51 protein-coding genes, 1 tRNA gene and 1 riboswitch (1 of these 53 only partly in view) are annotated in these 55,869 nt (G+C 59.0%); of the genes, 23 read left to right on the forward strand and 29 right to left on the reverse strand.

All coding sequences use genetic code 11. The features are described from left to right. From QVF59_RS13025 to tssJ, 5 genes are all read right to left on the reverse strand, one after another. On the reverse strand, window positions 1-1,381 hold a 1,381-nt coding region (locus QVF59_RS13025; RefSeq protein ID WP_287880468.1), incomplete at its 3' end, for a type VI secretion system Vgr family protein. A gap of 58 nt (window positions 1,382-1,439) precedes the next feature. After that, a complete protein-coding gene (gene tssE / locus QVF59_RS13030; protein ID WP_159877043.1) occupies window positions 1,440-1,919 on the reverse strand; it encodes a type VI secretion system baseplate subunit TssE in 480 nt (159 codons plus the stop codon). A 1-nt stretch (window position 1,920) separates the two neighbouring features. Next, window positions 1,921-2,625, reverse strand: coding sequence for a type IVB secretion system protein IcmH/DotU (gene icmH / locus QVF59_RS13035; RefSeq protein ID WP_159877041.1), 705 nt, complete (start codon window positions 2,623-2,625; stop codon window positions 1,921-1,923). Between the two features lie 7 nt (window positions 2,626-2,632). Next, window positions 2,633-3,979 carry a type VI secretion system baseplate subunit TssK gene (tssK, locus tag QVF59_RS13040; protein ID WP_287880470.1) on the reverse strand — a complete coding sequence of 449 codons (1,347 nt, stop codon included), beginning with the start codon at window positions 3,977-3,979 and terminating at the stop codon, window positions 2,633-2,635. Window positions 3,980-4,267: 288 nt separating this feature from the next. Continuing rightward, a complete protein-coding gene (gene tssJ / locus QVF59_RS13045) occupies window positions 4,268-4,801 on the reverse strand; it encodes a type VI secretion system lipoprotein TssJ (RefSeq protein ID WP_159877037.1) in 534 nt (177 codons plus the stop codon). A 171-nt stretch (window positions 4,802-4,972) separates the two neighbouring features. On the opposite strand from tssJ, the gene QVF59_RS13050 reads away from it, so the two are divergent. The 7 genes from QVF59_RS13050 (at window position 4,973) to QVF59_RS13080 (ending at window position 13,799) form a co-directional block, all read left to right on the forward strand. Next, window positions 4,973-5,830 (forward strand): M15 family metallopeptidase, encoded by an 858-nt coding sequence (locus tag QVF59_RS13050; protein WP_287880473.1) that lies wholly within the window; start codon window positions 4,973-4,975, stop codon window positions 5,828-5,830. Between the two features lie 27 nt (window positions 5,831-5,857). After that, window positions 5,858-9,664 carry a type VI secretion system membrane subunit TssM gene (gene tssM, locus QVF59_RS13055; RefSeq protein ID WP_287880475.1) on the forward strand — a complete coding sequence of 1,269 codons (3,807 nt, stop codon included), beginning with the start codon at window positions 5,858-5,860 and terminating at the stop codon, window positions 9,662-9,664. 16 nt (window positions 9,665-9,680) lie between these two features. Next, window positions 9,681-10,697 (forward strand): type VI secretion system-associated protein TagF, encoded by a 1,017-nt coding sequence (gene tagF, locus QVF59_RS13060; protein ID WP_159877033.1) that lies wholly within the window; start codon window positions 9,681-9,683, stop codon window positions 10,695-10,697. Window positions 10,698-10,735: 38 nt separating this feature from the next. Further along, window positions 10,736-11,254 carry a type VI secretion system contractile sheath small subunit gene (gene tssB / locus QVF59_RS13065; protein WP_159877031.1) on the forward strand — a complete coding sequence of 173 codons (519 nt, stop codon included), beginning with the start codon at window positions 10,736-10,738 and terminating at the stop codon, window positions 11,252-11,254. 1 nt (window position 11,255) lies between these two features. Beyond that, window positions 11,256-12,740 (forward strand): type VI secretion system contractile sheath large subunit, encoded by a 1,485-nt coding sequence (gene tssC / locus QVF59_RS13070; protein ID WP_159877029.1) that lies wholly within the window; start codon window positions 11,256-11,258, stop codon window positions 12,738-12,740. A gap of 51 nt (window positions 12,741-12,791) precedes the next feature. Further along, the gene (locus tag QVF59_RS13075; protein ID WP_159877027.1) at window positions 12,792-13,289 is read left to right on the forward strand and encodes an Hcp family type VI secretion system effector; all 498 of its coding nucleotides are present in this window, start codon (window positions 12,792-12,794) and stop codon (window positions 13,287-13,289) included. A 72-nt stretch (window positions 13,290-13,361) separates the two neighbouring features. Further along, complete coding sequence (locus QVF59_RS13080) at window positions 13,362-13,799, forward strand: OmpA family protein (RefSeq protein WP_159877025.1); 438 nt, start codon at window positions 13,362-13,364, stop codon at window positions 13,797-13,799. Window positions 13,800-14,124: 325 nt separating this feature from the next. Here QVF59_RS13080 and QVF59_RS13085 read toward each other — a convergent pair. The 8 genes from QVF59_RS13085 to QVF59_RS13120 all read right to left on the reverse strand — a co-directional run bounded on the left by QVF59_RS13085 (window position 14,125) and on the right by QVF59_RS13120 (window position 20,121). Continuing rightward, window positions 14,125-14,212 (reverse strand) — tRNA-Ser (locus QVF59_RS13085). 77 nt (window positions 14,213-14,289) lie between these two features. Next, window positions 14,290-15,960: a DNA repair protein RecN gene (gene recN / locus QVF59_RS13090; protein WP_287880479.1), complete on the reverse strand. Its 1,671-nt coding sequence runs from the start codon at window positions 15,958-15,960 to the stop codon at window positions 14,290-14,292. Window positions 15,961-15,970: 10 nt separating this feature from the next. Further along, a complete protein-coding gene (locus QVF59_RS13095) occupies window positions 15,971-16,846 on the reverse strand; it encodes an NAD kinase (RefSeq protein WP_159877021.1) in 876 nt (291 codons plus the stop codon). A gap of 11 nt (window positions 16,847-16,857) precedes the next feature. Continuing rightward, entirely contained in the window at window positions 16,858-17,526 is a 669-nt protein-coding gene (locus QVF59_RS13100) for a response regulator transcription factor (RefSeq protein ID WP_287880481.1), read from the reverse strand. 387 nt (window positions 17,527-17,913) lie between these two features. Further along, window positions 17,914-18,447 carry a peptide-methionine (S)-S-oxide reductase MsrA gene (gene msrA / locus QVF59_RS13105; RefSeq protein ID WP_159877017.1) on the reverse strand — a complete coding sequence of 178 codons (534 nt, stop codon included), beginning with the start codon at window positions 18,445-18,447 and terminating at the stop codon, window positions 17,914-17,916. Beyond that, the gene (locus QVF59_RS13110; RefSeq protein ID WP_287880483.1) at window positions 18,440-19,381 is read right to left on the reverse strand and encodes a histone deacetylase family protein; all 942 of its coding nucleotides are present in this window, start codon (window positions 19,379-19,381) and stop codon (window positions 18,440-18,442) included. The genes msrA and QVF59_RS13110 overlap by 8 nt, the downstream gene beginning before the upstream one ends. A 10-nt stretch (window positions 19,382-19,391) precedes the next feature. Continuing rightward, window positions 19,392-19,607, reverse strand: a complete 216-nt coding sequence (locus QVF59_RS13115; protein ID WP_199102326.1) for a DUF1653 domain-containing protein — start codon at window positions 19,605-19,607, stop codon at window positions 19,392-19,394. Window positions 19,608-19,665: 58 nt separating this feature from the next. Then, entirely contained in the window at window positions 19,666-20,121 is a 456-nt protein-coding gene (locus QVF59_RS13120; protein WP_159877014.1) for a GNAT family N-acetyltransferase, read from the reverse strand. Window positions 20,122-20,181: 60 nt separating this feature from the next. On the opposite strand from QVF59_RS13120, the gene QVF59_RS13125 reads away from it, so the two are divergent. After that, complete coding sequence (locus QVF59_RS13125; protein ID WP_159877012.1) at window positions 20,182-21,129, forward strand: tRNA dihydrouridine synthase; 948 nt, start codon at window positions 20,182-20,184, stop codon at window positions 21,127-21,129. A gap of 841 nt (window positions 21,130-21,970) precedes the next feature. On the opposite strand, the gene QVF59_RS13135 is transcribed toward QVF59_RS13125, so the two are convergent. Beyond that, window positions 21,971-22,972: a GlxA family transcriptional regulator gene (locus QVF59_RS13135; RefSeq protein ID WP_287880486.1), complete on the reverse strand. Its 1,002-nt coding sequence runs from the start codon at window positions 22,970-22,972 to the stop codon at window positions 21,971-21,973. Window positions 22,973-23,118: 146 nt separating this feature from the next. On the opposite strand from QVF59_RS13135, the gene QVF59_RS13140 reads away from it, so the two are divergent. After that, on the forward strand, window positions 23,119-23,730 hold the full coding sequence (locus tag QVF59_RS13140) for an isochorismatase family protein (protein ID WP_287880489.1): 612 nt from the start codon (window positions 23,119-23,121) through the stop codon (window positions 23,728-23,730). Between the two features lie 730 nt (window positions 23,731-24,460). Here QVF59_RS13140 and QVF59_RS13145 read toward each other — a convergent pair. The 3 genes from QVF59_RS13145 to QVF59_RS13155 form a co-directional block, all read right to left on the reverse strand. Continuing rightward, window positions 24,461-24,607, reverse strand: coding sequence for a hypothetical protein (locus tag QVF59_RS13145; RefSeq protein ID WP_170124147.1), 147 nt, complete (start codon window positions 24,605-24,607; stop codon window positions 24,461-24,463). Between the two features lie 11 nt (window positions 24,608-24,618). Continuing rightward, a complete protein-coding gene (locus tag QVF59_RS13150) occupies window positions 24,619-25,197 on the reverse strand; it encodes a LexA family protein (protein WP_089083509.1) in 579 nt (192 codons plus the stop codon). A gap of 152 nt (window positions 25,198-25,349) precedes the next feature. Beyond that, window positions 25,350-26,168 carry a helix-turn-helix transcriptional regulator gene (locus QVF59_RS13155; RefSeq protein WP_287880495.1) on the reverse strand — a complete coding sequence of 273 codons (819 nt, stop codon included), beginning with the start codon at window positions 26,166-26,168 and terminating at the stop codon, window positions 25,350-25,352. Between the two features lie 199 nt (window positions 26,169-26,367). Here QVF59_RS13155 and QVF59_RS13160 point away from each other — a divergent pair, with 199 nt between their 5' ends. The 4 genes from QVF59_RS13160 (at window position 26,368) to QVF59_RS13175 (ending at window position 30,866) form a co-directional block, all read left to right on the forward strand. Then, a complete protein-coding gene (locus tag QVF59_RS13160; protein ID WP_287880497.1) occupies window positions 26,368-27,864 on the forward strand; it encodes an aldehyde dehydrogenase in 1,497 nt (498 codons plus the stop codon). A gap of 26 nt (window positions 27,865-27,890) precedes the next feature. Beyond that, entirely contained in the window at window positions 27,891-29,273 is a 1,383-nt protein-coding gene (locus QVF59_RS13165; RefSeq protein WP_287880500.1) for an aspartate aminotransferase family protein, read from the forward strand. Between the two features lie 146 nt (window positions 29,274-29,419). Then, window positions 29,420-30,514 carry a polyamine ABC transporter substrate-binding protein gene (locus QVF59_RS13170; protein ID WP_287880503.1) on the forward strand — a complete coding sequence of 365 codons (1,095 nt, stop codon included), beginning with the start codon at window positions 29,420-29,422 and terminating at the stop codon, window positions 30,512-30,514. A 184-nt stretch (window positions 30,515-30,698) separates the two neighbouring features. Next, window positions 30,699-30,866 carry a hypothetical protein gene (locus QVF59_RS13175; RefSeq protein WP_156156973.1) on the forward strand — a complete coding sequence of 56 codons (168 nt, stop codon included), beginning with the start codon at window positions 30,699-30,701 and terminating at the stop codon, window positions 30,864-30,866. Between the two features lie 85 nt (window positions 30,867-30,951). Here the strand turns inward: QVF59_RS13175 and QVF59_RS13180 are convergent, their stop codons facing one another. The 4 genes from QVF59_RS13180 to argE form a co-directional block, all read right to left on the reverse strand. Beyond that, window positions 30,952-31,344, reverse strand: a complete 393-nt coding sequence (locus QVF59_RS13180; RefSeq protein WP_287880507.1) for a phasin family protein — start codon at window positions 31,342-31,344, stop codon at window positions 30,952-30,954. 166 nt (window positions 31,345-31,510) lie between these two features. Further along, on the reverse strand, window positions 31,511-33,430 hold the full coding sequence (locus QVF59_RS13185) for a B12-binding domain-containing radical SAM protein (protein ID WP_287880509.1): 1,920 nt from the start codon (window positions 33,428-33,430) through the stop codon (window positions 31,511-31,513). 80 nt (window positions 33,431-33,510) lie between these two features. Continuing rightward, the gene (locus tag QVF59_RS13190) at window positions 33,511-33,858 is read right to left on the reverse strand and encodes a thioredoxin family protein (RefSeq protein WP_287880511.1); all 348 of its coding nucleotides are present in this window, start codon (window positions 33,856-33,858) and stop codon (window positions 33,511-33,513) included. 104 nt (window positions 33,859-33,962) lie between these two features. Continuing rightward, window positions 33,963-35,120 carry an acetylornithine deacetylase gene (gene argE / locus QVF59_RS13195; protein ID WP_287880513.1) on the reverse strand — a complete coding sequence of 386 codons (1,158 nt, stop codon included), beginning with the start codon at window positions 35,118-35,120 and terminating at the stop codon, window positions 33,963-33,965. Window positions 35,121-35,358: 238 nt separating this feature from the next. On the opposite strand from argE, the gene QVF59_RS13200 reads away from it, so the two are divergent. The 3 genes from QVF59_RS13200 (at window position 35,359) to QVF59_RS13210 (ending at window position 38,294) form a co-directional block, all read left to right on the forward strand. Continuing rightward, window positions 35,359-36,261: a LysR substrate-binding domain-containing protein gene (locus tag QVF59_RS13200; protein ID WP_287880516.1), complete on the forward strand. Its 903-nt coding sequence runs from the start codon at window positions 35,359-35,361 to the stop codon at window positions 36,259-36,261. A 128-nt stretch (window positions 36,262-36,389) separates the two neighbouring features. Beyond that, window positions 36,390-37,433 (forward strand): ABC transporter substrate-binding protein, encoded by a 1,044-nt coding sequence (locus QVF59_RS13205; protein ID WP_287880517.1) that lies wholly within the window; start codon window positions 36,390-36,392, stop codon window positions 37,431-37,433. A 92-nt stretch (window positions 37,434-37,525) separates the two neighbouring features. After that, a riboswitch (yybP-ykoY riboswitch) is annotated at window positions 37,526-37,695 on the forward strand. Between the two features lie 11 nt (window positions 37,696-37,706). Further along, complete coding sequence (locus QVF59_RS13210) at window positions 37,707-38,294, forward strand: TMEM165/GDT1 family protein (RefSeq protein WP_205677541.1); 588 nt, start codon at window positions 37,707-37,709, stop codon at window positions 38,292-38,294. A 79-nt stretch (window positions 38,295-38,373) separates the two neighbouring features. On the opposite strand, the gene fliD (QVF59_RS13215) is transcribed toward QVF59_RS13210, so the two are convergent. From fliD (QVF59_RS13215) to QVF59_RS13230, 4 genes are all read right to left on the reverse strand, one after another. Beyond that, window positions 38,374-39,741 carry a flagellar filament capping protein FliD gene (gene fliD, locus QVF59_RS13215; RefSeq protein WP_287880519.1) on the reverse strand — a complete coding sequence of 456 codons (1,368 nt, stop codon included), beginning with the start codon at window positions 39,739-39,741 and terminating at the stop codon, window positions 38,374-38,376. A 183-nt stretch (window positions 39,742-39,924) separates the two neighbouring features. Next, entirely contained in the window at window positions 39,925-41,385 is a 1,461-nt protein-coding gene (gene fliD / locus QVF59_RS13220) for a flagellar filament capping protein FliD (protein ID WP_159876978.1), read from the reverse strand. A 248-nt stretch (window positions 41,386-41,633) separates the two neighbouring features. Continuing rightward, window positions 41,634-42,917 (reverse strand): NAD(P)/FAD-dependent oxidoreductase, encoded by a 1,284-nt coding sequence (locus QVF59_RS13225; RefSeq protein ID WP_159876976.1) that lies wholly within the window; start codon window positions 42,915-42,917, stop codon window positions 41,634-41,636. A 221-nt stretch (window positions 42,918-43,138) separates the two neighbouring features. Continuing rightward, the gene (locus QVF59_RS13230; RefSeq protein WP_159876974.1) at window positions 43,139-43,372 is read right to left on the reverse strand and encodes a hypothetical protein; all 234 of its coding nucleotides are present in this window, start codon (window positions 43,370-43,372) and stop codon (window positions 43,139-43,141) included. A 301-nt stretch (window positions 43,373-43,673) separates the two neighbouring features. Between QVF59_RS13230 and QVF59_RS13235 the strand changes: the two genes are divergently transcribed. The 4 genes from QVF59_RS13235 (at window position 43,674) to QVF59_RS13250 (ending at window position 47,353) form a co-directional block, all read left to right on the forward strand. Further along, window positions 43,674-44,693: a transporter gene (locus tag QVF59_RS13235; protein ID WP_287880523.1), complete on the forward strand. Its 1,020-nt coding sequence runs from the start codon at window positions 43,674-43,676 to the stop codon at window positions 44,691-44,693. Window positions 44,694-44,826: 133 nt separating this feature from the next. Continuing rightward, window positions 44,827-45,168, forward strand: a complete 342-nt coding sequence (locus QVF59_RS13240; RefSeq protein ID WP_045847365.1) for a zinc ribbon domain-containing protein YjdM — start codon at window positions 44,827-44,829, stop codon at window positions 45,166-45,168. Window positions 45,169-45,295: 127 nt separating this feature from the next. Further along, on the forward strand, window positions 45,296-46,648 hold the full coding sequence (locus tag QVF59_RS13245; protein WP_287880527.1) for an MATE family efflux transporter: 1,353 nt from the start codon (window positions 45,296-45,298) through the stop codon (window positions 46,646-46,648). A 48-nt stretch (window positions 46,649-46,696) separates the two neighbouring features. Next, window positions 46,697-47,353, forward strand: a complete 657-nt coding sequence (locus QVF59_RS13250; RefSeq protein ID WP_159876968.1) for a YkgJ family cysteine cluster protein — start codon at window positions 46,697-46,699, stop codon at window positions 47,351-47,353. On the opposite strand, the gene QVF59_RS13255 is transcribed toward QVF59_RS13250, so the two are convergent. Beyond that, entirely contained in the window at window positions 47,350-47,484 is a 135-nt protein-coding gene (locus QVF59_RS13255; RefSeq protein WP_276608570.1) for a hypothetical protein, read from the reverse strand. The genes QVF59_RS13250 and QVF59_RS13255 overlap by 4 nt on opposite strands. A gap of 119 nt (window positions 47,485-47,603) precedes the next feature. On the opposite strand from QVF59_RS13255, the gene QVF59_RS13260 reads away from it, so the two are divergent. Next, window positions 47,604-48,029: an EamA family transporter gene (locus QVF59_RS13260; RefSeq protein ID WP_159876966.1), complete on the forward strand. Its 426-nt coding sequence runs from the start codon at window positions 47,604-47,606 to the stop codon at window positions 48,027-48,029. 424 nt (window positions 48,030-48,453) lie between these two features. On the opposite strand, the gene QVF59_RS13265 is transcribed toward QVF59_RS13260, so the two are convergent. Further along, a complete protein-coding gene (locus QVF59_RS13265; RefSeq protein ID WP_287880536.1) occupies window positions 48,454-49,614 on the reverse strand; it encodes an alpha/beta fold hydrolase in 1,161 nt (386 codons plus the stop codon). Window positions 49,615-49,888: 274 nt separating this feature from the next. Here QVF59_RS13265 and QVF59_RS13270 point away from each other — a divergent pair, with 274 nt between their 5' ends. Both QVF59_RS13270 and QVF59_RS13275 read left to right on the forward strand, forming a co-directional pair. Then, window positions 49,889-50,830: a substrate-binding domain-containing protein gene (locus tag QVF59_RS13270; protein WP_287880538.1), complete on the forward strand. Its 942-nt coding sequence runs from the start codon at window positions 49,889-49,891 to the stop codon at window positions 50,828-50,830. Between the two features lie 18 nt (window positions 50,831-50,848). Next, complete coding sequence (locus QVF59_RS13275; protein ID WP_159876960.1) at window positions 50,849-52,030, forward strand: GGDEF domain-containing protein; 1,182 nt, start codon at window positions 50,849-50,851, stop codon at window positions 52,028-52,030. Between the two features lie 5 nt (window positions 52,031-52,035). On the opposite strand, the gene QVF59_RS13280 is transcribed toward QVF59_RS13275, so the two are convergent. Next, window positions 52,036-54,864, reverse strand: coding sequence for an EAL domain-containing protein (locus QVF59_RS13280; RefSeq protein ID WP_287880541.1), 2,829 nt, complete (start codon window positions 54,862-54,864; stop codon window positions 52,036-52,038). A gap of 127 nt (window positions 54,865-54,991) precedes the next feature. After that, window positions 54,992-55,869: the 3' portion of an L-threonylcarbamoyladenylate synthase gene (locus QVF59_RS13285; protein WP_159876956.1), read on the reverse strand. The gene runs 97 nt beyond the window's last position; only the last 878 of its 975 coding nucleotides appear in the window; its start codon lies beyond the right edge, outside the window; it ends in the stop codon at window positions 54,992-54,994.

Below are 55,869 nucleotides of genomic sequence, written 5' to 3' on the forward strand. Positions count from 1 at the left end.
CCCCGCTGCCGGGGTGTTCGTCTGCGCGCTGCCAGTGGAACTGCACCTTGATGCGGCCCAGTTCGTCGGTGTGCACTTCCTCGCCTTCCGGCCCCACCACGGTGGCGGTTTGCACCCCGTTGGAGGTGGGCTTGGCCTGGGTGCTGTTGGCGTAAGCCGGGGTGAGCGGAATGCCACGGCGCTGGGCGGTGATGGTGGTCTGGAAGGGGCTGCTGTTCTGACCGTCAGTTGACGTGCTGTCGGTCCCGCTGGCCAACAGGCTGCGCAGGCCGCTGGCCAGATCACCCGGCAGATTGTTGTTGGCACGGAAGGTTTGCCCGGTGACGACGAATTCGCGCTGCTCGCTGCTGTCGGCTTCGTGCGCCGGGTGTTCGTCCAGGCGGAACCATTGTCCGGCCTGCAGACTGCGTACGCTGCCGCTACCAGAGAACTGCTTGGCCTGCACATCGTGTGCTTGCTGGCGCAACTGCGCGTACTGGCCCAGCTGCTCGGCATCGCTGGCGTAGTACAGCGACTGCGGGTCGTAATCCTGCAAGGTGGATTGCAAGGCATCCCCACTGCGGCCTTGCTGAATGCGGGTCTGGTCGCCGGTGTGCTGGGTAGCCACCGGCTGGTAATCGAAACTGGCCAGCGCTACCGCACCGGACACCACCTGCCGCGCGGCCGACCAATCGGTGAAGCCATCTTCCTCTTCGGTCGCATCGCTGCGATGAAAACGCACCCGCTCGCTGGCCGCTGGCGGCAGGCTGTAGGCATCGTCGAACACCACCAGCTTGACCTGCGGATGCTCGCCATCGACATGCTCGAAACGCCAGGCATACCCCTCTTCATGCAGCAGCCGCACGATGAAGTCGAAATCGCTCTCGCGATACTGCAGACAATAACTGCGCGGGCTGGCGGATGCAGTGTGAAACTCCAGCGTCTGCACCTGGGCAAACACCGGGTTATTGGCCTGATGCTCGGCGAGGATCTGCTTGACGATGTCGGGGACCGACAAGTCCTGAAACACCCGCGACGTGCGACGCAGCCGCAGCAGCGCAAACGGCGGCTCGATGGTGAGGCCGTACTTGGCAAAGCCGCCATCCGAACCCAGCAACTCGGCCCGTGACACCACCCCACAACGCACCACCTGGCTGCCATCGGCATCCAGCACCCCCAGCCGGGCGGCTACACCCAACAAGGATTTGAGTTCAATATTGCCATCCGGCGACAAACAGCTGAGCTGATAGCGATAGGCTTGCGACACGCCCTCGCTGCCATCCAGGGTGTGGGGCAGCAACTGCTCGGCGGCGATCTGTCCGCCATCCAGCTGCAGGGTGAGCAGGCGTTGGTGCTGGGAAAAGGCGGCGGCGAAGCTGCTTAAAAGGCTGGTAAGGTCCATCCCGGTTTTATCTCTTATTCATTGCAAGGTTTGCGCCAGGGCAGGGCTGCTGCATGGCTTATTGCACCTTGTATACATTGGATGACAGTTGCAGCGTGGCATCGAAGGTGACCGGCGGGCGGTGCGGGTGAATGCGCAGTACCGCATCCACGCGAAAACGCAGATGGCGCTCCATTTCACGCGGGGCATCCAGATTCACCCGTACCCGCGATAGTCGCGGCTCGTGGGTTTCGATGGCACGGCGCAGTTGCTCACGCAGCAGCTCGCGGTCGTCAGGGTTCAACAGGCTGATGCCGCTGAGGTCGGGAATGCCGTAATTGAGCATGCTGCTGCGGGCCAGCGGGTAGTCGTCTTCGCGTACTTCGGCCGGCATCAGCCGCGTGTTGAGCAGCGCTTCCAGATCGCGCGCCAGTGATTGCTTGAACTGCGGCAACTCGTATAACGGCGCATGGTCCTGGCCACTGTTGTCCGGATGATCGTCCAGCAGGCGGTCCAGTACCGATGGCTGCAGCAGTGTGTGTCGGCTGAAGGTGCTCATCTCAGCCGCCAAATACCTTGCTTAATTGCTGTGACAGCAACCAGCGGTAGGTCAGGAAAATGCCGCTGCCTACTACGGCCAGCAGGGCAACGTACAGCCATAAGGGCAGTTCGTGCCGGACAAAGGCCTGAAAGCGCTGCGGCAGCTGCCAGTTGGGGGCGAACTCCGCCTTGCCGCCACGCACCTGCTGGATTTCCTGGCCCAGCTTGTGGGTGAGGTAGCCCAGCTTTTCTTCGCCTTCCAGCAGGTATTTGCCCTGAAAGCCCAGCAGCAGGCAGGTGTAGAACACTTCCAGCGCTTCGATATTGCGGGTGGGTTCCAGTCGCAGCTGTTCCAGCCGGTTGAAAAAGCCTTCTCCGGCCAGATGCTCGCCGAACAAACGCAGCTGCAGCGGCATGCGTTCCCATTCGTCACGCAAGGAGAAGGACGAGGACAGGATGATTTCGTCCATCAAGGCGCAAAAGGCGTACTTGGCATGATTGACGTCATTCATGTCCTTGCTGAAGTTGCGGGCGTTTTTTTCGTACTGGGAAAGAAAACCATCCACACGACGGTTGAATTCGACAGCACTGCCGGGGGCATTGCCATCCTTCAGCAGAAACAGCAGGTAAATGCCGTCCTCCAGCATTTCCCGCAGCGAGGGGGCCGCGGGGGCCGACAGGGTGATGGGGCGTTCGGTGGTCGGGGTAGCAATAGCTTGGCTCATGGCGTACTCAGCGGAAGACGGCGATCAGCTCTAGCTTCAGATCTGACAGGGTTTGCGGAAGGTAAATGCAGATGCTGCGCGACTGCAGCATGCGGCTGAAGATGTCGCCATGCGGCTCGAAGGCAAAGTAGTGGTTGCCAACCCGTACCGGCACCGCGGATGGCGTTTGCGCCGCATGGTGGATGGCGACGCCGCGCAGGGCGGAGTTGAGGATTTTCTCCACGTCGTCTGGTGCACCAATCTTCATCTTGAGCGGTACGTTGTCGATTATCTGGGAGGCCGGCAGCTCGCTTTGCACCGACAGGTAGAAATCCACGTTTTCCAGCAGGCGGTCGCTTTCCAGGCGGCCGATATGGAATGACGGCTTGGGTGAATGCAGTGGAATGACCGTGTAGCGGGCGGAGATCACGGTATCAAGCAGTTCGCGGATTTGCCGGTCCAGCACGGGCAGTACCTGTTGCAGCTGGTCGTGGCGATAGGCTGGAATGTCGGCCAGGCTGTACAACGTAGAGAAGGTTTGCAGTTCGCCACAGAACTCGGCCAGCGCCATGTATAGCTCTTCCGGGTGCAGCGGCTGGCACAGGGACAGGTGGCGCAGCCGGGCAAAGTTGCGGTTGACGCTGTGCAGCAGCCAGAAAGAGCTGATGTCGGTGGAGCCATACTCGACTACGCTTTTTGCCCGCTCGCGGTGGCTGCCAGACAGTGACTGGCTTTTTACCAGCAGGATATCCAGCAGGCGGCGCAGCAACTGCTGGATATCATCCGATGCACTTACCGTGGTGAGCGGCGGGATAAACCCTGCCGCCACTACCCATTGGCCGGTGGCGTTCTTTTCCAGGTCGCACAGGGCGATGGCATCGTAACCATCGCGGTTTTCTTCTTCCAGCATCAGACGAACATCCAGCTCCAGCGTGCTGATATCGGCGTCTACTGCCTGTGTGTACAGGTCGCCCAGCTCGCTTTGCTGGCTGGTGAAGCGGGTAGGGCGCGCACTGGCATCGCCGCTGCGGGTATTGCCACCATAGGGCTGCATATTGGCCAGGCAGGCATAAAGACGCGTTTTGATACCTAGTTGCGGCAGTGCTGTCAGCTCGCGTGACAGGGGCAGCGCCGCATTGGTGGGGGCCTGATACAGGGTGCCGTCACGAAACAGCAGGGCCAGTTCATCCAGATGCACCATGCCGCCCTTGAGTGCCTGTTCGTCCAGTTTCAGCTGGATAAGTCCCCATTGGTGGCGGCGTGCGTGCAGCAGCAGTGCCGTAGTTTTTTGTTCCAGGAAAAGTGACTGTTGCTGGAAATGCTGCGGTCGAAGAAACATGCCTTCACCCCACAGAACCCGTTTTGCTTGTTGCATCTGATTTCAAACTTTCATGCGCATAGCATTATGGCTGTCGTAGCGTAATGCTCTGGTTCATCGTGTCGATTTTCCGCTTCATGGCGCTGTTGCCAGTGCTTGCGGATTGCCTTGTCAAATCTGGTTTTGGTGAGTTTTAGTGCTTTATGCGTATATTTACTTAGTATAACTATCATTTGTCATATTTATTGGGCGCAAGATGTCAATAAAATTAAATTAATGAATCATTGAATGACTCGTAACAATTGTTGTTAAATTGAGACAGTCTTGTGCAGGGGTTTTAACTTTTTAACGCTGCTGAGCATGACAAATGCTTGGTATTTGCGCCGGCTGCCCCGGGATGGCGGTATTCTTGGTCCGCACTGGTTGCAGATAGCAGTCGGCCGCCTTGAAATTAAGGCCGTCACTTTTCACCGCTTCTGCCGCATACAGTAAACGCCAGTAGGCCGGGTCTGCTTGCCTGAAAAAGCCCACCACGCCAACGTATCGCGTTTCTTCGCCTATGGTTTCCTGCTCGGCCAGCTTTCCCCCTGGAATAAGGGTGAGCTCCTTGCTGGAGATCAGCGAATTGCCTAGCAAATCCGCTTCTGGCTTCCCGCTCAGCAGGCTATCCATGGTCATGCGGTTGAAAGCATCGGCATTGCGCAACTGATAAATATGCACCACCACGGACAAGGGTTTGCCTTGTGCGTCACGGTTCATGCCCTTGCTGCCCTCGCCGGTGACATTTACCAGCTTGGGGCCGCCGCAAGCAGCCAATGCCAGTACTGGCAAGGCTTTCAGCAGCATGTGCAGGCAGTGTGCTCTAGGTCTCTTCAGCATGGGTAAATTCTGAATTCAGATGGTTTGGAATGGAAGCTTCATATTTTACTAGTAATTACAACTAGTCAAAAGTCATGAAAAAGTACATTACAATATACCGTATGGCTATTGTTACATAAGATAAATACACTTTAAACTAAGTATAAAATATCTGAATTACTGGAATGAATCATGCAGTGGACTATCGCACTGCCTTTCGTCATAGCCGCTCTTGTGGTGTTGGTGGCGTGGGTGGGGTGGCGTTTTTTCCTGGGAGGCCAGGTTGCTGGCAGTTGGGCAGTCGACACCTCCGCCGATGCTGTGCTGGAGCAGGGGGTGTCTGTGCCCCTTGCTCGGCCTCCTGGAGAAGCCGAGGTCGTGACGACGGCTGAGCCTGCACCGGCAGCTCGGCTACACAGCTATCGCTGGGTGACCTTACCCTTGCTGTCACTGTTGCTGGTGGGGCTTGGAGTGGTAGCCGTGTTCAAGATGGGTGGGCATTACTACCAGCGTCCTGATTACGTGGCCCAGGATTATCAGCAGGCCGGTCGTATCAAGCAGACCTTGCTGGAAGAAAAGCTGGTGCCGCCGCCGCCCTTGCCACCCACCGCCTTTGCCGATGTGCAAAACCAGATGCCTTCTCTGGATATCGTGCATGCCAACCGTGACTGGGCTCACATGAATCCGGCCTTTGTGCAGACCGTATTGCGGGTGATGGTGGCAATGCGGGCGCGTGGATTCGGCATGGTGCTGCTGGAGGGTTATCGCAGCCCGGAGCGACAGAATGCACTGGCCGCGCAGGGTAATCATGTTACCCAGGCCAAGGGTGGGCAAAGCAAGCACCAATACGGTCTGGCTGTCGATCTGGCACCGATGCGTGCTGGCAAGGTGGTGATTTCAGAGCGTGACCCGTGGGCGATGCAGGCTTACCAGGCACTGGGCGAAGAGGCGCAAACCGCCGGGCTTACCTGGGGCGGTAACTGGAGTTTCAAGGATTATGGGCATATCGAGCAGACCGGTTCGCTAAAGGTATTGCTGGGTAAAAGGTAACGTTTCAATTTTCAAGAAGTGGTGGTTATGCAAGCTTGGCTTCGGCATGGGAAGGTCGCCTCGGCGATTGGTTTCCTGATTTTGATCCTGCTTATCTGGTTTGTCGGACCCTGGATGGGGCTGCCTTCACCGGAAGCGCGTCTCGGGTGGATTGTGGGGGTAATGCTGCTGTGGGTGCTGACTTTGCTGGTAGGTCAGCTGCTTACCCGCCGCGCCGGCAGCCTGCTGGAGAAGATGCTGCGCAAACAGGCGGATGATGCTGTGATCGGTGCCGATGCTGGCAAGCGCGCCGAAGTAACACTGCTGCGGCAAAAAATGCTGGCGGCAGTGGATACCCTGAAAAAATCCAAGCTCGGGGTGTCTAGCGGCAGCGCGGCGCTGTACGAATTACCCTGGTATATGATTATTGGCCATCCGGCGGCTGGTAAAAGCTCGGCCATCCTGCAGTCCGGCCTTACCTTTCCATTTAGCGACAAGAGTGGCATCCAGGGGGTGGGCGGTACGCGCAACTGTGACTGGTTCTTCTCCACGGAAGGGGTGCTGCTGGATACCGCTGGCCGCTACGCTACCCAGACCGAAGACCGTGTCGAGTGGCTGGAATTTCTCAAGCTGCTGAAAAAGCATCGCACCAAAGCCCCGGTCAACGGCATCCTGGTGGCCATCAGCCTGCCCGAGCTGGCCCAGCACAATACTGAAGGCTTCACCACTTATGCGCGCCAGGTGCGCGAGCGCATTCATGAAATGTGCAATACCTTTGGCGCCCAGGTGCCGGTATATCTGGTGTTTACCAAGCTGGACTTGCTGGGCGGCTTTGCCCAGTTCTTTCAGGATGCCGGCGATGAAGAGCGCTCCCGTGTCTGGGGTGTAACGCTGAGTGCCGAACAGGGCAAGGGTTTTGACGTTGCCACGGCCACTGCCCAGCAATTTGAACTGCTATACCGTGGCCTGGTGCAGATGGGTGAGGACAAGCTGGTGCAGCACCGTGGCAGCCAGGTCAGCCCGGCGCACTTTGCTTTTCCCATCGAATTTCACGGTCTGAAAGAAGCGGTAGTCAAATTCATGCGCCTGCTGCATGAGGAAGACCCGTATCACGGCCGGCCGCTGTTGCGCGGTTTCTATTTCACCAGTGCCTTGCAAGAGGGTGTGCCGCGCATTGTGGCGGCCAACCGTGTGCAAGGCCAGTTCGACCTGAGTGCGGTCGGGCGTGATGGCAAGCAGGCCCCATCTTCATACAGTTTTTTCCTGCGCGACTTTTTCCGGGAGGTACTGTTTCCCGATCAGCATCTGATTTCCCGTCAGACAGCACCGCGTGGCGGCCGCGCCAGATTGTTGGCCATGGTCTTTGGCGTATTGCTGTTGGCCGGCGTGGCCGGGATATGGTCGTGGACATACATTGGCAATCAGCGCCTGCTGGCGCAGGTTGCCAGCGATCGTGGCGAAGCGCAGAAACTGATGGCCTCTGCGCAGCTCTACAACAAGCTGCGTGGCTTGCTGATGCTGCAAAAGCGGCTGGAAGAGTTCCAGGACTACCGTAAAAACGGCGAGCCTTGGCAACTGGGCTGGGGGCTGTACCAGGGCAATGATCTGGAAGTAGGGCTGCGCAAGGAATACTTCACTGGCCTGCGGCAGGTGATGCTGGTGCCGGTGCAGCACAATCTGGAAGACACCATCAAGCAGTACAAGGCGCAGCCCGAAACCCAGCCGGTGGCTGTTCCCAAAACCGAAGCAGTGGTCGCCAAGCCGGAAGCCAAACCTGAGCCGGTACACGCTGCCCCGGCGGCCAAGCCCCATCCGCGGCCGACCAAGCCGCACAGGAGCCTGCCCAATATCGTTATTGGCGCACTCGGTGCTTACGACTACTGGGCGCAAAAGGCCACCGCCGCCATGCTGGATGCCAGTGCGCCGACCGGTCAGCTTGTTGGCAACGCCGCTGCTGCTAACCAGCCGGTCAAGCTGGAAGTGGGATACAACGCGCTGAAAACCTATCTGATGCTGCACGAGCAAAAGCGCATGGACGAGCCGCAACTGATCGACCAGATTCCGCGCTACTGGCGGCCTTATCTGGAAAGCCAGCGTGGCCAGTATTCGGTAGAAGAAATCATGTCGGTCGCCGAAAAACTGGTGGCTTTCTATGTCAGCCAGATCAAGGCGGGCGACCTGCCTTTGATCGACAACGATACGCGCCTGGTCAGCGAAGTACGCGACACCCTGCGCAGCTCCTACAAGCATTTGTCGGCTGAAGAGCGCGTGTACAACGAAATCCGCGCCCGCGCCAATACCCGTTACGCACCGTTGACGGTGGCCCGCATCCTGGATAATCGCGATCTCGACATCATGGCCAGCAGCCAGATGGTGGAGGGGGTGTTCACCCGCGAAGCCTGGAACGGCTATGTCAAAGCAGCCATCGATGAAGCCAGCAAGGGCGAGATTCGTGGCGATGACTGGGTACTTGCTTCGTCCATGCAGGACAATCTGGGCAAGGACGGCAATGTCGAGAAAAACCGTGCCGCGCTGATGGCGCTGTACCGCACCCAGTACATTGCCGCCTGGAAGAAATTCCTGCCCGGTGTGACGGTGCGTGATTTCAGTAACCCGGCGCAGTCGGCGTCGGCGCTGACCCGCTTGTCTGACAAGCAGAGTTCGCCGGTGAAGCTGATTCTGGCGCGTGCAGCCATGGAAACCTCCTGGGATAACCCGTCCGAACTGAACCGCTCGCTGGAGAACGCCAAGCAGTCGGTACTGGAGAAAACAACCGAGTTTCTCAAGGGCGGTAGTGATGGCCAGGGCAAGAAAACCGGTGACAAGCAGTTTGGCGAAGTGGGTCAGGCTTTTGCCGGAGTGGCCCAGCTGGTCAAGGGCGACAACCCGCCTATCAACGGCTATCTCGACCAACTGGCCAAGCTGAAAGCCAAGGTGGCATCGATTGCTTCCACTGACGAGCCGGGTCCGCAGGCCCGCGCAACATTGCAGGCCACGCTGAACGGTTCCGGCTCCGAACTGGCCGATACCATTTCCTATGTAGACAACTCGTTGCTCAACCAGGTGTCGACCGATACCGCGGCCATGGTGCGCCCCATGCTGGTGCGTCCGCTGTCGCAGTCCTATACCGCGATGCTGGGGCCGGTGCAGCAGGACATTAACCAGGCCTGGGCCAATGAGGTGCTGCCGCAATGGAAGCAGCTGGCCAGCAAGTATCCGTTTACCGATTCGGGTAGCGCAGCCTCGGTGGCCGAGATCAACCGCTTTGTCAAAGCCAATGATGGCGTGCTGGACAAATTCATCAACAAATACCTGAACGGCCTGGTGCAGCGCAAGGGAGACACGCTGGTGGCACGCGCCTGGGGCGAGCAGGGCATTCGCTTCAATCCGGAGTTCCTGTCCGCCGCCGGCAAACTGGGAGCATTGGCCTCCACCCAGTTGCAGGATGGCGAAAACAGCCGTTTCGAGCTGCAACCGCAGCCCACGCCAGGGCTGTCGGAAATATCCATTGTGGTGGATGGCCAGGAGCTGCGTTACCGCAACGGCCCACAAACCTGGCAGCCGTTTAACTGGCCGGGCAGTGACAATGCCGGCGGCGCGCGCATCCAGGTTGTTTCGTATAACGGCGCAGCCAGTGTGGTTGCCAGCCAGTCCGGTCGCATGGGTCTGATGCGTCTGCTGGCCGCAGCCAAGGTTGTGCAAGACAGCAGCGATCTGGTGCAGCTGTCCTGGCCTGCCGGAAAAGCCACGGACGGGCAGATGGTGCGTTTCAATTTCCGTATGGTTGGTGGAGTCAATCCCTTGCAACTGATCAAGCTTTACAAACTAAACCTGCCTGAGCGCGTGACTTTGTAACAAGGACGACCAGTACATGGCCTTCAATTTCAAGCGCACACCAGTAACCGCAGGGGAATTCTGCGTATTTGGCAAACTGCCGCGACGTGGTGACTTCATCCGCATCAATGCCACGCATACGGCAGCGGCCCAGCTGGATCATGTGATTGCCGACAGCCTGGTGCTGCTGGACGACGACAGCGCACGCCAGCGTTACCAGCAAATGCCGGCTTCTTCCTTCCTTACCCGCACGCCCGATGGCGCATGGCTGGCCCTGGGGGTAATCCAGCCCAGCCGGGACGAAAGTGGCAGGCTGTATCCGCTGGTGGCTGCGTCGCTGCTGCCTTCTGATATGCCGCGTCCGCCGGTGGGCGTGATGATGCTGTCCAACGAGCTGTTCTACAACGGTTTGCAGGAGCAGCTGAGCAATGCCATCGACAACGCGGTGGAGATGGTGGCCTGCCGCCAGTATCTGGAGGAGCAATCCTTGTTTGGTGCAGGCTCCGCTGCAGATACCGAACTGGCCGAGCAACTGCTCAGCCGTCACCTAGCCATGACGCCCTGCAGCTTGTTGTCTGCGCAGTTGGCGCAGTCGGGCAATGCCGATCTGGCCTCCCTGCTGCTGTCCTTTGTATTTCACAGCCAGTTGCTGCGCAAGTTTCAGGGCAGCCTGTCTTCGCAGACTTATCTGTTGCCGCTGCCGGATGGCGAGGGTGAAGACATGCTGGCGGTCGTCACCTGGCTGGCCCTGTTTACTGCGGCCACCTCCAGCCTGCCGGACACCCCGGTGCAATGCCTGATCATCCGCCAGCCTGAGCGCAACTGTCTGGCGTTGATTCCGGGGGCGCTTACCGCCCCCATGCTGGCGCAGTGCTGGGGCAAGCAGCTGGATACCCGGTACATCATCGATGTCACGGACCCACACGCACCCTGGTGCAGCCACCAGTCTTACGCCGAGGCGGTTTACATCCTTAGTCGCCGCCTGAGCGATCCACAGTTTTCACTGGCCCAGCTATGCGATGTGATGGCCAGTCTGTCTCGCAGTCTTGTTTAACGGTTTGATGAGCATTTTCGGTTATATGGGGATTCATCATGGGTAATGAAAGTACACAGAAAAAGCTGTCGCGCGTACGTCCTCCGCGTGTGCAGATCACTTACGACGTTGAAATCGGCGATGCCATCGAAACCAAGGAGCTGCCCTTTGTCATGGGTGTCCTGGGCGATTATTCCGGTCACCGTAGCGAGCCGCCGCCCAAGCTCAAGGAGGCCGGTCGCAAGTTTGTGCAGATTGATCGCGATAACTTCGACGAAGTTCTCAAGGGCATGGCACCGCGCCTGGCGATGAAGGTGGATAACAAGCTGGTCGATGATGACAGCCAGCTGGGCGTCGAGCTCAACTTTGAGTGTCTGGCCGATTTTGAACCGCAAAACGTGGCCAAGCAGGTGGCACCGCTGAACAAGCTGGTAGCGGCGCGTCAGCGCCTGTCGGAGCTGCGTAACAAGATGGCAGGCAACGACAAGCTGGAAGCCCTGCTGGACGATATCGTGCAGGACACCGAAAAGCTGCAGCAGATCAGTAAATCCGGCAGCAATGACAAGGCAGGGGAGTGAGATGAGCGCAGAACAGCAAATTGCCGCCAGCCCGCTGGCTGCTACTCAGCAAGCCTCCAGCCTGCTCGATAGCATCATCGAACAAAGTCGTGTTGCCAGCAGCGATAGCGAGCGCAGCCATGCCCGTGACCTGATTGCCGAATTGGCCGAGCAGGTGCTGGAAGGCAGTGTCACCGTTTCACGCGATCTGAGTGCCAGCCTGGATGCCCGCATTGCCGAAATCGATGCGCTTATTTCCGAGCAGTTGAACGCCATCATGCACCACGCTGATTTTCAGCAGTTGGAAGCGTCCTGGCGCGGCCTGAATTATCTGGTGAAAAGCTCGGAAACCAGTACGCAGCTCAAGCTCAAGGTGCTGAACGTATCCAAAAAAGAGCTGGTGAAGGACTTCAAGGCGGCGTCCGAGTTTGATCAGAGCGCGCTGTTCAAGAAGATCTACGAAGACGAATACGGCACTTTCGGTGGCGCTCCCTATGCCGCGCTGGTGGGTGACTTTGAATTCACGCGCCACCCGGAAGACTTCTACCTGCTGGAAGAACTGTCGCATGTTGCCGCGGCCGCGCATGCACCACTGATTTCCGCTGCCGCACCGGGCCTGTTCGGGCTGGAAAGCTTTGCCGACATCGGCAAGCCGCGTGATCTGGCCAAGATATTCGACACCGTCGAGTACGCCAAGTGGAAATCTTTCCGTGAATCGGAAGACTCGCGCTATGTCGGCCTGGTGCTGCCGCATGTCCTGGGCCGCCTGCCTTATGGCCGCGACAATGTGCCGGTCGAGGAATTCGACTTTGAAGAAAACGTGGATGGTACCAACCACGACAAATACCTGTGGACCAATGCCGCCTATGCCTATGCCGCACGCCTGACCGATGCCTTTGCCCAGTATGGCTGGCTGGCGGCCATACGGGGTGTGGAAGGCGGTGGTCTGGTCGAAGGCCTGCCGGCGCATACCTTCAAGACCGACAACGGCGAAGTGGCACTCAAATGCCCCACTGAAGTGGCCATTACCGACCGGACGGAAAAACTGCTGTCCGATCTGGGCCTGATTGCGCTAGTGCATTGCAAGAACACCGACTACGCCGCCTTCTTTGCCGGGCAATCGGTACAAAAGGCCAAAACCTATAACACCGACGCCGCCAATGCCAATGCCCGGCTGTCCACCCAGCTGCCTTACATCTTTGCTGTGTCGCGCATTGCGCATTACATGAAATCCATCATGCGCGACAAGATCGGCAGCTTTGCCTCGCGCCAAAACGTGCAGGACTACCTGAACACCTGGCTGGCGCAGTATGTGTTGCTGGACGACTCTGCCAGCCAGGAAGCCAAGGCCAAATATCCGCTGCGCGAAGCACGTGTGGACGTGGTGGAAGTCCCTGGCAAGCCGGGCGTGTACCGCGCTGCTGCGTTTTTGCGCCCGCATTTCCAGCTGGACGAATTGACGATTTCCCTGCGACTTGTCGCAGAGCTGCCTCAGCCTGCGGGTTGATTACTGTTGGTGGGCCTGTCCCACGTGTCATTCATAATGAAAGGTAAATAAATGGCTTTTGATGCATTTCTGAAAATTGATGGTATCCCGGGTGAAAGCACTGATGACAAGCACAAGGACTGGATCGAAATTCTGTCCTTTGCCCATGGTCTGGAACAGCCGGCCCAGTCCACTGCCAGTTCTGCTGGTGGTGCCACTGCCGAGCGCGTTAACCACGCACCTTTTGAAATCACCCACTTCCTGGATAAGGCCAGCCCGAAGATCTACGAAGCCTGCTGCACCGGCAAGCACATCAAGGATGTGACCATCGAGCTGTGCCGTGCTGGTGGCGACAAGGTGAAGTACATGGAAATCAAGATGGAACAAGTGCTGATTTCCAAGGTGGTTCCCAGCGGCGCGGCCAATGACTCCGGCTTCCCCAGCGAAAAGGTCAGCTTCTCCTACGGCAAGATCAAGTGGACCTATACGCAGCAGAAACGTGCTGACGGCACTGGCGGCGGTAATGTCAGCGCCGGTTGGGATCTGACCAGCAACAAGACGATCGCCTGATCAGACTTGTCGTTGTAGTGCCCGCTCCCGCCGGGGGCGGGCTGTTGTTCAGTTCAATTCTGGAAGTTTGTCATGAAGCAATTGCTGTTGTGCGGCCTGTTTTCGGTCATGCTGGCAGGCTGTGCTGCCAATCAGTCACATGCTATTGATCCCGCAGTCAAGGCTGCTCTGGATAAGGCCGCTGCCGAAAAGGCGGTGCTGGATAAAAAGATCGATGCCAACATGGCGATCGACGCTGACTTTATTCCGTTCGACAAACTCAGCCCCAAGCTGGATGAAGTGGGCAAGGGACAGCTATTGCGGCTGCTGCCCAAACTCAAGGCGAGCAAGTCCATCATCGTGCGCGGTCATTGCTACCGCGGAGATATCGGCAATGCCAAGGTGGCTGCCCAGGCTCGTGCTGTGGACGTGAAAAATTTCCTGACCGACGTGGGTGTTTCCGAGGCCTACATCACGGTCCGCTACGATACCGAACGCAAGTCGCACGGCGTACAGCTGATTTTCAAATAAGCAAAGCAAGCGGGAAATAAAGAGCATCACAGGGAGGCTGCAAGCACTTGCAGCTTCGACAGCGCATGCTCGCATACTGAATTTGCAAACTTTTTGGTCATGAGGTTAGATGCGCAGCGCCAGCCCTCTGCAGGGTTTGCTTTGCGCATGCGGGTATCTGGATGGTGGACGGCTTGGGCCTGGCTGCACCATCACGCGGTAATTCGTACCATCAAAATGAAATGATGGTCGATGCGTGGCGGTGCGCCAGAATGAAGAAACCGCCATGTTCTGCCAGGGTTTTAGCCCTTTTGATGACAGAAGGTGACGGTGTCCAAGTATGGGGTGGCGGAGGCTGTGGGATTCGAACCCACGGACGGTTTCCCGTCGGCAGTTTTCAAGACTGCTGGTTTAAACCACTCACCCAAACCTCCGCAGTTTCTTGCCACTGGCTGTTTGTTGACGCCATGGCGAGAGAGGACGCAATCATAACCGCCCCAAGCTGTTTTGCCTAGGGGGTTGCGTGGTTCATTTTCAGCATTTCTGCAGCGTGCTGGCGGGTGGTCTGGGTGAGTTCGGCACCGCCCAGCATGCGGGCGATTTCCAGCACGCGCTGCTCGGCGTCCAGCGGGGTGATGCGGCTGACCACGCGTTTCTTTTCTTCGCGCTTGCTGACTTGCCAGTGCTGCTCGCCGCAGGAGGCGACCTGGGGCAGGTGGGTGATGCACAGCACCTGATAGTGCTGACCCAGCTGCTTGAGCATGTGGCCGATAACTTCCGCCACGCGCCCGCCAATGCCGACATCCACTTCGTCAAAAATCAGCGTGGGCACGCTGGCCACTTGGCTGATCACCACTTGCATCGCCAGGCTGATGCGTGACAGTTCGCCGCCAGAGGCCACCTTGGCCAGCGGACGCAGGCTGGTGCCGGCATTGGCCGCCACCAGGTATTCGATGGATTCCAGGCCATGGGCGCCGGGTTCGGCCAGGGCCGCCAGTTCGATGGCGAAGCGGGCGCTGCTCATGGCCAGTTGCTGCATTTCCTTGCTGATGCGGGCGGACAGTTCGCTGGCGGCCTGACGACGCTTGCCGGACAAGGCTTCGGCCAGGGTGCGGTAGCGCGACAGGCTGGCGGTTTCGGCCAGCGCCAGGGCTTCGCTGTCGGTGGAGGCCTCCAGTGCGGCCAGCTGGGCTTGCCAGTCGGCCAGCTTGAGTGGCAGCTCCTGCGGCTGTACGCGGTATTTGCGTGCCATGCTCATCAGGCTGTCGATGCGGCTTTCCACCTGTTGCAGCTGGCCTGGGTCTTCGTCGATGTCGCTGGCGTAGTCGCGCAGGCTGTAGACGACTTCACGCAGTTCGGCATCCACCGAATCCAGCAGCGACAGGGTGTCGGCCAGGCGCGGGTCGAGGTTGGCCAGCTTGCTCAGCCGGCTTTGTACCTGGGTGAGCACGGACAGGCAGTTGCCCTCCATCTCGGACAGGGTGTCGACGGCGTACTGGGCGCTTTGTACCAGCTCGGCGGCATTGGCCAGGCGGGAGTGGCTCTGGTTGAGCCCGGCCCATTCATCCTGTTGCAGGCCAAGCTCGGTCAGTTCGTTGATCTGCCAGGTGAGCCGTTCACGTTCCACTTCGGATTCGCGTGACAGCTTGTCGGCATCGCTGCGTGCCTTGCGGGCGGCTTGCCATTCCTGCCAGGCCTGATGCACTTCGCGGGCCAGCGAGCTGCTGCCGGCATAGGCATCCAGCAGTTCGCGCTGGGCTTCGGCCTTCACCAGCGACTGGTGGGCGTGCTGGCCGTGGATGTCCACCAGAAACTCGCCCAGCAGCTTGAGCTGTGCCAGGGTGGCGGGCTGGCCGTTGATGAAGCTGCGCGAGCGGCCGGATTTGTCCAGCACGCGGCGGATCAGCACGATGTCGTCGTCGCCGGACAGGGCGTTTTCCTGCAGCCAGGCCTTGATTTCTGGGCGCTGACGGCTGTCGAATTCGGCGCTGATTTCAGCGCGTTCAGCCCCTTCGCGCACCAGCGAACCCTCGGCGCGATCGCCCAGCAGCAGGCCCAGGGCATCCAGCAAAATGGATTTGCCAGCCCCGGTTTCGCCGGTCAGTACGGTAAAGCCGGGGGAGAAGTCCAGCGCAATGCTGTCAACGATGACGAAGTCTTTGACCAGAAGGGATAGCAGCATGGTGTGTGTGTCAGAGCAGGCGCTCGCCCCAGTGTAGCTTGTGGCGCAGCATGTCGTAGTAGTTGTAGCCCACCGGGTGCAGGATGCGCAGCGGGTTGCGGTAGCGGCGAATCAGTACACGGTCCATTTCCATCAGATCGCAGTGCGACTGGCCGTCAAAGTGTACGCGTGCGTCCAGGCCGCGGGTCAGCATGAATTCCACTTCACAGGAGTCATTCACGGCAATGGGGCGGTTGTTCAGCGACTGCGGGCAGATGGGGACCAGGGCAATGGCCTGCAGCGTGGGGTGCAGGATGGGGCCGCCAGCGGCCAGCGAGTAGGCCGTGGAGCCGGTGGGGGTGGCAACGATCAGGCCGTCCGAGCGCTGGCTGTAGACAAACTGGTTGTCGATGAATACCTCGAACTCGATCATCGAACCCACGGCACCGCGGCTGAACACGATGTCGTTGAAGGCCAGTGCATTGGCGACTTCGGCGTCTTCGCGAATCACCGATGCTTGCAGCAGGATGCGGTTTTCCGGCACGAAATTGCCGCCCAGGATGGCGTCGATGGCTTCCAGCATTTCATGACGCGGAATGTCGGTCATGAAACCCAGCCGGCCCTGGTTGATGCCCACCAGCGGTACACGATAGGGCGCCAGCTGGCGGGCAATGGACAGCATGGTGCCATCCCCGCCCAGCACGATAACCAGATCGGCCAGCTTGCCCATGTCGCTGCGTTCGATCAGCTGATGGGGCCCGGCTTCGGCCTGGGTGGCACTTTCCTTGTCGACAAATACGGTGACGCCGGCAGCGGCCAAGTGATCGGCCAGGGTGCGCAGCGATTCCACCACTTGCGGTTTGCTGTGTCTTGCCACCAGGCAGACATGTTTGAACAGTCGTTCCATAGGGCCCGATTCTACTGCTTTGCGGTCGTTTCGTTCAAAAAAGACTCTTCACTACGCTTTTTTCCCGTGGCTTCCAGTGCCTTCAGGTAAAAGCGGATCAGGTCGGCCAGCGAGTCGACTCCAAGCTTGCTGAACAGGTTGGCACGATGGACTTCGATAGTACGGGGGGAAAGATCCAGCTGGCGGGCGATTTCCTTGCTGGACAGGCCGTCGGCCACCAGTTCCAGCACTTCACGTTCACGGCCGCTGATGCGGTCCAGCTGCATCATGACCTCTTGCGTCTCTTCATCCTGCTGCAGTTGGTCGATGCTCATGCGAATGCCTTTGCGCAAGCTGTCGATCAGGCGGTTCTGGTCTATCGGCTTGGTGAGGAAGTCGATGGCACCAGACTGGAAGGCGCGGCGGCATTGTTCGATATCGCCATGGCCGGTAATGAAGACAATGGGAATGCTCAGGCCGCGTTCAACCAGTTTTTCCTGCAGGGCAAGGCCGGTAATCTGCGGCATGCGGATATCCAGAACCAGGCAGCCGACTTCGCCCTCGGTATAGCCTTCGAGAAACTCCATGGCATTGGCGAATGTAACCGTGCGCATGCCCTGCGCCATGATAAGCAGGGCCAGCGAGTCGCGTACGGCGGGGTCATCATCCACGATGAAAACGGTGGGCATCATGTACTTCATGAGCGGTATTCTCCTGCAACAGCATGTGCTGTTTGTGTGCCAAATGCGGGAAGGCCGGGGGTAAGTATGCCTGGCAGCCATGCAGCCTGCGTTGTTGCGGCCTTCCTGTGGATTGTCTGCTAGTTGGTATTCCAGCTTTTTTGGTGTTGCCTGCTTGCCCGGCCATCATGATACCTGTCTGGCGTTTGTCTGGCCGGGGTTTACGCAGGATAGGCGGCTGGGTTGACCCGGTTGTTGCGATGCCGCATATATGTCATTGCAGGCTGAATGTTATCAGCATAAAAGCTGACTGGCATGCCGGATTGTCATTCTGCTGTGCCAAGCATGCGCGGACGACAGCCTGGCCGGGAGGGTGGTTCTTCCGCACTTGGCGCATGCGCTAAGGGGTCAGTCCTGCTTCAGCCATGGCGCAAACGCCAGTCGCAGCTTGTGCTGCTTGGGTAGAATGACTGCCTGGCAGTAGGGTTCGTCTCCATGCAGGGCAAAATACTGCTGGTGGTAGCCTTCGGCCGGATAAAACCGGCTGGCGGGTTCCAGTGTAGTGACAATGGGTGACGGGAATGCCTGTTGTTGTTCCAGTTCGGCAATGACGGCCAGCGCGGTGTCGTGCTGGGTGGCATCCAGATAAAAGACGGCAGAGCGGTACTGGCTGCCCACATCATAGCCCTGGCGGTTGAGTGTGGTGGGGTCGTGCGTGGCAAAGAAGATTTGCAGCAACTGGCGGAAGCTGATGATGTCGGGATCGAAATCAATTTCAACTGCTTCGGCATGCCCGGTCTGGCCGCTGCATACACTGCGGTAGTCCGGATCTGTCGTGTGGCCACCGATATAGCCGGATACCACTTTTTCGACACCGTTCAGTGCCAGGAAAATACTTTCGGTACACCAAAAACAACCGCCAGCAAGAATGGCCTTATGCATTGTGTTCGCTCCGGATGGACGTGGTGGTCTGCATGGATTTTGTGCCTGCATACAGCTGCCATGCAGCGTGGATGGTGCTGGTCTGGATGTTGACTGTGTCGGTAATATCGCTGGCATAGCCACCCGCCATGGTGATGACCAGCGCGGCACCAGTATTGCGGACCTGCTGCATCACCAACAGATCACGCTGCAGCAGGCCGTGCATGCTCAGTGCCAGCTTGCCCAGCCGATCACCCTGCCAGGGATCGGCACCAGCCAGATAAAACACGATATCCGGCTGGTGTTGCAATAGCAGGGCAGGCAGATGCTGTTGCAGCAGGGCAAGGTAGCTTACATCGCCGGTGTGATCGGGCAGGTCGATATCCAGTGAACTGACCTCCTTGCGGAACGGGAAGTTCTTTTCGCCATGCATGGAAAAGGTAAACACCCGCGGCTCGTCACGAAAGATGGCAGCGGTGCCATTGCCCTGATGCACATCGAGATCCAGCACCAGAATGCGCCGTACCAATCCTTCCTGCAGCAGCAGGCGGGAGGCCACGGCAACATCGTTGAATACGCAAAATCCGCTGCCCTTGTCGTGATAGGCATGGTGGGTGCCGCCGGCCAGGTTGACGCCGCAGCCATCCAGCAGCGCGCCGCGTGCAGCAGCAATGGTGGCACCGACCGAGCGACGCGAGCGTTCCACCAGCTCGGGTGACCATGGCAAACCGATTTCCCGCCAGGCGCGTGCCGGCAGGCTGCCATCAATCACCTGTGCAACATAGTCTGCTGAGTGTGCTTGCTGTAGCTCCCAGGTGGTGGCCGCAGGGGCGGTTTCCATTGCATGGCTGGCAAAGCCTGCAACAGCTTCAGCCAGCAGCTGGTATTTTGCCGCCGGGAAACGGTGGCCGTCAGGCAGTGGCAAGGGAAACTGGTCGGTACGGTAGATGCGCATGGCTGTCTGGCTAAAACAGCTTGACCGGGGAGAAACGTGGTCGGCTTTCGCCTTCATGAATCACGGTTTCCAGAAACATGCCGGCAGGGCGTGTCCATAGCTGGTAATCACCATACAGGGCGCGATAGGCCACCATGGGTTCGTGTGTTTCAGAGTGCAGGCCCAGCCCAAGCACTTCATATAAATTACCCCGGTAATGTCGGTAAATGCCGCGTGGAATATCCATGGTTATGGTCCTTGCTGTTCAAAAACGGTCGCCAGCATGGCGCGGAGGCCGGGCGTGGTCAAGCACCCTTGCCATCCCAGTAGTACACCCGGAACTCCTTGTCCAGAACAAAGCCGTTGCCTTCATACAGGCGTTGGGCGCGGGTATTGTCGTGAGCGGTCTGCAGCATGATGTCACCGCCACCCTGACTAAGGACATGGGCCTGACAGGTTTGCAGCAGCTGTCGGCTGACACCGCTGCCACGATACTCCGGTACGACATACAGATCATGCAGCAGCCAGTTTGGCTTGAGGGTAAGCGAGTTGAAACCGGGGTACATCAGGGCAAAGCCGACGGCCACGCCCGCATCTTCGGCCAGCCACAGCCGGACTTCATGGTGATGCAAGCGGGCTTCCAGGAAGGCCAGGCAGTCGGCATCGGACTGTTCTACGGCATAGAAAGCCAGATACGCCTGAAACAGTGGCAGGCAGTGTTCAAGTTGATGGGCAGTGACAGGGCTGATTTTCAGGGTCATGCATTCGCTCCCGGACAGTGATTCCGTTACAATAGCGCCCTTTTTTCAGCAGGTTAAGTCATGAATCTGATGCTGGCACCGATGGAGGGCCTGGTTGACCCCATCATGCGGGATGTACTGACCCGTCTGGGCGGTATCGACTTGTGCGTAACCGAGTTTGTCCGAGTCACCAATGTACTGTTACCTACCCGTGCCTTTCATCGATTGGCACCGGAATTGCTCAATGGCGGCAAGACCCGTGCGGGGACAACAGTACGGGTGCAATTGCTGGGCTCTGACCCGGTTTGCCTGGCTGAGAATGCGGCCAAGGTGGCCAGCCTGGGGGCACCGGGTGTCGATTTGAATTTTGGTTGCCCGGCACCGACGGTCAATCGTCATCGTGGCGGTGCGGTACTGCTGACTGAACCGGAACTGCTGCACGCCATTGTCAGGCAGGTGCGTGCGGCTGTTCCGGCGGAGATACCGGTAACAGCCAAGATGCGGCTGGGTTATGCAGACAAGAGTCTGGCGCTGGAGTGCGCTGCTGCATTGGCTAGTGCGGGTGCTGCCGAACTGGTGGTGCATGCGCGTACCAAGGTTGAAGGGTATAAGCCGCCAGCGCATTGGGACTGGATTGCCCGTATCCGCGAGCATGTTACGGTGCCGGTTATCGCCAATGGCGAGGTGTGGACCGTGGCGGATTACCATGCCATCCGGGCACAAAGCGGCTGCGAGCGGGTGATGATAGGGCGGGGCCTGATTGCTGCGCCGGATCTGGCACAGCGTATTGCTGGTGATCAGTTCGCTGTGCCAATGGCCTGGCCGGTGTTGATGGAATGGTTGTTGGATTTCTACCAGCAGTGTTTTGCCGAGGCCGGGGAGTCGCGCTATCCGCCGGCGCGGCTTAAGCAGTGGGTGGGGCAATTGAAGAAAACCTATCCGGAAGCAGAGCACTTTTTCGAAGTGATACGCCGGGAAACTTCTGCTGAGAATATTCTTAAGATAATGCGCGATATGTCTTCTAAGTAAATTCCACCATAGTCAATGCCAGGTGCAAGCGCTACGATGCACATGTGCTTGGTTCTTGGTATGGAGCCAGGTGCTGTATGACCGGCTGCCCTCAGCTCCCGGTCGTTACACTTCCCCGATACCCTGTTAATCCCTCCCCTCGTGGGAGGGTTTTTTTATTTCACCATGACTCCAGTCCGGCACTTCGCCGGACTACGCCAAGACTAGATATGGCATGTTTATCAATGACTTAGTCGAGTTCATCATATGCCGGTGCTTTCTGAAAATTGACCCGACTTCCGCTCTGCTGGCCCCTAGAAGGCTCCTGGAAACCGGGTCTTTCTGAGGAGTCATCATGGCAAAAATCAAGCTCACTAAGTCCGCTGTCGATGCGGCATAACCCCAGCTGCAGGCCGTCGAACTCCAGGACACGCTAGTGCCCGGCTTCTTGTGCAAGGTTACTCCGTCGGGCCGCAAGGTGTTCAATGCGAGAAGCGCCATTGGATGGATCTCCATCACCTCACGCAACTCGGTCAGCTGTTGAGCGTCGGCCTTAATGTGATGGTCAGCCTGACCTAAATGCCTCGGCAGGCGTCAAACCTGCTGAGGCATTTTTTCTTCTTCGGGGAGCTGCATCCGTGCCTTGCCTGAGTTCCACAACTCCGCTTTTGCGCTTCTGTATCTGATCGGATTAGATGGTTTGCGTTCCCGCTCCAGTGAATCAATGCGGCTGGCCGAGAGCGGTACTGCTGTGCGGTGAATTCTTGCTTGACCAGCATCCCAGGGCAGGGACCGCACTTGATCCTGAAGCTCACTCAACTGACGACGCCTATCCGATCAATTCAATTGGCAAGTGGTTTCATCACACCTGCCATGGCGGCTGTAGGCGGAAGCGCTGTCGATAGTCCGAAGGCGTGATGTTGAGCACTCGGCGAAAAGCACGGATCAGGGTATCGACCGAGCCAAAGCCGTTGTTGCTCGCAATCAGCTCAAGTGTGTTGCTGCTGGTTTCCAGTTGGTTTCGCGCGGCTTCAACACGTACCGCCTCGACATAGGCGGCTGGCGTCATGCCGAGTTCATTCTTGAATATCCGTGTTAGTTGACGCTCACTGACATGCAGATGTTCGGCAAGCTCGGGGATGGTGAGTGGTGCACGCAAGTGCTGGGATATGTAGTGGCGCAGTTTGTCCATGCGCCGCGTCGATGAAATAGGCTCCAGAAAAACACTGAACTGACTCTGTCCGCCGGGGCGTTTCAAGTAGAGAACAAGCTGTCGGGCGACCTGTTGTGCCATGGCCTCGCCGAAGTCATCTGCGACCAGGGCCAGGGAAAGATCGAGGCAGGAACTGATTCCCGCACTAGTCCAGATTTGGCCGTCGCGGATGAAAATGGGATCGGCATCTACGGTGACCCCGGGGTGCTCTGCAGCTAACTGCCGGGCGGTAGACCAGTGGGTGGTGACGCGCTTGCCATTGAGCAAGCCGGTGGCTGCCAGGATATGGGCTCCCACACAAACTGAAGCAATGCGGCGGGCTCGCGTGGCAAGTCTGGCAACCAGTTCGACGATGTCTGCATCCACCAACGCTGTCACCCGCCTTTGTGTGTCGACCTGCACGGCCCCGGGAATAAGCAGGGTGTCGATTGATTGCTGGTCGATGGTGTCAAAGCACGTATCGGGCAGGATTCTGACCCCGGCCGAGGTGGTCACTGGGGCCAGCGTTTTGGCGGCAAGCAGGACACGGTAGCCCGTGGGTTGATCCATCTCGCGTTGTAGCAAGGCAAAGACCTCGGAGGGGCCGGTCACGTCGAGCAGATCGACCTGATCGAACACCACCACCACGATCAGACGTTGCCGTCCATTCATTTTCACCTCCATTCCGTGCCAGCCCAAAGATGTCCGATTTTGCAAGTTCTATGACATTGCCGACATTCCAGTCAAACCCTACCATCGAAGCCAGGGAGTTGCTGATGGAATTGATTTTCAACTAGACCGTAGAAATGAGGATGTCAATGGCACGCATAACACTTCGCCAGTTGAATGGCTTGGATGAAACTCCCGCGCCCTTGGGGAAATCGACCTTGGTGATGATCGATTTTCAGAATACCTATACCCGAGGTGTGATGGTACTTGACGGGTGGCAGCAGGCGCTCGAAGCTGCCGCCGATTTATTGGCCCGTGCGCGTCAACAGGGTACGACGGTGATTCATATCATCAATGATGGCGGGCCGGATACACCCTACGACATTCGAGCCGAAATCGGGCAGATTCACCCTCAGGTAGCTCCCATGAATGGTGAGGCAATCGTCGTGAAAACGGCACCCAATGCGCTAGTGGGAACCAAACTGGCAGAGTTGCTGCAAGATGCTGGTAATAATAACGTCATTGTGGCTGGATTTATGACGCATATGTGCGTGTTGTTCACCGCAGAAGGAATTTTCTTAGAGGGGAAAAGGCCTACGGTGGTTGCCAATGCGTGTGCCACACGACCACTGCCCTGCGTCACAGGGTCGGGCCAGGCCCTGCCTATCGAAATCTCGTCTGCACAACTGCACCATGGCGCCTTGGCCACTATCGCGGATCTCTACGGCGTGGTCGTTTCGAACGCTGACGAGCTCGGATAAAAGACAGGTATTGCTGATCGTTTGTATTCGTATCTGACCACGAACTTGTGCCGGTCGAAGCTGATCATCATCAATCAATATCCCAAAAAGGAAAAAGCCATGGAACAAGAAAATAATGCCTGTCCAGTCACCCGCCATCAAGGTCGAGATCTGAGCATTTCCAATGGGCTGTCACGTTCTCATCATCGCCGGGCGCATCGCAGGGCGGGTGGTCTGGATCTGTATGACTTGGACATGACTGCATACCGATCGAGATCCAGTGCTTCTTCGAGTTGATGCCGGGAGGCCAGGCCATACAAGGCATCCGGTCCTGTCAAGAACGCGCAGCCAACGAGTTGCGCCTTCTCGTTTGGGGGGGGACTTTGCAGAGCTGGTGATCGGGGACGAGGTCTTGCCGTGCGCAATCCATTCGCTATAGCGCTCCTGGGTTTGCTATCGCGATGCTCCTATGTGGCTCCCAGTCCAAAAATCAGTAGTGGGCCGAAGTCACCGGTAACCCCTTAAACTATTGCTGTCTATAGACTTTTAACGTGATATCTGCCATCAAGAAATGCTTGATGGTGGGCATTTTTTATGGCTGCATCGTTCCGGCCTGATGAGGCAAATCAAGCTGATGAAGCGGATCAAGGCTGGGGCTGTCGTTGCGGGTGGAGCCAAATAAAATCAGACCAGGCATGCTGGTCTGATGATGTTGCCGGGTGAGGGGGGTGACTTGCCCAGATAAGCTGGGCTAGACAAACTGCACCGGGACAAAGTAGCTGCGACCAGTGCGGGATACCAGCACCTGCGGTTGTCCGGCGCGGACTTCACGAAAAGCACGCGGCAGACGGCGCCAGTCCATGAACTTCATCTTGATCAGGCTCTCATCGATTTGCATCATGCGCTCCTTTACGAAACCGGATGGATGACGTTGGTCACCACACCCCAGATAAACAATGCCGCTTCTTCCGGCACTTCGATTGGCGAGTAAGCCGGGTTCTCCGGCATCAGGAACAGGCCGCTTGCCGTTTTTTCCAGCCGCTTCACGGTAAGCTCGCCGTTGATGACCGCCACCACCACCTTGCCGCTGCGCGCTGGCAGTGCACGATCGACAATCAGCAGGTCGCCGTCGTGAATGCCGGCGTTGATCATCGAGTCGCCTTTCACCGTTACCATGAAGGTACTGGCCGGGTGGCTCACCAGATGGGCATTCAGGTCGATGTCGGCTTCTTTCAGGTCATCGGCTGCCACGGGCGAGCCGGCAGGTACCCGGCTGGCGAACAAGGGTAGCGACAACTGGCTGAGGGTTTCCGACAGGGTGCGGATGTCCTGGGTATCTGCCGTCTTGACCGTACGCAGCTGGCGATATTCAGCCAACCAGTTTTCCAGCAGTGGCCGCAAGGGTTCCGGCACACGCATGGCTACGGTCTTGTCGCCACCGAATGCCGATTTGCGTCCGGCACCATCTCGTTTGCCTCCTTGTGCCATCTTGGCCCTTCCTGTTTCGCTTGCGTTGAACTGATTGTGTACAAATTCAAATGACTTGGCAATGCCGATGTGAAAATGCCGGGCTTTAGTGTGGCATTCTTGCTGCGCTTGTCATTTTTAAAATGATTAACATATTGAAAATAAAAGTAAATTCATTTATTTGCGATACGCGAGGTGTTGGGTGTGCCATCCGGGGCAGCAAACAGCAGAAACAAGCCGGCCTGCTGGCTGACGCCCAGTTTGGCGTACAGATTGCGCCGGTGCACCTTGGCCGTGTCCAGTGAAATGCCCAGCTCACGGGCAATGGCCTTGGTGGAGTGCCCGGCCAGAATCAGCAGGGCGACTTGCACTTCGCGTTCGGTCAGTTGCGGATTGCCGCGCTGGCGCAAGGCATCTTCCAGCCTTGACTGGCGTTCCACCGGGTTGTTGTGCTGTTGCTCGATCAGGCTGGTGTCAAATTGCCATGCCTTGCGCAGCAGGGTCAGCAGCCATGGGCTGAATAACTGGCAGCTGCCAATCTCGCTGGTACTGAAGCGCTGGCGGCTGGCCAGCGACAGTGACAACACGCCCTGACCGGCAATGGGCAGCAGGAATTGCAACTCGTCTTCCCCGACATTGCGGCTGAAATACTGGCGGTAGTATTCGGTGTCACGGAAGGAATCCGGTGCCACATCGTCCAGCCGATACAGGCCGGGCATCGGGTTTTGCTGGCTGAAGGCATAGAAGGGGTCGATGCGGTACAGCCCGGCGCGGTAGTCGGCAAACAGGTCGTCCGCTGCCAGATTGGCGGCATGATCCGCCAGGATCAGCGGGGGCTGGTCGGCCTGGAACAGCAGCACCACCCAGGTATCGAAGGTGGCAATCTCTCCCAGAAAGCTGGCCAGCACCGGCCAGAAGCGTGGCTCTCCCAGTTGTTCCAGCAATTTCCCCAGTCGGTGATGAAAGGCCAGGTCACTCACGGCGATCTGCATGTCTGTACTTGCTCCTGTGTCGGTTTTGGCCATGGTTTTGCATGATGCCGCAACTGTTCTGCCCGGGCGCTACCCCCAAGGGGTGAGTGGCCTCACCCATCAAGGCGATGGGCGGGGCCGGGTGGCCTGCCTAGACTGTGGCCATTGCATGTCAGTCTGTCTTTGAGTCGTGACTGGCAAAACCCGACAGGAGAGTAGCATGTTGTCATCGAAAGATCTGTCATTCTGGACGGCTTGTGCCACCGGCCTGCAGCCTGTTTCGCAAGCCTATATTGATGGCCGCCTGCAAGACGCCGCGGATGGCCGCCAGTTTGCCAGCATCTGTCCGCACACCGGACGTACCGTTGCCATGGTGGCGCGCTGTGCACAGGCGGATGTTGACCTGGCAGTGAGCGCCGCACGACGCAGCTTTGAGGCCGGGGACTGGTCGCGCTGCCATCCGCGTGAGCGCAAGCCGGTGCTGCAAAAGCTGGCACAACTGCTGCGCGACAACGCCGATGAGCTGGCCTTGCTCGATTGCCTGGACATGGGTAAGCCGATTTCCGATGCGCTGAATATCGATGTGCCGGCCACGGCAGCCTTGTTCGACTGGTATGCCGAGGCCTGCGACAAGCTGTATGACGAAGTGGCCCCCAGCGGCCCGGATGCGCTGGCGCTGGTGACGCGCGAACCGGTGGGCGTGGTTGCGGCGGTGATTCCGTGGAATTTCCCGCTGGACATGGCTGCCTGGAAAGTGGCACCGGCGCTGGCGGCAGGCAATAGCGTGCTGCTGAAACCGGCCGAGCAGTCGCCGTTGTCTGCCATCCGTCTGGCGCAGCTGGCCAGTGAGGCCGGTCTGCCGGATGGTGTGCTGAATGTGCTGCCAGGCTATGGCGAGGAGGCCGGGCAGGCGCTGGGCCTGCATCCGGACATCGACTGCCTGTCGTTTACCGGCAGTACCGAAATCGGCAAGCGCTTTCTGGCGTATTCCGCTGCGTCCAACATGAAGATGGTGTGGCTGGAGTGTGGTGGCAAAAGCCCGAATCTGGTGTTCGCCGACTGTGCCGATCTGGACGCGGCGGCACGCAAGGCGGCCTTCGGCATCTGCTTCAATCAGGGCCAGGTGTGTTCTGCCAGCTCGCGTCTGCTGGTGGAAAGCAGCATCCACGACCGTTTTGTCGAAAAAGTGCTGACCGAAATGGCGCATTACCAGCCGGGCAATCCGCTGGACCCGGCCACGCGGCTGGGCACGCTGGTGGATGCCGGGCATACCGGCCGGGTGCACGGTTTTATCGAGGACGGCGTGCGGCAGGGCGCGCGCTTGCTGGCTGGTGGTGAGCGGCTACGTATTGGTGACAGTGACTGCTATTTGCAGCCCGCCCTGTTTACCGGGGTGACGCCGCAGATGCGCATCGCCCGCGAAGAGATTTTCGGCCCGGTGCTGTCGGTGCTGCGCTTTGACAGCGAGGCCGAAGCCATTGCCATGGCCAATGACAGCATCTACGGCCTAGCGGCTGCGGTATGGACCGACCAGCTGCAGCGGGCCCACCGCGTGGCGCGTGCCTTGCGCGCCGGTACTGTCTCGGTCAACACCGTGGATGCGCTGGACCCCGGCGTACCGTTTGGCGGCTGCAAGCAGTCCGGCTTTGGCCGCGATCTGTCCCTGCATGCGCTGGACAAGTTCAGCCAGCTTAAAACCACCTGGATCAGCCTGTAAGCCGGTGCCCCGGCATGGAGACCTCAATGCGCACTAATCAAAATCAACGCAGTACCGCCGACTATCAGGCCATGGATGCCGCCCATCATATTCATGCCTTTCTGGACCAGAAAGCCCTGAACGAGGAGGGGCCGCGCGTCATCACTCGTGGCGAAGGGCTGTATGTGTGGGACAGCGAGGGCAAGCAGTATCTGGACGGGATGTCCGGCCTGTGGTGCACCAATGTCGGCTATGGCCGGCAGGAGCTGATTGATGCCGCCACCCGGCAGCTCAAGGAGCTGAGTTACTACAATATGTTTTTCCACACCACCCACCCGGCGGTGGTGGAGTTGTCCGAGCGGCTGTTTTCCCTGCTGCCCGGCAGTTACAGCCATGTGATTTATACCAACTCCGGTTCCGAAGCCAATGAGGTGCTGATCCGCACCGTACGCCGCTTCTGGGATGTGATGGGGCAGCCGGACAAGAAAATCTTCATCGGCCGCCAGAACGGCTATCACGGCTCCACCGTGGGCAGCGCCTCGCTGGGTGGTATGGCCTTCATGCACGAGATGGGCAATCTGCCGATTCCGGGGGTTGAGCACATTGACGAGCCGGACTGGTTCCGTCACGGCGGCAGCCTCAGCCCGGCGGAATTCGGCCTGCAGTGCGCCCGCGCGCTGGAGCAGAAAATCCTGCAGCTGGGTGCGGACAAGGTGGCGGCGTTTGTGGCCGAACCCTTCCAGGGCGCCGGTGGCATGATTTTTCCGCCGGAAAGCTATTGGCCGGAAATCCAGCGCATTTGCCGTCAGTACGATGTGCTGCTGTGTGCCGACGAGGTGATTGGCGGCTTTGGCCGTACCGGCGAATGGTTTGCCCATCAGCATTTCGACTTCCAGCCCGACACGCTGAGCATTGCCAAGGGGCTGACCTCCGGCTACATCCCCATGGGCGGGCTGGTACTGTCGCGGCGCATGGCGCAGGCCCTGATCGACAAGGGCGGAGTGTTTGCCCATGGCCTGACTTATTCCGGTCACCCGGTGGCTGCCGCGGTGGCACTGGCCAATCTGGATGTGTTGCAGGGTGAGGGCATGGTTGATGCCGTCAAGCAGGATACCGGCCCCTATCTGCAACGCTGCCTGCGTGAAGTGTTTGCCGGCCACCCGCTGGTGGGTGACATCCAGGGCACGGGCATGGTGGCGGCCTTGCAGCTGTGCGAAGACAAGGCTAGCCGCAAGCTGTTTGCCAATGAAGACGATATCGGCTGGCGTTGCCGCAGCCATGGTTTTGACGAGGGGCTGATCATCCGCTCCACCCATGGCCGCATGATCATGGCACCGGCACTGGCTATTTCCCGCAGCCAGATTGATGAACTCTTGACCAAAACCCGGCGGGCAGTCGATCGCACTGCCCGCGAGCTGGGCATGTTGTAAGCCCTGCCACCGGCATCCTCTCAGAGCCGTTCAGCGGCCATTCCTTGCCGGGACCACTCCTTCAGCACAGCGCCATTGTTCCCGCCACCGGTCAGCCTGGCCGGTGGACGGGTGTTGCCCGTCCGCACTACAGGAGTTTCACCATCATGCGCTTCACACCCACCCTGCGCCGTCTTGCCTCCGCCACGCTCTGCTGTCTTGGCCTCACCGCCCAGGCGGCCGAGCTGCATGTCTACAACTGGTCGGACTATATCGGCGAGCAAACCATTGCCGGCTTCGAAAAACAGACCGGCATCAAGGTGAAATACGATGTCTACGACAGCGATGACACCCTGCAGGCCAAAATGCTTACCGGCCGCGCCGGTTACGACGTGGTGGTGCCCACCTCAAACTACATGGCGCGTCAGGCTGCCGCCGGCATCTATCAGCCGCTGAACAAGGCGCTGCTGCCCAATCTGGCCAATCTGGACCCGCAGCTGATGAAAATGGTGGCCAGTGCCGACCCTGGCAATAAATACGGAGTGCCCTATGCCTGGTTTACCGACGGGCTGGGTCTGAACCTGAACAAGGTCAAGGCGGCGCTGGGCAATGATGCGGCGCTGGATAGCTGGGACCTGCTGTTTGACCCGGCCAGGGTGGGCAAGCTCAAGAGTTGTGGCGTGTCGATGCTGGATCAGGCCAGCGATGTGTTTGCCATCACCCTGCATTACCTGCACAAGGACCCGAACAGCAAGAACCCGGCCGATTATCAGGCGGCGTTTGAAACCCTGAAGAAAATCCGCCCCTATATCACCCAGTTCAACTCGTCCGGCTATATCAATGACCTGGCCAATGGCGATGTGTGTCTGGCGGTGGGCTGGTCGGGCGATATCGGCATTGCCCGGCGCAGGGCGGCAGATGCCGGTAAGCATTACCAGATTGCCTACGTCATTCCGAAGAGCGGCGCCCCGTTTTCGGTGGACATGATGACCATACCGAAAGATGCGCCCAACCCGGCGGCGGCGCACCAGTGGATCAACCACATCCTGCAGCCGGATGTGGCCGCAGGTATCACCAACAAGGTGTTCTACCCCACGCCCAATATCCCGGCGCGCAAACTGGTGCAGCCCGCCATTGCCAGTGATGCCGGCATCTACCCGCCGCCCGCGGTGATGCAGACACTGTTCCTGCTGCAACCCTTGCCAACGGATATCCTGCGCTTGCAGAACCGCTTGTGGACGCAACTGAAAACAGGGCGTTGAAACCGTGGCAAATCCTGTAATCCGGGATGTTGCTGCTGGCGAGGCCGGAATCCGTGACAGTGGCGAAGCAGGGCGGATTATCAATCGTTACCGTTGAATATCCGGGCTGGGCGGGGTAGTCTCTGCAGCCGTCCCGTTACTGCCGTGCAGATGGCTGCAGGCAAGGGATGAACAGGAGACAGCAATGCGAGTACAGGCAAATCCGGCCGATATCGGTCGTTGTGGCTGTGGCCGGCGCGACTATTGTGATGGTAGCCATGGCCTGACCGAAGAGCAGTGGCAGGCCCGGCTGGCCGAAGAGCAAAAGCAGGCAGACGAGCAAGCCGCCGCTGCGGACTTTGGCGACGATTGAATGCCAGTCTGAGCTGGCCTTGCTCAGTCAAGCGCAAACAGCCCGCACATCCGGCAGGATGGCGGGCTGTTTGTCTGGGGGAGGCTTATTTCTTTTTGTCGCCGCTATTTGGCGGCGGCTGCAGGTAGCTGGCCATGCCTTGCAAGGAGTTCTGCATGCTGGAAAGGTGCTCCAGTGCCAGGCCTTGCAAGTCTTCCTGTGCCTTGGTCAGGATGCTGCAGAACTCGCCAGAGCATTCCATGGCCCGGTTGGCATTGGCTTTGGCCAGATCGCTGATCTGGCTGATGGCTTCTTGCGGGGTGCTGGCCTGACTCAGCGCGTGCAGCGACCTGGCGTAATTGTCCAGATGCTCGCGGCTGGTGCTGATCTGGAAATTGACCAGCTGTTCGACGTTGTTCATGGAAACTTGCAGGAATTTCAGCGTGATATCCACGCCGGCAGTCTGATTAGGCTGCTTGGACTTGTCGTTGGATGACATGGTGCTTCTCCTTGGGGACTGGACGGTATCGGGGAGGGCAGTTGTTGCGCGTGCAACAACTGCTTGGAGCACACCTGCCGTCAATCGTTCAGCATTTTTCCTGTCCAAGAGGAGTGGCCGACCCGTGAAAAGGAACCGGGGCGGTCAGTGCCGCGCCAGCGCCGCTTCAGCCAAGGGCGCGGGCAATGAAATTGCGCGGTACGCGCGACTTGGGTACCCGGCCGCTAAACCAGTTGCGTACATCCTGATCCAGCCCGATGCCGTGCATGAAGTTGTACAAGGCCTTGTTGAGCGCCTTGCCCATGGCGTCGTGATCGGTGCCGGTGGGGTCGATGAAGCCGACATCATTCTTGGCGAAGCTGACTGGCGGCAGCGGGCGCAGGGTGACGCCGTATTCTTCCGGATTCTGGCCTACCGGCGAGTGCACGGTGCAGGCAAAGCGGTGGAAGAAGCCGGACTGGATGCAGCCGGTATCAAACAGCTGGCGCACGTATTCCAGTGCATCCACCGTGTCCTGCACTGTCTGGGTGGGAAAGCCGTACATCAGGTAGGCATGCACCAGCACACCGGCTTCGGTAAAGCTTTGCGTCACCCGCGCCACCTGTTCCACCGACACGCCTTTTTTCATCAGCTTGAGCAGGCGGTCCGAGGCCACTTCCAGCCCGCCGGAAATGGCAATACAGCCGCTTTCTGCCAGCAACTGGCACAGCTCCGGCGTGAAGGATTTCTCGAAGCGGATATTGCCCCACCAGGAAATGGACACATTGCGGCGCAGCAGCTCTTCGGCCAGGGCGCGCAGCATCTTGGGCGGGGCAGCCTCGTCGACAAAATGGAAGCCGGTCTGGCCGGTTTCGGCAATGATGGCTTCGATGCGGTCCACCAGGGTGCTGGCAGAGGCGGTTTCGTAGCGCGAGATGTAGTCCAGTGTCACGTCACAGAAGCTGCATTTCTTCCAGTAGCAGCCGTGTGCCACGGTCAGCTTGTTCCAGCGCCCGTCGCTCCACAGGCGGTGCATGGGGTTGAGCATGTCCAGCAGCGACAGGTAGCGGTCGATGGGCAGGCCGTCCCAGGTAGGGGTGCCGACTTCCTCGAACGGAATATCGGCTTCCATCATGTTGATGTAGCGCACCTGGCCGTCTTCGCGCATGAAGGTGCGCACCAGCCTCGATGCCGAGCGTTTGCCTTGCAGGTGTTCCAGCAGGGCCAGCAGCGGTTTTTCGCCATCGTCCAGCGTGATGAAGTCGAAGTAATCGAACACCCGTGGTTCTTTGAGTTCGCGCAGTTCGGTGTTGACGAAGCCGCCGCCCAGCACGGTGCGGATGGACGGCCAGCGCGCCTTGATGGTCTGGGCGATGCGGAAGGCTGCATACACCGAACCGGGGAAGGGAACCGACAGCAGCACGATGTCCGGCTGATGACGGGTAATGGCTTCTTCCACCAGTTGCTGCAAGGTGTCGTCCACCAGCGAAGGCTTGCCGGCCAGGGCACGCGCCAGCGGGTCGAAGGTGGGCTGGCTCATGGCCAGCGATTCGGCATAGCGCACGAATTCAAAACGCTCATCCACCGCCTCGCGCAGCACATCGGCAATGTCATTCAGGTACAGCGTGGCCAGATGGCGGGCGCGGTCCTGCTGGCCCAGTGCGCCAAAGGCCCAGGCCAGCGGGTCGCCACCATAAGGGTCGTCCGGGTCCACATACACTTCCAGCGCGGCAAAGCGCTCGCCTTCCGGCAGGAAATTGCGGCCGCAGATGCGGTGGGCCACGGTAGAGTCACGCCCTTGCAAAAAGGCAATGATCGGGCCGATGGTGGCCAGGTAGCGCTCGAACTGGCCGACAAAGCTGTGCAGCTGTGCACTGCGTTTTTTCGGTGGAATGGCGTCAACCTGCTGGCGTACGGCCTGCAGGCCACTTGCCGAGAACAGTCGCAATACCAGCTGCAAGGCCAGGTCTTCCTGAAAGGCCGTGACCTGGCGCGAGCGCAGAAAGCCGGTGATATAGGCGGTGGACGGGTAGGGCGTGTTCAGCTGCGTCATCGGCGGGATGAGCGACAACACGCGTGGCGACGCATTGGCTGTGGACGTCTGCATGGGGGTGGTATTCAACTGCATGGCTTTCATTGATTGCTGCGGCCCGCCGGGGCATCGGGTTTAGCGGCGACAGGCGGTATTCATGATGTGCGCGGTGCGGTGGCCAGGCTGGCCAGTAACTGTTCGACCGCCTGCAGGCTGTCGGGCCGTACCAGCCGGGCCATTTCCTGCCCGTCTTGCAAGAGCACCAGCGTGGGCCACAGCTTGACCCTGAAGTTGCGGCCCAGGCGACGGCCTTTGCCGTCCTCTATCTTGAGGTGCGGCAAGTCCGGGTACTGCTGCATGGCGCTGGCCAGCAAGGCTTGTGCTGCCTGACAGTGTGCGCACCAGGGCGCACCGAATTCCAGCAGTAGCGGGCCGTGCTGCGCCGCCAGTTGCTCGGTGCCGGGTTCTTGATCCAGTGGGCTGAAGCTGCTGCAAAAGGCCATGACGGGCTCCTGTCGGCAAAGGCAGCAGAGGATAACACTGTTGTGCAAAAACGGCCCGGCTTCCTTGTGCGGAAAGACGGGCCGGTTGCTGCCGTGCGACAGGCTCAGCGGCTGGCGAGCTGGCTGCTCAGTCGTGATAAAAACGCATCGCAAGCGGCCAGTTGATCCAGCGCCAGCCATTCGTCCGGCTGATGCGCTTGGGCGATATCGCCAGGGCCGCATACCACGGTGGGAATGCCGCAGCGCTCGGCAAACAGCCCGCCTTCGGTGCCAAAGGCAATCTTGCGTGGCGGAGTGTGGTCGTTCAGCAAGTCCTGCACAAAGCGCACGACGTGGGCGTCCGGCGGGGTGAGCAAGCCCGGATAGCTGGTTTTTTCGCTGAAGCCAAAGCCGCAGTCGGGGTCGACTGCCTGCATTTCCGGCTGCAACACCTGCAGGGCATGGTTGCGGATGGTGTCCAGCAGGCTTTGCGGCGGGTCTTCCGGCAAGTGGCGGATTTCAAAGTCGAACTGGCAGTGCGCGGGGATGATGTTCAGCGCGGTGCCGCCTTGCATGGTGCCGACGTGCAGGGTGCTGTAAGGCACTTCGTACAAGGGATCGAAGGGGCCGTGCTGACGGCGCTGGCGGGCCAGGCTGCGAATGAAACTGACCAGCTCTGCGGCGTATTCCACGGCATTCACCCCGGCAGTCGGATTGCTGGAGTGGCCTTCGTGCCCACGTGCCGTCACCCGCCAGGCAGTCTTGCCCTTGTGGGCGGCCACCAGCTTCATTTGTGTCGGTTCGCCGATGATGCCCATTGCCGGCAGTACCGGTAGTCCACCCAGCACTTCCAGCAGGCGGCGCACGCCGATGCAGCCGATTTCTTCGTCATAGGTGAAGGCCAGGTGTACCGGGGTGTGCAGCTGGCTTTGCGCCAGTTGCGGCACCTGGGCCAGCACGCAGGCCAGGAAGCCTTTCATGTCGGCCGTGCCGCGGCCATAGGCCCGCTCATCGCGGATGTCCAGCTGGAACGGGTCGCTGTGCCAGTGCTGGCCGTCTACCGGCACTACATCGGTGTGTCCGGCCAGCATTACGCCGGGGCGGTCGGTGGGGCCGATGGTGGCGTACAGATTGGCCTTGCTGCCGTCTTCGTTTTCCACGATGTGGCTGCTGATGCCGTAGCCGGCCAGGTAGTTTTTGACAAAGCGGATCAGCTGCAGATTGCTCAGCCGGCTGGTGGTGTCAAAGCCGATCAGCGTGTTGAGCAGGGTCAGGGATTCCATGATGTTGATTCCGGTGATGGGCGGGGTGCTGATTACGGGTGGATGGTGCATGTGGGGTGTGCGGTATTTTACACCCCGGCAACAGCCCTTGCCGTTGTCTGGGCATTGTTCTTGCTGGGTCAGGTGCGGGCGGTGATGCGGCTTGCTGCTTCAGGCCTGCTGGTTGACAAGGCGAGTGTAGGTAGCCACAGTGAATACCGAAAATATTATTATTTTTTCAGCTGGATAGATAAAAATTATGCAATATACCCTGCGGCAACTGGCTTACCTGGTGGCGGTGGCGGATCACGGCAGTGTGACTGCTGCAGCCAATGCCTTGTACACCTCGCAGCCGGGGATTTCCAGCGCCATTGCCCAGCTGGAGGAGCAGTTCGGCCTGCAGTTTTTCATCCGCCATCATGCCAAGGGGGTGTCGCTGACCCCGGCCGGGCAAAGCTTTGTCGCGGCGGCGCGCAACCTGCTGGCACATGCGGACGACCTCAGCCAGCATGCCAGTGCGCTGAGCCAGTCCTTGCAAGGCACGCTGGCGCTGGGTTGCTTCACCACCATTGCCCCCTTGTTTCTGCCGCGCCTGCTGGCCGCCATGCGCGAGTCCTACCCCGATATCACGGTACAGCTGCACGAGGGCGATACCGGCCAGTTGCAGCAGGCACTGCTCAGCGGGCAGACCGAGCTGGCCTTGCTGTACGACCTGGATCTGGCCCCCAGCCTGTACCGGCAGACGCTGCAAACCGTGCTGCCCTATGCCGTGCTGCCGGCCAGTCATCCGCTGGCCACGCAAACGGCAGTGTCGCTGCATGATCTGGCCGATTTGCCCATGGTGTTGCTGGATCTGCCGCATAGCCGGGAGTATTTCCTGTCGGTATTCCGTCTGCACAATCTGGAAGCACGGGTACGCCACAAGACGGTGAGTTTTGAACTGGTGCGCGGCCTGGTGGCGGCGGGCAATGGCTATGCGCTGCTCAACCTGCGCCCGCAAACCCGGCAATCCTATGCTGGTGATGCCCTGGTGTACCTGCCGATTGTGGAGGACGTCCCGGCCTTGAATATCGTGCTGGCATGGCCACAAGAGCTGCGGCTGACCCGGCGTGCAGAGGCTTTTGTTTCGCTGTGCGAGCAGAGCATCAGCCGCTTGGGTTGAGCGCGGTTTTGGTGCATCGCAAAAACCGATGCAGTTGACAAGGTAAAGCTATTTTACCAATGCCCGCTGCTGTCCCTACAGTGTGCTTGCAGCCGCCCACCTGGCTGCGTCTCCTGTAAGGATTTGCCATGCCCTCATTCAAGCATTGTCGTGTTGCAGCCGTAGTTGGCTGCGTATTGCTGGGCGCAACCGCCCAGGCTACCGAACTGACCGTGGTGTCATTTGGTGGTGCCAACAAGGAAGCCCAGCAAAAGGCCTATTACCAGCCCTTTGCCGCCAGCAGCGGCATCAAGGTGGTGAGTGGCGATTACAACGGGGAAATGGCGCGGGTACGTGCCATGGTAGACAGCAAGCGGGTGAGCTGGGATGTACTGGATGTCGAATCGCCAGACCTGCTGCGCGGCTGTGACGAAGGCATGTTCGAAAAGCTGGACTACCGCCGCATCATCAAGCCGGCCGAACTGCTGCCTGGTGCCGCCCAGGCCTGTGGCATGGCGGCCTACGCCTGGAGTACCGTGCTGGCCTATAACAGCGACAAGCTCAAGACCGCCCCGCGTTCCTGGGCCGATTTCTGGGACGTGAAGAAATACCCGGGCAAGCGCGCCTTGCGCAAAGGGGCCAAGTACACGCTGGAAATTGCCCTGATGGCAGACGGGGTGGCACCGCATGATGTGTACAAGGTGCTCAATACCCCGGCAGGCCTGAATCGCGCTTTTGCCAAGCTGGACCAGCTCAAGCCTTATATCCAGTGGTGGGAGGCCGGGGCCCAGCCTGCGCAATATCTGGCTGCTGGCGATGTGGTGATGAGTTCGGCCTATAACGGCCGCATCAGCGCGGCGCAGAAGGAAGGCGGCAAACAGCTGCAAATGGTGTGGAACGGCAACATCTACGATTACGACTACTGGACCATTCCCAAGGGCAGTCCCAATCTGGATGCCGCCTACAAGTTCCTGGCCTTTGTCAGCCAGCCGGGCGCACAGGCCGAATACGTGAAGGGCATCAGCTACGGGGTGAGTCACCGCAAGGCCCCCGCGCTGATCGACAAGGGCATACTGGGCAATCTGCCCACTGCCCCGCAAAACCTGAAGCAGGGCGTGGCGATTGACAGCAGCTTCTGGGTGGATCACGGCGAAAACCTGGAGCAGCGCTTCAACGCCTGGGCGGCGCGCTAAGCCCAGCGGCCATGGCCGGGCTGGCGGATGGCCCGGCGCATGGCGAAAATCAGGGCAAGGGGCTTGCCAAATGGCATGACTCGTTTACAATGCCACCCGTCATCAGGGAGTAGCCGCCCTCCGAATGCGAGAGGGACGTGTGTCAACAGACTTGCCGGTTCCGGCATGGCACACGTGGTCCGAGACTTGGCGAGACTTTTGACCGTAATGCTCTGCATGGCCGGGACGCATTGCGGTCACTCGTTTTCGCGTCCCGGCCATGGAGAACACTTGATGCAGTCTTTTCTGGTATCCACCGGTGTAGTAGCCCTGGCCGAAATCGGCGATAAGACCCAACTGCTTTCCCTGATTCTGGCGGCGCGTTACCGCAAGCCTGTTCCCATCATTCTTGGCATTTTGCTGGCCACGTTGGTCAACCATGCCGGTGCCGGTGGCCTGGGTGCCTGGCTGTCCACCGCGCTCAGCCCCAATATCCTCAACTGGACGGTTGTCGCTTCCTTTGCCCTGATGGCTGGCTGGATTTTGATTCCCGACAAGCTGGATGAGGGTGAAATCGTCATGCCCAAGCGCCAGATGGGGGTGTTTGCCACCACCGTGTTTGCCTTTTTCCTGGCGGAAATGGGTGACAAGACGCAAGTGGTGACCATTGCGCTGGCAGCGCGCTTTCATGACTTCATGCCGGTGGTGGCTGGCACCACGCTGGGCATGATGCTGGCCAACGTGCCGGTGATCTATCTGGGCAGCCGTTTTGCCGATCGCCTGCCCACCAAGGCCGTGCATATTGTCGCTTCGCTGATTTTTGTGGTGCTGGGGGGGCTGGCGCTGATGAATGCCATCAATGGTAACCAGCTGCTGGGTTGATCTGACTTGCTCCGGTAGTAAAAAACGCCGCCCGGCCTATGCCGCAGCGGCGTTTTTGCTGTCTGCCTCCTGATGGGTATCAGGCCAGCAGGCTGGCGAGGTTGCTGGTGGATTGCTGCATCTGGGCCAGTGTGGCGTTCAGCGTGGTGTATTGCTGCAGATAGGAAGCGCGCAAGGCATCCAGATTGGTCTGGATTTCCGTCTGATGGCTGGTTTCGTCGGTAACGCTCTGGTTCAGGTCGTTCTGTTTGGTCACTACGATGCCGGTTGGTCCCAGCAGATTGTTGATGGTGCTGTTGAAGCGGTCGGCAAAACCGGTGCTGCTGCTGTTGCCAAACAGGTTGGCCACGGCGCTGGGGTTGCTGGTGAGTGCCTTGTTGAAGGCAGTCTGGTCCAGTGCCAGCGTGCCGTCCTTTTGCAGGGAAATGCCCACCTGTGACAGATAGGCATAGGAAGTGCTGGCATTCACGCCTGCTACCTGTGTCTGCAATACCGAGGACAGCTGGTCCTGGATGGACAGCAAGGAGTCGTCGCCCTTCATGTCACCGTTAAAGGCACTGTTAACCGTGCTGTACACCTTGTTGTAGGCATCAACAAAACCTTGCAGGGTGCTGGCAATGCCGGAGGTGTCCTGGGCCATGCCGATGGTGACCTGGCCTGTTTTCTCCAGGTTTACCGTGGCGCCATTGATCACCCCGGTAACGGCATTGCTGCTGGATGAAACATTGACGCCATTTACGGTCATGAGGGCATCGCTGGCGGCAAGCGACTCGCTGGTTGCGGTGCTACTTTGCTGCAAACCAGCCAGGGTGTTGCCGCTGGTGTTGCCACTATCGGTCCCGCCAGCGGTGACACTGAAAGCATTGGCCGAGCCGGAATTGGCCGAAGCAATCACCAGCGAGTAATTGCCGTTGTACTGCACGATGGAGGCATTGACCCCGGCATTGGCCGAGTTGATGGCATCGGAAATATTTTGCAGGCTTTCACCGCTGCTGCCGCCGTTGTTCAACTGCACGGTGGTGCTGGTGCCGGCTACGCTGAAGGTGAGCGAGGAGGGCGCGCCACTCAGGGCCGCGGTGGCGCTGGTAATGGGCTGTCCGCTGCTGTTTTGGTCGAATACCAGCTGGCGCGACTGTGCCAGCTTGCTGACATTCAGCTGGTAATTGCCGGCAATCCCTCCGGTGCTGGTGCTGACGGATGCAATGGTGCTGTCCGAGCTTGTGGCCTTGAAGGTTTGCAGGAAAGCACCGGAAGACAGGCTGCTGACCGATGATTGCAAGGCGGATAGCGCAGAGCTGATCTGGCCCATGTCGCTCAGGTCGGTCTTGTAGGTGGAAACCTTGTTCTGGCTATCGGTAAGCGGTTGCTGCTCAACCGACATCAGCTGGCTGACAATGGACTGAACGTCCAGTGGGCCGGCGGTCGTGGTAATGGATGCTGAACTCATGCTGTTCTCCTTGCTGTCCGCAGATAGGCAGACAGGCCCTGTTCAGGCTCTATCTGCATTATCGGGCGGGAGAGGGGGCAGCTTGATGGCAAATCACCGTTAAAAGATGTTGCCAACTGTTAAGGTTGTCACAAATTGTCAAACAGGCTGTCGGCAGCATTGCCGTGCCAGTCAGTTGCCGGATCAGGAAGACCCAGAAGATGAACCGGCGGAGCTGACACCAGCCATCAGACCGGACAGATTGCTGGTGGATTGCTGCATCTTGGCCAGGGTTGCGTTCAGCGTGGTGTACTGACGCAGGTAGTTGGCCTGCTTGTCACTCATCTTGGTTTGCAGCTGAGTCTGGTGGCCGGTTTCATCCGTTACGTTCTGGTTCAGATCATGTTGCTTGGTCACGACTATCCCCGCTGGTCCCAGCAAATTGTTGATGGTGGTGTTGAAGCGGTCGGCAAAGCCGGTATTGCTACTGTTGCCGAACAGATTGCCCACGGCTGTCGGTTTGTTGCTAAGCGCTTTGTTGAAAGCGGACTGGTCCAGCGACAAGGTGCCGTCCTTTTGAATGGAAATGCCCACCTGCGACAAATAGGCGTAGGAGGTGACCGGGTCGGCCCCGCTGACCGGGGTTTGCAATACCGCGCTGAGTTGGTTGCGGATTGATGTCAGTGCCGCATCCCCCTTCATGCTGCCGCCGGACGCATTGTCCAGCGCGCTTTGCACCTTGTTGTAGGCATCAACAAACCCCTGCAGTTTGCTGGCAATGCTGCTGTTGTCCTGCGTCATGGTGATGGATGCTTCACCGGACTTCTGCAGGCTGATGGTGGCACCGTTGATCACGTCGCTGACGGTGTTGCTGCTGGACGATACATATACGCCATTCACCGTGAGTGAGGCGTCGCTGGCATCGCTGGATTCACTGATGGCGGTGTCGCTTTGCTGCAAGCCGGCCAGGGTGTTGGCGCCGGTTTGCGTCAGGCTGCTGTCGCTGCCGCCAGCGGTAATGCTGAACGCACTGTCCGAGCCTGATTCGGCGGAAGCAATCACCAGTGAATAGCTGCCTTTGTAATGCACGATGGAGGCATTGACGCCGGTATTGGCAGCATTGATCTTGTCGGCGATGTCCTGCAGGGTGACGCTGGCCGGTGTCGCGGTGGTGGTGCCATCGCTGCTGCTGGCGTCGGTTGCCGTGGTGCTGACCGGGTCGCGCAGCTGCACGGTGGTGCTGTTGCCACCCACTGCAATGGTGAGTGAATCAGGAACATTGGCCAGCGCAGTACTGGTGCTGGTAATGGATTGCCCGTCCGATGTAGTGTCGAACACCAGTTGACGTGGCTTGGCCAGATCTTCCACATTCAATTGGTAGTTGCCGGCAAGGCCGCTACCGTTGGTATCCACCGTGGCGATGGTGGCATCCGAGGTGCTGGCTTTCAGGGTATGCAGGAAATTGCCCGATGCCAGGTCGTTGACTGCGGTTTGCAGGCCGGACAAGGCGGAACTGACCTGCCCGATATCGCTGAGTTTGCTGTTGAAGGTTTTTAGCTTGGTCTGACTGGTGGCGAGCGGCTGCTTTTCCACCGTCATCAGTTGACTGACGATGTTCTGCACGTCGAGCGGGCCGGCGGAGGTGGTAATGGATGCGCTGCTCATCTTGTCTGTGCTTGCCTTGAGGGTGAGGGCATGACGGACACATGCCGGTACGCACGATTATCCCTGAGCGTGAAGCTGGCAGGATGGGCAAGACAGGTCAAAAAATGTTTGCTTTTGCAAATAGGGTAAGGATATGTAAAAAGCAGGCCGGTACCTGCCAGTGCGGATGGGACTTGGGATGGGTGTTGCTGGACAGAAGGTGCGCCGGAGTGCCTGCTGGCCGCTCCGGCGCGGTTGTGGCGAGCAGCTCAGACGCCCAGTTTGTCACGCAGCGAATAATACCAGGCACCCATGGCGGTGAATGGTACCCGCAGTAGGTTGCCACCCGGGAAGGGGTAGTGAGGCAGGGTGGCGAAGGCATCGAAACGCTCGGCCTGACCACGCAGCGATTCAGCCATCACCTTGCCGGCCAGGTGGGTGTAGGTAACGCCATGACCACTGCAGCCCTGGGAGTAGTAAATATTGTCGCCAAGGCGGCCAACTTGCGGCAGGCGCGACAGTGTCAACAGGAAGTTGCCTGTCCACGCATAGTCAATCTTCACATTGCCCAGTTGCGGGAATACCTTCAGCATTTTGGGACGAATGATGGCTTCGATATTGGCCGGATCACGGGCACCGTAAACCACGCCACCACCAAAAATCAGTCGCTTGTCTTGGCTCAGACGGTAGTAGTCCAGCAGATAATTGCAGTCTTCCACGCAGTAATCCTGCGGCAACAGGCTGGCGGCCAGTTCGTCGCCCAGTGGTTCGGTGGTGATCACCTGCGTGCCGCAAGGCATGGATTTGGCGGCCAGTTCCGGCAGCAGATTGCCCAGGTAGGCATTGCCGGCGACAACCAGGAAGCTGGCCTTTACCCGGCCTTGCGGTGTGGTAACCACCGGCTGTTTGCCGCGTGCAATGCTCAGCGCCGGGGATTGCTCGTAGATAACCCCTCCCAGTTGCTCTACGGCAGCGGCTTCGCCCAATGCCAGGTTAAGCGGATGGATGTGGCCGCCGCTCATGTCCAGCATGCCGCCCACGTACTGGTCGGTAGCCACAATGCCGCGCATGTCGTCCTTGCCCAGCAGTTGCAGTTGCTTGTGTCCGTAGCGCTCCCACAATGCCTTTTGTGATCGCAAATGCCCCATCTGCTTTTCACTTAGCGCAGCAAACACGCCGCCGTCTTTCAGGGCGCAATCGATGTTGTATCGGGCAATGCGCTCGCGGATGATCCGGCCGCCTTCAAATGCCATGTCGCCCAGCAGGCGGGCTTGGGGGCCACCTACACTGCGCTCGATCACGTCGATGTCGCGGCTGTAACTGTTGACGATCTGGCCGCCGTTGCGACCGGATGCGCCAAACCCAACCCGGGCTGCCTCCAGGACGGTAACCTTGAAGCCGCTTTCCAGCAGAAAGAGTGCAGTGGAAAGACCGGTGTAGCCGGCTCCGATGATGCAGATGTCGGTTTCGATATCGCCTTGCAGGGCCGGACGGGACGGGACCGGATTAGCAGAGGCGGCGTAGTAGGATTCTGGGTAGCTGGTTTGTGGCATTTCGTTAAACTTTTTCGTTTAATATTTTGCACATGCCAGATGATTCTAGCCCAGACTCTCTGCCGTTGCCAATAAATTTGATCAAATATTTGTTTGTTGCGACTGATTGGGGGGTGCCATGGCTGGGGCGCTTGGCTGCGGTGAGGAAGGGGCTGCGGGCGGGTGAGGGGGCGGTCTGAAGGCAGGACACCTGCAATGGCAACTGTCCTGCAAGCAATGGCTTATTTGTTGTGCTGATGGCCGCCAACGGTTTCTTTCACCTGGCCGGTCACTGCGGAGCTTTGTTTCTTGTTTTTCTTGTGTTTTTCTTTCTTTTGTTCTTGTTGTTTGATTTTCGCGTGATCAGCTTGCCAGGCTTTTACCTCGCTGGCGGTGGGTTGCTCCTGATGCAGCTTGTTGGCCAGTACCGGGCCGGCAACGAAGGTGGTGATGAGCGCAAGTGCGGCATATTTCATGAACGTCTCCTGAGTGGTGGGCTGAGTGGATTTGTCCGTTACCGAACAGGAGACAGTCTATGAATTCACCATGCGCTGATTAAGCGGCTTAGTCCTAATCTAATTAATCTTACTTCCTGCAACTTCATAAGATATTTCCTTGGTTAGTTTCCAACTACTTCCCGGATGTGGTGCGAATGCAAACGGAAACCATGTCATCTGACTGTCGTAATTAACAGTGATGCTCAGTGTTAAGCTTGGCCATATCCGAATCATTGTGACCAGTTTTACAGCTGGCGATTTCAAGAAAGTGTTGCAAGTAATGAGCCTGTCTATTGTCAGCAAAACCTATGGCGCTGATCAGGTTGGCTTGATCAGCGGTTTTCGTTTTGCTCCCGGTCAGCGTGGGGAAGCCATCGAGTCGGATGAGGCACTGGATTTCCTGCGGGATAGCCAGGGTGAGGATGGCTTTGTCTGGCTGCATTTCAATCTGGCACATGTCGCGTGCGAGCGCTGGATGCGCGCCAACCTTGACTTGCCTGAGGGCTTCGACGAAATGTTGCATGCCGGTGGTGGCTCCACCCGCATTGAACCGTCAGACGGCATGTTGCTGGCGGTCATCAACGATGTGGCGCTGGGTTTCGGTGTGGTCAGTTCGGATGTGGCCACCCTGTGGGTGGCAGCCGGTGCGCGGCTGCTGGTTACGGCGCGGGTGCGACCGCTGCGTTCGGTGGACAGGCTGCGGGGGGCGGTAAAGGCCGGGGAGGTGTTCCCTTCGGCGCGTTCGCTGTTGTTTCACCTGATGCAGGATCAGGCCGATGTCATGGCTAGCATCGTGCGAGAAACCACTTGCAAGGTGGATCATATCGAAGACCGGCTGTTGGCCGAGCGGCTGCAGGATCATCGTGCAGAGCTATCCAGCATGCGGCGCACGCTGGTGCGCATGCAGCGTCTGCTGGCCCCGGAGCCGGGGGCTTTGTTCCGGCTGCTGAACCGCCCGCCGATCTGGCTGGCCGAGCCGGATGTGCAGGCCTTGCGTGAATCTACCGAAGAATTTTCCTTGGTGCTGAACGATCTGGCCACGCTGGTGGAGCGCATCAAGCTGTTACAGGAAGAGCTGGCTGCCAAGTTGAACGAGCAAACCAACCGCACCTTGTTCACCCTGACCATGGTGACGGTGTTGGCCTTGCCCATCAATATCGTGGCCGGCTTTTTCGGTATGAACGTAGGGGGGGTGCCGCTGGCCAATCACCCACATGGTTTCTGGGTGTTGGTGGCACTGGTGGCCAGCTTTACCTTGCTGGCCGGGCGGTGGGCCTTTAGCCGTCAAGCGGCACGCTGAGTAGGTAGGTCGCTTGATTAACCCTGTAGCGGGTGGGTGAACTTGTGGGCAGTCTGGCGTACAATAGCGCGTTTTACGCCACCGTCTGCGGCCGGTGGAATCTTATCCAGTCAGATTTACAGCAAGGTATAGCATGAGCGGTTTGCCCAATTGTCCCCAGTGTGGTTCCCAGTTCACCTATGAAGACGGCGCCATGCTGGTGTGCCCGGAGTGCGCACACGAATGGTCGGCCCAGGCCGAAGCGGCCGGTGAAGAACAGGGCCGTGAAGTGCGCGATGCCAATGGCAATCTGCTGCAGGATGGCGATACTGTTACCGTGATCAAGGACCTGAAAGTGAAGGGTTCTTCACTGGTGGTCAAGGTGGGTACCAAGGTAAAGAACATCCGCCTGGTGGATGGTGACCACGATATCGATTGCAAGATCGATGGCATCGGTGCCATGGGTCTGAAGTCTGAGTTCGTCAAGAAAGCCTGATTCTTCTGCGTCCGGTTTCCTGCAAAAAAGCACCCGCTAGCGGGTGCTTTTTTCATGTCGCGACGCATATGCTGCCTTGCAGGTGCACCGGCTTTGCTACCATGCCATTTTTCTGTCTGCCTGATTCATGATGATTTCCATTTTCGGCTATTCTCCTCCGCGCACGTGCCAGCTGATTGGCTTTGCCATTCCGGTGATGCTGGCTGCACTGGCAACTCCATTGATGGGGCTGGTGGATACTGCTGTGCTGGGCCGGCTGGGCAGCCCGGTGGCGCTGGCTGCAGTTGCCGTGGGTGGCAGCATTTTCACTGTCTTGTACTGGTGTTTCAGCTTTCTGCGTTTCACCACCACCGGACTGGTGGCACAGGCATCCGGACAGCGCAGCCCGGATGCCGTGGTTCTGGCAGGCCTGCGTCCCATGCTGGCCGCGTTGCTGGGTGGGCTTGGCCTGTTGCTGTTGCAGCAGCCTCTGTTGTGGCTGGCCCTGCGTCTGCTGGCACCGCCGGCAGAGGTGGCCAGGCTGACGCATGATTATTTTTCTGCCCGTATCTGGTCTGCACCGTTCACCTTGTTGTCCTATGCCCAGTTCGCCTGGCTGTTGGGACTGGGCAAGTCACGCCAGGTCATGGTGTTGCAGCTGCTGATGAATCTGCTTAATGCGTTGCTGGCTGTTTGGCTGGTATCGGTGCTGGGCTGGGGTGTCGCTGGTGCAGGCTGGGCCACGGCGATTGCCGAAGCGGTGGGTTGTGTGCTGGCCTGGCGGGTGATGCTGCGTCAGGCTCCGTGGCCGCAATGGCAACAGGCCTTGTCCCGCTCTGGCGGACGGGCCGCCTGGCGGCAACTGTTTGCTGCCAATATCGACATCATGGTCCGTACTCTGCTGTTGACGGTGGCGTTTGCCTTGATGACGCGTAGCGGCGCGCAGCTGGGTACGCTGACGCTGGCGGCCAATCAGCTGCTGCTACAGGCCTTCATGGTGTGTGTCAGTCTGCTGGACGGCTTTGCCGTGGCAGCCGAGGTGCATGGTGCGCATGCCATCGGTGCGCAAAGTCGTAACGGGTTACGGCTGGTGGTGCGGCGATGTGCCTGGCTATCGCTGGGATGGAGCAGTGTGCTGGCGCTGGGCATGGCCTTGTTGGGGCTGGTTTATCTGCCCTGGATGACACCGGACCGGCAGCTGCAGCAACTGGCAGCACAGTACTGGAGCTGGCTGGTGGTTTTGCCGCCGGTATGCATCTGGGCCTTTTTCTGGGATGGCGTGTTCATGGGCGCCATGCGTACCGCCGTGCTGCGCAATGGCATGTTGTTGAGCTTTGCGATGTACCTGCCTGCGCTGTTGCTGTTGCAGGGCCTGCTGGGTAATCACGGTATCTGGGCTGCATTGCTGGTGTTGATGGCGATGCGCGGCATTCTGCTGACCCTGGCATGGCCACGCTTGCGGGACAGTGTGGGAGTCAATGCATTGAGCGGGGGGCAGTAGCCTGCTGCGGCAGCGCTATAATCAGCCGCAGTGCAATCAGGAGCATGGATGGTGACATTGAGCAAGGAAGAGTCTGCAGCCTTGCAGGCTTCGATCAGGCAAGTCAGTCAACGGGTGGCGCGGGAGCTGCAGGCCAGGCCCGGAGTGGGGCATGCCTTGCATTTCATCAGCCATCTGCACGCAGGCATCGACAAGATCGTGATGCAAGCAGAGCAGCGCGGTCAGGCGCCCGCCTGTCAGGCTGCTTGCAATAGTTGTTGCTATCTGCGTGTGGAGGCCAGTCAGGCCGAGGTGCTGCTTATCGCCCGCCATCTGCGACAGGGTACGCTACCGCAGTTGCAGGAGATACGGCAGCGCCTGTTGCAGCGTCAACAGCACATGCAGGCCGCTACTGCGCCATTAGCTCGCCTGGCTTGTGCATTCCTGCAGGATGGCCTGTGCAGCATTTACCCCTTGCGACCGGCCAGTTGCCGCAAGGCTCATTCGTTTTCCGCAGCTGCCTGTCACACACAGGCAGCTGAAATTCCGCAAGACCTGTCCATTACCCTGGCGGCAGAGGCCTTGCAGCGTGGTACGGCTGCAGGGTATCGACAGGCTGGACTGGCGGCTGACCCGCTGGAACTGACTGCCGCCATGTTATGGGCGCTGGACGATGCTGGTGCAGAGGAAGGCTGGCTGGCCGGGCAGGGTGATCGGGCAGGTTAGCGTACGCGCAGGATGTTTTTCACCAGCCGTGGCTGTGCCGGGTTGGGCAGTTTGCTTTCCTGGTGGTGTTCTGCCAGCAAAAGCAGTATTAACAGTAATCCCAGCAGGCAGGCGGTTTTTGCAGATGACATGACAGGTGAGCGAGGGGCAGCAGTTTCTGCAGATGAGAAGCGGCTGATTGTACGCCTGATTTCATGCTAAGAGAATGCGGCTTGATCTGCGGTCAGTTCGAATACAAAGGAAGTCAACGATGGAAAGCTGGTTTGTCTGGGCCTTGTGCTCGGCGGTGTTTGCCGCATTGACTGCGGTTCTGGCCAAGCTGGGGCTGCGCGGGGTGGATTCTGACCTGGCCACGCTGATACGTACCGGCATCATTGCCATGGTGCTGTCGCTGTTTGTCTGGCTTACCGGAAAATGGAGCAACCCGCTGCAGCTTTCCGGCAGGACCTGGTTGTTTCTTGGCCTGTCCGGCTTGGCAACCGGAGCCTCCTGGACCTGCTATTTCCGCGCCCTGCAACTGGGCGAAGCCAGCAAGGTGGCCCCCGTGGACAAGCTTAGCCTGGTACTGGTGGCTGTGTTTGCCGTGCTGTTTCTGGGGGAGCGTCCGGCTCCGCGCGAATGGCTGGGCATTGCCCTGGTGGCGGTGGGGGTGCTGGTGCTGGCGATCCGCCGCTAGCAGCGATGGATCGGTTCTGGTTCAGGCGGGGTGGCAGGAGCGGCATTGCAGCACAGGCTGGGCCTGCTGCTCTTGCAGCCATTCGTAGAAAGCTTGATCCAGCAACCAGGCATCGTTGCCATGCCGCAGAACCCACATTGGCCCGCCACAGGGGCCAGTGCAACGTCCGGCAATGTCGTAAACGCCAGCAGGCATACGTCTGACGGACTCGAATTCGGGCAAGGCCAGCCCAGGCAGGCTATTGCAGGCGTGTATGGTAAGTACGGGCATCGTGGACAAAGAAAACCCACGCCGGGCGTGGGAAAAGAGTCGTCTACAAAGGAGGAATGCCAACCTTACGCTTTTTGCAACGTGCTTGTCATCGGGGCTTCTACTTAGCTGGTAACTGGCTGCGCTAGGCCCGCCCTGCGGCCTTGCCTGGCTGTTACGGATTAGTGTTATTACCCAGCAGATGGCGCAATACCTGCTCGGCCACATTTTGCCATTTGCTGCTGGAAATCACGGCATGGCCGGCATCTTCTATCATCACCGGTGTGGTGTCATAGGAGCGGGCCGTGGCGGCTACCACGTCGGGCGGAATCAGCTTGTCACGGCTGCCACCTATCACTTGTACTTGCGCGCTGACATTGTCCGGGTTGACGTAGGCCGGCTTGCCTTCGGCCGCCTGAATGGCAATGGCCTTGCCCAGCGGGTCGCCCATGAACTCCACCACGGTATCCAGCGTGCCAGGTAGCAGACCCCACGGCGGTACCGAACAGATCAGGCTGGCGCGTTGCAGATCGTCATTGCCTTCCAGTACACGCTGGGTCAGGAAGCCGCCCATGGAATGGCCGACGATAAGGCCGGGCTTGCCGGGCAGGCCGGCCAGTACCTGTTGAACATCTTCCTCGTAACCACGCAGTGTCTGGTTTTGCCGCGCCGCGCTGCCGCCGTGGCCGCGCAGCGACAGGGCCGAGCCACTCAGGCCGTGTGCAGCAAACCAGGGCAGCATGTTTTCCCGCCATTGCCAGCCATCGCCTGCCACGCCATGAATGAACAGCACATGGCCGCGTGGCTGGGGGGCATCGGCATGAAACACTTCAATGTCATCCAGCATTTCGTAGCGGCAGGCATTGGCCGGATCGTCCTCGGCCAGGGTGATCTGGCAGGCGGTTTCTGCGCCTTCCTGCGCAAAATATGTGCTCAGCCCACGGCAGAGTGAGGCCATGCGGCCATTGCGGCGTAAATACTGGATGCGCAGTCGGTTTACCTTGCGTCGGCGAGCGTGTTCCAGTGCCTGGTCGAACAACAGGCGACCAATGCCCTTGCCCTGGCAGAAGCTATCCACGCTGATGCCCAGCTCGCCGCAAGGGTAGGCTTCGTGTTGAAAAACGGCGATGTGTACCACGCCGATCAATAATTCCCGGTAATGGGCACCAATCACGATGTCGCGGTTGAAGTTGATGCTGTCGACGTAGCTGGATAGTGCCGCAGGAGCCAGCTCCAGCCCGAAGCGGGTGAAGCGGTCATCCGCACTCAGCTCCGCCAGGTGTTCCAGAATGGCCGGTCTGGCAGTGGCCTGCAGACGGCTGAAAGTAAGTGTCATGATGCCTTCTGTATTGTGCAGTGCACAATGAGAGTGTAGTCCTTGCAGCGCCAGATGCAAGGGCAAGCGCTGCGGTATCCGGCAGCGGTAGCGGCGCGGCAGCATGGCCATTGGCAGCATCCGGGGGAAGGGACTGCCAAAACCGTCGGCATGACGAGCAAATATCAGCTATCAAATAGTGATGAGCCGTATTGTGCGGCCCACGCCGGTTTGCTGCCGCACTACGCTCATGACCAGCCGGCAGGATAAAACAACCACCTGGCACAGGAGTCTTGTGTTCAATCATCATCACTCATTTTGGCGTTTGCCGGGGGGAAGTGGCCTGCTGGGTATCGTGCTGCTTTGTGTTGCCACACTGGCACATGCGCGCGAATGCCTGTCATTCATCTATGCCAGCGGCGGGCGCGACTACTGGGCAAATTTGCAGGCAAACGTAGCCAAGGAAGGTGGGCGGCGGGGTTATTTCATCTATGACCGTGGCTCGGTGGATAGCGAACATCTGATTGATGATGCGCAGATCCAGTTGCTCAATATTGCCGTTGCCCGGCGTTGTCGCGCCATCATTCTGGCCCCTAGTGCCACCATCGAGAACTACAATGAAATCCTGCGTTTTCTGCCGGTACCGGTGGTTCTGATCGACCGTAATCCTGGGTTGACCAGCCAGTACGGATCGGTCACATCCGACAATGCCGCCATTGGCAGGATGGCCTGGGCGCAGCTGAAAAAGAATAATCCGGCCATCCGCCGCATTCTGGTTTTTCCCAATCATGGCCGCGTGCCATCCACCGAACAGCGCATGGAGAGTTTTACCGCCGCTGCGCGCAAAGATGGTGCCACCTTGTTGTACGGTCCGGCGGTCGACCAAACCATCGGTCAGGGGCGGCGGACCGTGACGGCTTATCTTGGTGGTAAGCCGCCAGCATTTGATGCCATTTTCACCCCCAACGAATCTACGACGACCGCCACCGTGCTGGCACTGCGCCAGTTGCAACAGGCCGGGCGATATGACTTTGTTGGCGTGGACCGTAACCCGGTCATTGTGGATGCCGTGCGCAACGGCGAAATGCTGGCCACCATAGTGCAGGACAGTGAAAAAATGGCTGGTCTGGCGGTAGACATGGCAGATGCTGCCATCAAGGCCCCTGCGGGTACTGGCAGGAATATTCTGTTGCCGCCTTTTGTGATGGACCGGGCGGTGCTGCGCAATGCCCGCTGAGCCAGAAAGAATCAGCCCATGAAAACGGCCAACGTTCGCCTTTGCCAGTACTATTTCGAACAGGACAGCATGTCGATCCGGCTGTCTATGGCTGTTGCGCTGGCCATTTACCTGTCGCATTGGAACAGTAATCCGGGATGGACCGGCTCCTGCTGGCTGCTATCGATGGCAGGCATTCAGTCAATACGGCTGTGGCATCTGGGAAAAATGCGCAGCCTGCTGACTGATCCGGCCCGGTTGGAAAAATATTTCAACTCTTTCTATGTATCGGTATTTGCGGCAGCTGTTGCCTGGGGTGGCATGCTGTTTGCGTTTCCTCATCGTCAGTTTGATTTTGTCTACATGTTCAAGATCATTGCGCTGGCTGCTATCAATAGCGTCACCATCCTGTCGCACGGGCTGATTTTCCGCTTGTACGCGCTGTTCAGTACGGTAATCACGGTGATGGTATTCATCCAGCTGCATGGTTTTGACCAAGTGATGTCAGCATCCGATCGTTATGCCTTTTCCGTTATCGCCTTGCTGTATCTGGTGTTCCTGTTATTGACGGACTGGAAATACGCCCGGCGTAATTTCGATTTTTTCGAGCAGCAAGTCGCCATGGAAACGCTGGTGAGCAAGCTCAAGCGGCTGCATAACGAGGAGGTGGACCTGCGTTCCAGCCTGGAGGCCAAGTCCGCAGGACTGGAGGAGGCGCGTAATGCGCTGCTGGTGATTGCCGCCACCGACAGCCTGACACAGACCCTGAATCGCCGTGCCATTCTGGAACACCTGAATGCGCAGGTGGATAGGGTGAGTCATGCCGAAGGCTCGTTCTGCGTCATTACCTTTGATGTCGACAACTTCAAGAAAATCAACGATGTATTTGGCCACAATGTCGGCGATATCGTATTGCGGGTGCTGGCGGACGAGGTGAAATCGGTGCTGCGGGCTGATGATCTGTTCGGCCGCATCGGTGGCGAGGAATTCCTGGTTATTCTGCCCGGCTTAGCCCTGAGCCGCGCGGTGGAGTGCGGCGAGCGCATCCGCCTGAAACTGGTGCAGAGCACGCGCATGCAGCAAGAGGCCGGCTTCGGGGTAACGTTATCGCTGGGCTGTTGTCTGGCATTTCCCGGTGAGTCGGCCATCGACATCCTGAGCAAGGCGGACAAGCTGATGTATGTCGCCAAGCGCGATGGCAAGAACCGCCTGTGCTACTAAACGCCTCAGTCTGCTGTAGTTTCGTCAGCTGCCCAGTCGGCAATCGGTACCGGTTTGCCAAACAGATAGCCCTGATAGGCATAGCAGCCGTAGCTTTCCAGATAATCGCGCTGTGCGTGTGTTTCTACCCCCTCTGCAATCACCTCCAGCCCCAGCGAACGTGACATGGCCAGAATCGCTTTGACGATGGCCGTGGTGCTGGCGTCTTTGCCCAGTTCGCGGGTGAAGGATTGATCGATCTTGATTTGATCCAGCGGCAGGCGCTTGAGATAAGACAGCGAGGAGTAGCCGGTGCCAAAGTCATCCAGTGAAAAACGTATGCCCAGTGCGCCCAACTGGTGCATGCGTGCCACCACCAGGTCAACATTTTCCAGCACGATGCTTTCCGTCAGTTCCAGCTTGAGCCGGGCCGGATTGGCACCGCTTTGCTGCAGGCTGTTTTGCACCGAAGCCACAAAATCAGGCTGGTGGAACTGACGTGCGCTGACGTTAACCGCGATATCCAGCGTGCAAAAATACGGGTGTTGCTCCCAGGCCTTCAGTTGCCGGCAGGCGCTGTCCATCACCCAGCGTCCCAGTTCGATAATCAGCCCCATCTCCTCGGCCACCGGAATGAACTGGGCTGGCGACACCATGCCACGTTCGGCAGAGCACCAGCGCAGCAGCGCCTCGGCACCGATGCGGGTGCCATCCTGCCCTACTTGCGGCTGGTAGTAGAGCACGAATTCCTCGCGGGCAAACCCCAGTCGCAGCGCGTTTTCCAGCAGGCTGCGCGCTTCTATGCTGGCTTGCATGGTGGGGCTGAAGAATCGCACCCGGTTGCGACCGGCATCCTTGGACTGGTACAGCGCAACATCGGCCTGCTTGAGCAGGTTTTCCATGGAAGTCACCAGACCGCGGAATAATGTCAATCCGATGCTGGTGGTATAGACGTGGTCGGTATCCTGATCCCCTTCCAGCCGGTAGGGACGGGACAGCTGGTCACGGATGTTCTCGGCAATCTGTTCGGCACGCTTGGCCGCAACGGTTTCATTGGGGCCAAGGTTTTCGATGATGGCGACGAATTCGTCCCCGCCAAGCCGGGCCACGGTGTCGGCTTCGCCAACGGTGTTGCGCAGGCGACGGCCCACCTGTACCAGCAGCTTGTCACCCATCTCGTGGCCCAAGGTGTCGTTGAGCTTCTTGAACTGGTCCAGATCCAGCATCATCAGCACACCATGTTCGCGGGAGCGTTCGCTGATTTTCTGTGCCTGCTGCAGGCGGTCGAATAGCAGGCGGCGGTTGGGCAGCCAGGTAAGCGGGTCGTAGTGGGCCAGCTGGCGGATTTCGTCTTCTGCTTCCTTGCGCTCGGTAATGTCGTGCAGCGTGGCACGCTGCCCCAGATAGCTGCCATCTTCGCCGTAGATTGGGCGGCAGGTATAGTTTACCCAGCGGATGTCGCCATCTTTCCGGCAGATGCGCAAATCCAGGCCCACCGTTTCCATTGCACTATCGTGCGTGTGCTGCCGGGCCAGCCATTGCGCGCGGTCTTCCGGGTGGATGATGGCGTCTAGCAGGGCCGGGTTGCGCTCGAATTCGCCGGCGCGATACGCGCTGATTTTTTCTGCCGACGGGGTCATGTAGTGAAATTGGCCGTCAGGCTTGATCCAGTACACCCAGTCACTGGCCCAGTCCATCATGGTGTGGAATTTCAGCTCACTCTGGCGGATGGCTTCGATGGCGGCCTTCTTGTCGGTAATGTCATCCTTGATGGCCACATAGTGGCTAACCTTGCCATCCTGCTGGCGTAGCGGGGCAATCACCACTGCTTCGACATATTCGCTGCCATCCTTGCGCCGATTGATGAATTCGCCTTCCCATACCGCGCCGGCCATCAGGGTGGACCACAGATCGGCATAGGTTTCTGCTGAGGTTTTACCCGCATGCAGAATGCGCGGATTCTGTCCCAGCACTTCATCCTGGCTGTAGCCGGTGTTCTTCAGGAAAGCCTCGTTCACATATTCGATGCGGGCATCCATATTGGTAATGACGATGCTGGCCGGGCTTTGTTGTATCACCAGCGAAAACTTCTTCAGCTGTTCCTCGCGGCTGAGCAGTTCGGCAGTGCGTTTTTCGATTTCGGCTTCCAGTTGCAGCTGGTGGGATTGCAGATCCTGCTGATTGCTCTCCTGGGCTTGAATGACCCGGCGCATCTGGCCGGCAAACGGGATAAAGATGAACAGCGCCTCGGTCAGCAGCAGCGCAAGGGCGGCCAGCCAGGCAATGTTCTCTGCTGTTTGCAGCTGGTCGACGGCAGCTTCGCCTTCCAGCTGATAGCGTTTGACTGCGGTATCCAGTGCACGCAGCAGGTCGCCCTCTGCCAGTGCCAGCAGTTGCTGCAGGCCGGGGTCTGCCATGCTCAGCGTGCCATCCGGCTGCGCCAGTATGTGTCTGGCCAGCGCCAGATAACGGTTTTCCAGGAAATGAATGGCTTGCGGGTTGCCAAAATACAGTGCATGCACTGCTGGCGACATGGTCTGCGGCAAGTGCAGCTGCGGCTGGCCATTGATCAGGCCTTGATGACTGGTCGCCATCAGGCTGACGGCCTGCTGCAATTGCTGGCGCAGACGGGAGGAGCCACCCTGTGTGGTGGCCAGTTGCTGGCTGAACAGGGCGATGCGCTGGCTGAGCATGCGCTGGCGGCCACTGATATTGACTAGGGCGGCTGTGCTTTGCTGCGTGGCAATCACCAGTTTTTGCGAAACAAAGGCGCTGGTTGCCAGTATTGCCATCAGGGATAGCGCAATGATGTAACGCAGCTTGAAGGAACGGAGCATTCGGTGTTCACGCGTCATGCCGGTGTTTCCTGACAGATTCTGCAGGACATCATGCATGACAACGGGCTTTTATGAAAAGCCCGTTTCTGCGTCCTCAGGCAAAAATGCAGTGGTTTTACATCGACTCGGCCCGGAGGCGACAGGCTTAGTCTGCTACTGGTGTGCTGGCACGCAACAGCCGGTCACGCACATGCAACCAGGCGGGCGTATCCGGCGGCATCTCGATCAGAATGCGGTTGCAGCCGCTGGCTTCCGCCTGGTGCAGCACGGCATAGATCTGGCTGGCATAGGCAGCCGGATCGGCCGGCAGCAGATAGCTTTGCGTGGCCGGCAGTGGTGTGGCCGGCCTGCCCACCATGCTGATGAAGGCCAGATCTTCAGCCCATACTTGCGCAGGAAGCCGGGGGCGGTGTGCGGCTTCAAAACGATGGCAGGGAATCCGCGGGGCATAGTGTGAAGCCAATGCGCCGGGAACGCGCGGTACAAGGTCACGCGGACCCTCATCCAGTGGCAGCACGCGGGCCAGCTGGGCGGCGCTGATGCTGCCAGGGCGCAGGATGCGTGCCTGTGGACCGGACAGGTCGACAATGGTGGACTCCAGCCCGAAGCGGCAGTCCCCGCCATCCAGCACCGCCTCGATGCGACCTTCCATCTGGCGCGCCACATGGGCGGCACTGGTGGGGCTGATGTGGCCGAAAGGGTTGGCCGACGGCGCGACCACCGCATGGCCCAGCTGGTCGAGCACGGCCTGGAACAGCGGATGTGCCGGCCAGCGCACGGCAACGGTATCCTGCCCGCCGGTAATCAGGCGCGATACCGTGGGTGCCGCCGGCAGCACCATGGTAAGCGGGCCGGGCCAGAATGCTGCGGCCAACTGGTAGGCTGGCGCTGGTATCTGGCTGACCCAGTGCTGCAGATGAGACAGGTTTGGCAGATGCACAATCAGCGGGTGATCGGCCGGCCTGCCCTTGGCGCTGAAAACCCGGCGGATGGCTGCAGGGTCTTGCGCACTGGCGGCCAGGC

It is taken from the genome of Aquitalea sp. (assembly GCF_030150775.1).
In the GTDB taxonomy this organism is placed as follows: domain Bacteria; phylum Pseudomonadota; class Gammaproteobacteria; order Burkholderiales; family Chromobacteriaceae; genus Aquitalea; species Aquitalea denitrificans.

What these genes read in the sequence shown, in the direction of transcription:
- tssE (WP_159877043.1), bottom strand. Translation starts at nt 1,919, where the DNA reads ATGAGCACCTTCAGCCGACACACACTGCTGCAGCCATCGGTACTGGAC.
- icmH (WP_159877041.1), bottom strand. Translation starts at nt 2,625, where the DNA reads ATGAGCCAAGCTATTGCTACCCCGACCACCGAACGCCCCATCACCCTG.
- tssK (WP_287880470.1), bottom strand. Translation starts at nt 3,979, where the DNA reads ATGCAACAAGCAAAACGGGTTCTGTGGGGTGAAGGCATGTTTCTTCGA.
- tssJ (WP_159877037.1), bottom strand. Translation starts at nt 4,801, where the DNA reads ATGCTGAAGAGACCTAGAGCACACTGCCTGCACATGCTGCTGAAAGCC.
- QVF59_RS13050 (WP_287880473.1), top strand. Translation starts at nt 4,973, where the DNA reads ATGCAGTGGACTATCGCACTGCCTTTCGTCATAGCCGCTCTTGTGGTG.
- tssM (WP_287880475.1), top strand. Translation starts at nt 5,858, where the DNA reads ATGCAAGCTTGGCTTCGGCATGGGAAGGTCGCCTCGGCGATTGGTTTC.
- tagF (WP_159877033.1), top strand. Translation starts at nt 9,681, where the DNA reads ATGGCCTTCAATTTCAAGCGCACACCAGTAACCGCAGGGGAATTCTGC.
- tssB (WP_159877031.1), top strand. Translation starts at nt 10,736, where the DNA reads ATGGGTAATGAAAGTACACAGAAAAAGCTGTCGCGCGTACGTCCTCCG.
- tssC (WP_159877029.1), top strand. Translation starts at nt 11,256, where the DNA reads ATGAGCGCAGAACAGCAAATTGCCGCCAGCCCGCTGGCTGCTACTCAG.
- QVF59_RS13075 (WP_159877027.1), top strand. Translation starts at nt 12,792, where the DNA reads ATGGCTTTTGATGCATTTCTGAAAATTGATGGTATCCCGGGTGAAAGC.
- QVF59_RS13080 (WP_159877025.1), top strand. Translation starts at nt 13,362, where the DNA reads ATGAAGCAATTGCTGTTGTGCGGCCTGTTTTCGGTCATGCTGGCAGGC.
- recN (WP_287880479.1), bottom strand. Translation starts at nt 15,960, where the DNA reads ATGCTGCTATCCCTTCTGGTCAAAGACTTCGTCATCGTTGACAGCATT.
- QVF59_RS13095 (WP_159877021.1), bottom strand. Translation starts at nt 16,846, where the DNA reads ATGGAACGACTGTTCAAACATGTCTGCCTGGTGGCAAGACACAGCAAA.
- QVF59_RS13100 (WP_287880481.1), bottom strand. Translation starts at nt 17,526, where the DNA reads ATGAAGTACATGATGCCCACCGTTTTCATCGTGGATGATGACCCCGCC.
- msrA (WP_159877017.1), bottom strand. Translation starts at nt 18,447, where the DNA reads ATGCATAAGGCCATTCTTGCTGGCGGTTGTTTTTGGTGTACCGAAAGT.
- QVF59_RS13110 (WP_287880483.1), bottom strand. Translation starts at nt 19,381, where the DNA reads ATGCGCATCTACCGTACCGACCAGTTTCCCTTGCCACTGCCTGACGGC.
- QVF59_RS13115 (WP_199102326.1), bottom strand. Translation starts at nt 19,607, where the DNA reads ATGGATATTCCACGCGGCATTTACCGACATTACCGGGGTAATTTATAT.
- QVF59_RS13120 (WP_159877014.1), bottom strand. Translation starts at nt 20,121, where the DNA reads ATGACCCTGAAAATCAGCCCTGTCACTGCCCATCAACTTGAACACTGC.
- QVF59_RS13125 (WP_159877012.1), top strand. Translation starts at nt 20,182, where the DNA reads ATGAATCTGATGCTGGCACCGATGGAGGGCCTGGTTGACCCCATCATG.
- QVF59_RS13135 (WP_287880486.1), bottom strand. Translation starts at nt 22,972, where the DNA reads ATGAATGGACGGCAACGTCTGATCGTGGTGGTGGTGTTCGATCAGGTC.
- QVF59_RS13140 (WP_287880489.1), top strand. Translation starts at nt 23,119, where the DNA reads ATGGCACGCATAACACTTCGCCAGTTGAATGGCTTGGATGAAACTCCC.
- QVF59_RS13145 (WP_170124147.1), bottom strand. Translation starts at nt 24,607, where the DNA reads ATGCAAATCGATGAGAGCCTGATCAAGATGAAGTTCATGGACTGGCGC.
- QVF59_RS13150 (WP_089083509.1), bottom strand. Translation starts at nt 25,197, where the DNA reads ATGGCACAAGGAGGCAAACGAGATGGTGCCGGACGCAAATCGGCATTC.
- QVF59_RS13155 (WP_287880495.1), bottom strand. Translation starts at nt 26,168, where the DNA reads ATGCAGATCGCCGTGAGTGACCTGGCCTTTCATCACCGACTGGGGAAA.
- QVF59_RS13160 (WP_287880497.1), top strand. Translation starts at nt 26,368, where the DNA reads ATGTTGTCATCGAAAGATCTGTCATTCTGGACGGCTTGTGCCACCGGC.
- QVF59_RS13165 (WP_287880500.1), top strand. Translation starts at nt 27,891, where the DNA reads ATGCGCACTAATCAAAATCAACGCAGTACCGCCGACTATCAGGCCATG.
- QVF59_RS13170 (WP_287880503.1), top strand. Translation starts at nt 29,420, where the DNA reads ATGCGCTTCACACCCACCCTGCGCCGTCTTGCCTCCGCCACGCTCTGC.
- QVF59_RS13175 (WP_156156973.1), top strand. Translation starts at nt 30,699, where the DNA reads ATGCGAGTACAGGCAAATCCGGCCGATATCGGTCGTTGTGGCTGTGGC.
- QVF59_RS13180 (WP_287880507.1), bottom strand. Translation starts at nt 31,344, where the DNA reads ATGTCATCCAACGACAAGTCCAAGCAGCCTAATCAGACTGCCGGCGTG.
- QVF59_RS13185 (WP_287880509.1), bottom strand. Translation starts at nt 33,430, where the DNA reads ATGCAGACGTCCACAGCCAATGCGTCGCCACGCGTGTTGTCGCTCATC.
- QVF59_RS13190 (WP_287880511.1), bottom strand. Translation starts at nt 33,858, where the DNA reads ATGGCCTTTTGCAGCAGCTTCAGCCCACTGGATCAAGAACCCGGCACC.
- argE (WP_287880513.1), bottom strand. Translation starts at nt 35,120, where the DNA reads ATGGAATCCCTGACCCTGCTCAACACGCTGATCGGCTTTGACACCACC.
- QVF59_RS13200 (WP_287880516.1), top strand. Translation starts at nt 35,359, where the DNA reads ATGCAATATACCCTGCGGCAACTGGCTTACCTGGTGGCGGTGGCGGAT.
- QVF59_RS13205 (WP_287880517.1), top strand. Translation starts at nt 36,390, where the DNA reads ATGCCCTCATTCAAGCATTGTCGTGTTGCAGCCGTAGTTGGCTGCGTA.
- QVF59_RS13210 (WP_205677541.1), top strand. Translation starts at nt 37,707, where the DNA reads ATGCAGTCTTTTCTGGTATCCACCGGTGTAGTAGCCCTGGCCGAAATC.
- fliD (WP_287880519.1), bottom strand. Translation starts at nt 39,741, where the DNA reads ATGAGTTCAGCATCCATTACCACGACCGCCGGCCCACTGGACGTTCAG.
- fliD (WP_159876978.1), bottom strand. Translation starts at nt 41,385, where the DNA reads ATGAGCAGCGCATCCATTACCACCTCCGCCGGCCCGCTCGACGTGCAG.
- QVF59_RS13225 (WP_159876976.1), bottom strand. Translation starts at nt 42,917, where the DNA reads ATGCCACAAACCAGCTACCCAGAATCCTACTACGCCGCCTCTGCTAAT.
- QVF59_RS13230 (WP_159876974.1), bottom strand. Translation starts at nt 43,372, where the DNA reads ATGAAATATGCCGCACTTGCGCTCATCACCACCTTCGTTGCCGGCCCG.
- QVF59_RS13235 (WP_287880523.1), top strand. Translation starts at nt 43,674, where the DNA reads ATGAGCCTGTCTATTGTCAGCAAAACCTATGGCGCTGATCAGGTTGGC.
- QVF59_RS13240 (WP_045847365.1), top strand. Translation starts at nt 44,827, where the DNA reads ATGAGCGGTTTGCCCAATTGTCCCCAGTGTGGTTCCCAGTTCACCTAT.
- QVF59_RS13245 (WP_287880527.1), top strand. Translation starts at nt 45,296, where the DNA reads ATGATGATTTCCATTTTCGGCTATTCTCCTCCGCGCACGTGCCAGCTG.
- QVF59_RS13250 (WP_159876968.1), top strand. Translation starts at nt 46,697, where the DNA reads ATGGTGACATTGAGCAAGGAAGAGTCTGCAGCCTTGCAGGCTTCGATC.
- QVF59_RS13255 (WP_276608570.1), bottom strand. Translation starts at nt 47,484, where the DNA reads ATGTCATCTGCAAAAACCGCCTGCCTGCTGGGATTACTGTTAATACTG.
- QVF59_RS13260 (WP_159876966.1), top strand. Translation starts at nt 47,604, where the DNA reads ATGGAAAGCTGGTTTGTCTGGGCCTTGTGCTCGGCGGTGTTTGCCGCA.
- QVF59_RS13265 (WP_287880536.1), bottom strand. Translation starts at nt 49,614, where the DNA reads ATGACACTTACTTTCAGCCGTCTGCAGGCCACTGCCAGACCGGCCATT.
- QVF59_RS13275 (WP_159876960.1), top strand. Translation starts at nt 50,849, where the DNA reads ATGAAAACGGCCAACGTTCGCCTTTGCCAGTACTATTTCGAACAGGAC.
- QVF59_RS13280 (WP_287880541.1), bottom strand. Translation starts at nt 54,864, where the DNA reads ATGACGCGTGAACACCGAATGCTCCGTTCCTTCAAGCTGCGTTACATC.